Below are 57,182 nucleotides of genomic sequence, written 5' to 3' on the forward strand. Positions count from 1 at the left end.
ATGCCGTCGGTGGTGCCGCCCGCGGTGCCGTTGGTGGTGCCGCCCGGGGTACCACCCACGACCCGGACCAGTCCACCGGGCATCGCCAGGGCGAGGTCGGCGGCCATTTCCTGCGCGGCGGATTCGGCGGACTCGGCGGTGGACCGGCCGGCGGGTTCGGGGGCCGCCGGACCGGAACCGGCTCCCGTTGCCCGCGTGCGCGCGTCGTCCCGTGTCCGTGTGCGCGCGTCGTGCCCTGCCCGCGTGGGGGCTGCGTCCCCTGCCCGCGTGCGTGGGGCGTCCCCGCTCACCGCCTCCACCACCACGCCGCGCACCCGCTCGGTCGTCAGCCCCACCGAGTGCAGCATGTCCCGGGCCCGGCCGGGTGCCGGATGCTCCTCGGCAAGGAGCTCCGACAGCAGCGCCGACCGGCGGCGGCGCTCCGGCTCGTCGCGCAGGTGGCGGCGTTCCAGCTCCAGTGAGAGCAGCGAGACCAGACCGGGGACCACCGACCGGGCGGCGTCGTCCGGACGGCCGGTGAGCAGCAGCAGGCCGCGCAGCCGCCGCGCGCCCAGTGGCTGCACCTCCAGCTGCTGCCCGCCGGCCGTACTGGACGCACTGCCGCGCAGCCCGCGCGCGGCGACCCGGTCGAGCAGATCGCGGGCCTCGGCCAGCGGGGTGCGCGGCTCCCGCTCGCCCGCCGCCAGCAGCCGCCCGAGCGGATCGAGCACCGCCGCGCCGACACCCGTGGCGGCCGTCCACTCCGCCAGCATCGGCCGCAGCCCGTCGCCGGCCGCCGCCGCGGTCAGCCGCCGCTGGGTGGCGAACGCCCGGTGCAGCGCCGCGCGCTGCTCGGTGGCCCGGGCGTCGAAGACCGCCTTGGTGACCGCGATGAACGGCACCTCGTCCGGCACCGTGAGCAGCGGCAGCCCGGCCTCCTCGGCCGCGGTCACCAGCGGTTCCGGCGCCTCCTGGTACGGCAGTCCCTCCCCCAGCCCGAGCGCCAGGCAGGCCGCCCCGCCCTCGGCGACATCCCGGACGTACGCGCGGCAGGCGGCCGGCTCCATGGGCAGCAGGAGGCCGATGGTCATCAGCAGTTCGCCGCCCTGGAGCCATTTGCCGGGCGACAGCAGGTCCGAGACGGTCGCGGCCTCGACCGTGCGGGCCAGCAGGTGCGGCGGCACGTCGTAGGTGACCGAGAGACGGAGGTCGGGCCGGGCCAGCAGGTCCGAGAGATGCAGCGGCACAGACATAGTGTCCACCACGTATTGGTCGGAGGGACGCTCGGGCGAGAGCGAGTCCCCCGGTCACGGAGGCCCTCGGCGGCGCCGGCCTGGCGTCGTCGCCGGCCTGCCGGCCGGCCGGGGCCTCTGCCGCCCCCCCCGCACCCTCCGCCCCGCGCCGTCCGCCCCCGCCCCCCTCCCGAGCCGGTTCACGGGCCCAGGAAGCTCATGGGCCCGGGAAGCTCACGGCCCCACTACCACCACCGACTCCGGAGGCACCCGGAGGATGCCGTCCGCCCCCGGCAGCCGGGCCGCCGGCCAGCCCGCCAGGGCTTGCAGGGCCGGCTGCCGGCCGCCGTCCCCGGCCGGGAGCGGCACCGCGGCGGTCGCCTGCGGCGAGAGGTTGACCGCCACCCGCAGGGGACCGCGGCACAGCAGCAGCCAGCGGGCCTCCTCGTCGAAGCGGACCGAGGTGTGCCGCGGGTCCGGGTCGGTCAGTGCGGGCAGTTCGCGACGGAGTGCCAGCAGCGTGCGGTACCAGGCCAGCAGGCCGGCATGCGGGGCCACGGCCGGCTCGGACCAGTCCAGCACGCAGCGGTCACGGGTGGCCGGGTCCTGCGGGTCGGGCCACTCGGCGCGGTCGCCCGCCCAGGCGTGCTCGGCGAACTCCCGCCGCCGGCCGGCCCGTACCGCCTCCGCCAGCTCGGGATCGGTGTGGTCGGTGAAGTACTGCCAGGGTGTGCGTGCCCCCCACTCCTCGCCCATGAACAGCATCGGGGTGAACGGCGCGCACAGCACCAGCGCGCCGGCGCAGGCCAGCAGGCCGGGGGAGAGGCCGGCGGCGAGCCGGTCGCCGAGGGCCCGGTTGCCGATCTGGTCGTGCGTCTGGGCGTAGGCCAGCAGCCGGTACGCCGGGGTCTTCCGCAGGTCCAGCGGTGCCCCGTGCGGCCGGCCGCGGAAGCTGGAGTACGTACCGTCGTGGAAGAATCCGCCGGTCAGGGTCTTGGCGAGGGCGGCGAGCGGGGCCCGTGCGAAGTCCGCGTAGTAGCCCTGCGACTCGCCGGTGAGCGCGGTGTGCAGGGCGTGGTGGAAGTCGTCGTTCCACTGGGCGTGCAGACCCTGGCCGCCGCTGGTGCGCGGCGCGGTGGTGCGCGGATCGTTCAGATCGGACTCGGCGATCAGGAACAGCGGGCGGTGCAGCCGGCCGGCCAGCGCGTCCACGGCCGCGGACAGCTGGGCCAGGAAGTGCGGGGTCCGGTCGTCGTGCAGCGCGTGCACGGCGTCCAGCCGCAGCCCGTCGAGCCGGTAGTCACGCAGCCAGGACAGCGCGCTCCCGAGGAAGTAGGCGCGGACCTCGTCGGAACCGGGCGCGTCGAGGTTGACCGCCGCGCCCCACGGCGTGTGGTGGGTGTCGGTGAAGTACGGGCCGAATTCCGGGAGATGGTTGCCGGACGGGCCGAGGTGGTTGTGCACCACGTCGAGGACCACGCCCAGGCCCAGGCCGTGCGCCGCGTCCACGAACCGCTTCAGGCCCTCGGGCCCGCCGTACGGCTCGTGCACCGCCCAGGGCGCGACCCCGTCGTAGCCCCACCCGTGGGTGCCCGGGAACGGGCAGACCGGCATCAGTTCGATGTGGGTGATGCCCAGGTCGGCCAGGTGCCGCAGGCGCGCGGCGGCGGCGTCGAACGTGCCCTCCGGGGTGTACGTCCCGATGTGCAGCTCGTACAGGACCGCGCCGGGCAGCGGGCGGCCGGACCACGGATGGCGCCAGCCGAACCGGTCGTGCTCGACGACCGCGGCCGGGCCGCCGGGGCCCACCGGCAGCCGGGCGGCCCGGGGGTCGGGCAGCGCCGGCCCGTCGTCGAGCCGGAACGCGTAGCGGTCGCCGTCGCGGGCCGGCGCCTCGGTGTGCCACCAGCCCGCGCGGGCGTCGTCCGGAGCCATCGGAATCTCCGGTTCGGTGGCCCGCTCGCCCGCCCACCGGAGAGTCACCCGCCCGGCGCGTGGCGCCCACACCTCGAACAGCACGGCCGTCCTCCTTCGTTCGCACCCGGTCCGGACGACCCAAGCACGCCGGCGCGCCGCCCGACAGCCCGACGTGGCGGCACGGGCCGACATCGCGCCAATGCGTGCGTCCGTTCCGGCGAGGTGACGGGCCGTTGACGGCCGTTCGACGGGCCGTCCGGCACCGCCCGGGGCCGCCCGCTGCCTGGCACCCACCTCGCCTGGACAGCGGCTCGCGCGAGCCCGACAATCACGGCATGACTTCGCTGGAGTTCCCCGCGCGTCCGGCGCGGCCGTCGGACGCCGACCGGGAACGCGCCCTTGACCTGCTGCGGGACGGCGCGGCGCAGGGGCGGCTGTCCCAGGACACCTTCCTGCGGCGGCTGGAACTCGTGCTCACCGCCCAGGAGAACGCCGAACTGGACCTGCTCACCGCCGACTTGGCGAGCCGCGGCAAGGTCCAGGGCACCCTGCTGCGGGCGGTCGGCCGGGTGTCGGCGTTCCACCTCCGGGTGCGCCGGGCCTGGCGGATGGAGCGGCTGCCCAAGCTGCTGCTGCCCGAACCGAGCCCCCTCCCGCTGGTCATAGGGCGGGCACCGGGCGTCGGCCTGCGGCTCAACCACGAGACGGTCTCCCGCGCGCACGCCGAGCTGCGCAGCGCCGGCAAGGGCTGGCTGCTGCGCGATCTCGGCTCCACCAACGGCACCTGCGTCAACGGCCGCCGGGTGGTCGGCGAGGTCCCGGTCGGCCCCGGCGACCACATCACCTTCGGCCACGTGGATTACGTCCTCACGGAGCGCTGAACCCCTGCCTCCGGGAGGTCGGAGCGCACCGGACGGTCCCCCGACGGGCTGGACGTCCACACCCCCTCACCGTGTGTCAGGCCCGGCAAGTCCCGTTGGATCTGCGGCACATGACGCGCCGCGAGGGCCCCGCTGATCAGCCAGGACCGTCGGCCGCCGGTGGTCCGGTCGAGCTCCGCGCCGAGCGCCGCGAGCCGGGCGGTCACCGGTGCCAGCGCGTCCACCGGAACCTCCGCCTCGAAGGCGTGGTACGGCTCGTAGACCCGGGTGCCGGCCCGGTCCAGCGCCCGCAGCAGGACTCCCGGGGTCACCGCCCGGAAGTCGCCGGCCGTGCTCACCGGACCGATGAACCCGGACCGGGTCAGCACGACCCGGCAGTCCGTCACCGCCAGGCCGCGCGGACCGCTGCGCAGGGTGGCCAGCACGGTCTCCTCGACGGCCTGGTGGAAGCCGTGCGGCAGGGCGCCCAGTTCGGTCTCGTAGGTGAAGACCGGACCGGAGCCGCGGGCGCCCGGCTCGACCCGCAGCCCGACCGTGGCCCACGGCCCGGTGTGCCCGCGCCGGGCGATCTCCGCCAGCGCCTCGCCGACCCCGCAGGGCCGTTCCACGCACACCACCCGGCTCGGCGCGAAGCCGGCCTCGATGCCGTACTCCTGACGCAGCGTCGCCGCCAGGACCTCCTTCTGCACCTCGCCGTGCAGCAGCACCGAGGTCGCGCCGTCCGGCGCCGGGCGGACCGCCAGCAGCGGGTCCTGGTCGGCCAGCGTCAGCAGCGCGGCGCGCAGGGCGGCGGCGCGCTCCGGGTCGCGGGCGTGCACCACGGATTCGAGGGTGGGGGAGGGGAAGTGGGCGGGGCCGTCCGGGGTGTCGCCGGGCGGACCCAGCCGGTCGCCGGTCCGGATGCCGGGCAGCCCGCGGACCACCGCGATGTTGCCGGCGGTCAGCGGCCCGTCGTCCCCGGGCGGCCGCCCGACGACGTCCAGCGCGGTGATCCGGCCGGTGAGCGGGTCGCCGCCGGCGCGGTGCAGCTCGACCCGCTGCCGGGCCCGCAGCTCGCCCGCGAACAACCGGAGATACGCGGTCCGTTCGCCCTGTGGTGGCTGGTGCACGGCGAAGACGGTGCCGCGCGGCGGACCGACCGGCGCCACCGGGGCCGGCGGGATCAGCCGGACCATGCCGTCGACCAGCGCCCGGACGCCCTGACCGCCGAGCGCCGAGCCGAAGAACAGCGGATGCAGCGACCCGTCGGCCGTCCGGGCGGACAGCGCCGCCCGCAGCTGCTCCGCGTCCGGCGGTGTGCCCTCGACGAGCCGGGCCAGCACCGACTCGTCCACCTCCGCAACGGCCTCCGCGATCCGCTCGCGCGCCTCCGGATCCGCCGGAGCGTACGGGACCGCGCGGGCCTGCGGGGTGCCGAGACCGGTCACGGACGTCAGGGGCACGACGGCCGGGGTCAGCAGCCGGCGGATGTCGGCCACCAGCTCCGCCCCACGGGCGCCGGGCCGGTCGATCTTGTTGACGAAGAGCAGGGTGGGCATGCGCAGCCGCCGCAGCGTCCGCATCAGCACCCGGGTCCTGGCCTGGACGCCCTCCACCGCGGACAGCAGCAGCACGGCGCCGTCGAGCACACCGAGGGCCCGTTCGACCTCGGCGATGAAGTCCGAGTGGCCGGGGGTGTCGATCAGATTGACCTGGACGTCGCCGACGGTGAAGGAGGCGACCGCCGAGCGGATCGTGATGCCGCGCTGCCGCTCCAGCTCGCCGGTGTCGGTCCGGGTGTCACCGGCGTCCACACTGCCGAGCCGGTCGATGACGCCGGTGTCGAACAGCAGCCGCTCGGTGAGGCTGGTCTTACCCGCGTCGACGTGGGCGAGAATCCCGATGTTCAGGGTGTGCGAAAGGTGCATGGAAGGGCGTGTCCTCGAAGACGGTCGTCCGGATGGGGCGATGAGTCGTTCCGAGGAATCCGCGCATTCCGTGCTCCAGTTCAGTCATCCCTGTGTACCGGGCCATGGTGACAGCCGTGCGCCGGACCGCAACCGAATTAACCGGGCGGCCCGGCGCACGGCGCCGGTGCTCGGTGCCGGCGCTCAGTGCTGGTGCAGCCCCCGTCCCGCCAGCGTCAGGAAGGTCTCACCGACCGCCTCCGACAGCGTCGGATGGGCGTGCACGAGCTGCGCCACATCGGACGGTTCGGCGTCCCAGGCCACGATCAGCTGGCTCTCCGCGATCATCTCCGAGACCTGCGGACCCACCAGATGCACGCCCAGCACCGCCCCGGTGGCCGCACCCGCCGCCCCCTCGGCCGCCGCGATCACCTTCACCAGGCCGCCCTTGCCGTGCACCATGCCCTTCGCGGTCGCGGTCAGCGGCAGGGTGTTGACCTGGACCGCCAGTCCCCGGGCCCGCGCCTCCTCCTCCGTCAGGCCGACCGAGGCGGTCTGCGGCGAGGAGTACGTCACCCGCGGCACCGTCGCGTAGTCCACCGGCCGGGACGGCACCCCCGCCAGCGTCTCGGCCACCAACATCCCCTCGGCGAACGAGGCATGGGCGAGCCCCAGGGAAGGCGGCGGCAGCAGGTCTCCCACCACATGGATGCCCGGGACCGCGGTCTCCAGCCGCGACCAGTCCGCCGGCACCACGAACCCCCGCTCGTCGGTGGCCAGCCCGGCCGCCTCCAGCCCCAGCCCGTCGGTCACCGGCGCCCGCCCGATCGCCACCAGCAGCCGCTCCGCCTCGACCAGCACCTCCTCGCCCTTGGAGGTCCGTACGGTCGCCCGGACCCCGTCCGGAAGGAGCTCGGTGCCGACGAGCGTGGAGCCCGTCCGGACCGTGATACCGCGCTTCTTCAGCCCGCGCGCCAGATGGCGGCCCACATCGGCGTCCTCCAACGGCAGCAACCGCTCGGCCGCCTCGACGAGCGTGACCTCGGCCCCCATGGACCGGTGGAACGAGGCGTACTCGACACCGATCGCGCCTCCGCCCAGCACCAGCACCGACCCCGGAAGCTCCGCGGCGAACAGCGCATCATCGCTGGTCACGACGGTCCGTCCGTCCGCCGCCAGCCCCGGCAGCAGCCGCGGCCGGGACCCGGTGGCCAGCACGATGCCGCGCCCGGCCGTGAGCTCCCCGGCGCCCTCCACATGCACCGTACGCGGCCCGGTCAGCCGCGCCGTACCCCGCAGCACCCGCACCCCCGCGGTCCGCAGATGCCCCTCCACGCCCTGGTGGTTGCGCGCCACGATGCCGTCCCTGGTGGCCACCAGCGCCGGCCAGTCGAGCGCGTCCACACTCGCCTTGACGCCCCATCGCTCCCGGGCCTCCGCGATCCCGTCCACCAGCTCGGCGGCGTGCAGCATCGCCTTGCTGGGGATGCATCCGCGGTGCAGACAGGTGCCGCCGATCAGATCCCGCTCGGCCAGCACCACCCGCAGCCCCAGCGCGGCGGCCCGCAGCGCCGTGCTGTACCCGCCGGTGCCGCCGCCGATCACGATGACGTCGGGTGTGGTGAATCGATCCCTCTCACTCATGGGCCCAGCCTCCGCCCACCTGCACTCATGAGTCCAAGGCAATGTTTTTATGGAGCTGATGAGGAATCGTCATGCCGGTGTGGCGGAGCAACGGTGAGCAACCACCACGGCGCCGCAGAAACAACCCTGGGAGGCCGGCCATGAGCCTGCGCCAGATGGAATACCTCGTAGCCGTGGTGGAAGAGGAGTCCTTCACCCGCGCCGCCGAGGCCCTGCACGTCACCCAGTCCGCCCTCTCCCACCAGATCAAGGCACTGGAACGGGAGGTCGGCGGCCCGCTGCTGGAACGGATGCCGCGCGGGGTACGGCTGACCGCGATGGGCCGGGCCTACTTCCCGCACGCCGAACTCGCCGTGCGCAGCGCCCGGCAGGCCCGGCGCGCCGCACTGGCCGCGGGCGGCGCCCGGACCGGAGAACTCCACATCGCCACGGTGCACGCGCACGCCCTCGGAGTGCTGCCGGAGGTCTGCGCCCGCTGGGCCCGGTCCCGGCCCGGCGTACGCCTGGTGCTGCACGAATACGCCACCACCGGTGAGCTGGAGGAACAGATGGCACGCGGGGTGGCCGACATGGCGCTGGGGCCCCGCCCCAATGACTGGCCGGGGCCGGTCAGCGTGGTCGGAAACGAGCGCATGGTGCTCGTGGTCCCGCACGGCGATCCGCTCGCCGACCGGCCCTCGGTGCGGCTGGCGGACCTCGCGGACCGGCCCTGGGTGCGCTGCAGCCTGGAGCCGGTGGTCGACGGCCGGCGCTGGCTGGACGTGGAGTGCGAACGGGCCGGCTTCACCCCGCGCACCGCGGTCCGCACCCAGCACACCTCGACCGCCGTCCGGATGGCCTCGGCGGGCGTCGGGGTGCTGCTCACCGCGGCCCACGAACTGACCGGCCTGGACTGCGCGTCGGTGCCCACCGACCCACCGTGGCGCCGCGACATCACGGTCTTCTCCCGGGTCCAACTGACCGGCGCCGCCGCGGAGTTCACCGACCTCCTGCGCACGACCGGCCCCGCGGCCACCGACCCGGCGGACACCCCATGAACCGGGCCACGGCCCGCCCCGAACGGAGGACGCGCCGGCCCGTCACTCCCGTACGAACAACGCCACCGGCGACCGGGACAACAGCTCGCTCAGCCCCACCACCTCGCCACCCGGCAGTTCCCGCCCGGTACCCCCCGACAGCGCATCGCGCCAGGGGCCGCCCGGCGGCATCCGCAGCCCGGTGTCCCACCAGCCGCCGGTCTCCACCAGGCGCAGCGACAGCCGGGTCACCACCGTCAGCACCCGCCCGGTACGGCAGAAGGCGACACAGTGCTCGGCCGCCGGCCCCTCCGCGTACACCGGGGTGTACGAGCCGGCCGCGCCGAACCACTCCGGATGCGCCCGCCGCAGCCGCAGCGCCGCGACGGTCAACCGCAACTTCTCACCGGCCAGATCGAGCGGCGCGCCCCCACCGTTCGCCCCGCAGTCCGGCCCGCCGTCCGGTCTGCCCCCCGCCCCGCCGTCCAGTTCGGCGAGCAGCTCCGGACGGAAGGCGGCGGGCCGCCGGTTGTCCGGGTCGACCAGTGCGGCGTAGGTGAGTTCGGTCCCCTGATAGAGGTCCGGGACGCCCGGCATCGTCAGATGCAGCAGCGCCGCACCCAGGACATTGGCGCGGATGTACGGCGCGAGCTGCGCCGTCAGCGCGGCCAGCGGCGCAGCCGTCACACCGCACGGCCCGGTCCGTACGAACTCCGTCACCGCCTCCTCGTACGCCGCGTTCGGCTCCGTCCACGAGGTGCGCAGCCCGGCCTCCCGCACGGCCTTGAGGACCGCGGGCGCCACCCTTCCCCAGCTCTCGCCGGGTGGTGGCGCCGTGGCCGCGGGACCGTCGGCGGTGGCGCCCAGGCCGAACGCGGTCTGCCAGGCCAGCCAGGAGACCATCGGATCGGCCGGCCCGGCAGCGGGCAGCAACGCCGCCCCGGCGCCGCACACCGCGTCCTCCCCGATCCCGGCCAGCACGTCCCGCCACCGGTCCGGGCACTCCGACAGCACCGCGATCCGCGCCCGGACGTCGGCGCTGCGCTTGGTGTCGTGCGTGGAGAGCACCGTGCCGGTCGCCGGCCAGTCCCGCTGGATGCGGGCGCCGTACGCATGGAACGCCTCCGGGCCGAGCGCGGGCTCACCGGGGTCGCCGCCCACCTCACAGGCCGACAGCAGCACCGGATAGCGGTAGAAGGCGGTGTCCTCCACGGACTTGGCGTGCAGCGCGGACGCCGTCTGGGCGAAACGGGCGGCGAAGTCGGCCCGGTCGAGACGGTCGGCCCGGTCGGGACCGTCGGCCCGGTCGGGACCGTCGGCAGGATCCGGAGCATCGTCGAGCGCGGCTTCCCCGTCCGCGCCGACCCCCAGCGCGAGATCGTGGATCAGGTCCACCGCCCGGGCCTCCTCGGGCACCCGGAACGCGGTGCGCGCCCCGGCCGCCGCCCGGCCCAGCATCGCCGCGTCCTGCACCGCCCGCGTGGCGTCGCCGGCGTACGGCCGGTAGACCGGCAGCCGGACGAGCAGTTCCCGCAGCGCCTGCCGCAACGCCCACGCCGCATGGTCGCCCGGCCGCGGATCGCGCGCACTGATCCGGGCCGCGGTGCGCACCAGCCGCTCCACCTCGGCGGCCAGATCATGGCTGACCACCTCGTAGGCGGCCCGGCGCACCGTCTCCTCCCAGTCGCCGCCCTCGTCGGCCAGCGGCGTGACGAAGTCCCGGTAGTGGGAGAAGAGCCGCCCGGCGCCCTGCGGGCAGACGAACAGCCCGTCGATGTGGCGCAGCGCGTCATAGCCGGTGGTGCCCGCGCACGCCCAGCTGCCGGGCAGTCGCTCCTCGCCCGTGAGGATCTTCTCGACGACCGTCCAGCGCCCGCCGGTGGCCGCACGCAGCCGCGCCAGATAGCCGACGGGGTCGGCCAGCCCGTCCGGGTGGTCGATGCGCAGCCCGTCGATGACGCCCTCGCGGATCAGCCGCAGCACCGTCGCGTGCGTCGCCTCGAAGACCTCCGGCTCCTCGACGCGCACCGCGATGAGGTCCGAAATGGTGAAGAAGCGGCGGTAGTTCAGCTCGCTGCGGGCCAGCCGCCACCAGGCGAGGCGGTACCACTGCGCCTCCAGCAGGCGCGCCAGCGGCAGTTCCTCGGTACCGGGGCGCAGCGGGAAGACCTTGTCGTGGTAGCGCAGCACCCCGTCCTCCGGATCGACGCGGAGGTGCTGTGCCTCGTCGCCGATCCTCCCGCCCAGCACCGGCAGCAGCAGCCGGCCGGCGTGCCCGCCGTCCCAGTCGACGTCGAACCAGCGGGCGTACGGGGACGCCGGGCCGTCCCGCAGGACCTCCCACAGCGGCGTGTTCAGAAACGTCGGCCCCGGCACCGCCATGTGGTTCGGCACGATGTCGACGACCAGCCCGAGGCCGTGCGCCCGGGCCGTCGCCGCCAGGGACCGCAGGCCCGGCTCGCCGCCCAGTTCGGCCCGCACCTCCGTGTGGTCGACGACGTCGTACCCGTGCGTGGACCCCGGCACCGCCTCCAGCACCGGCGACAGGTGCAGATGGGACACGCCCAGCGCGGCCAGATGGGGGACCACCCGCTCGGCGGCCGAGAACGGGAAGTCCGGCTGGAGCTGCAGCCGGTAGGTGGCGGTCGGCGACAAACTCGAGGGCTGCGTCATGGGAACACCCGTACCCCGCCGACGGCCCGTTCTGTCATCGCTGCGCGGCATTGGCGTCGTCGTTTCCTCCAACCCTGTACGCCGGGGCGGCCGGCCGCTTCGTACGTCCGGTGCGTACGGCGCGCGGCCCCGGACGGATAGCGTCGGGCGATGACCGCCGTCACCGCCTACCGCCGGGTGATCGCCCTCAGCGGGCCGCTGCTGCCCCTGGTGTCCTTCCTCGGCCGGCTCCCGACCGCCATGTGCCAGCTCGGCAGCCTCCTGCTGGTGGCCGACACCAGCGGCTCACTGGCCACCGCGGGCCTCGTGGGCGGGGCCCTGGCGGCGGGTCAGACGGCCGGCGGGCCGCTGCTCGGCCGGCTCGCCGACCGGCACGGCCAGCGTCCGGTGGTGCTGGCCGCCTGCTGGTGCGACGCGCTCGCCGTGGCCGCCCTGGTGGCCGCCGCCCTGGCCCGGGCCGGGACCCTGCCGCTGGTGCTGCTCGCGCTGCTGGCCGGGGCCGCCGTGCCGCAGATCGGCCCGCTCGCCCGCACCCGGCTGGTCGCGCTGGCCCGCCGGGCCCGGGCCGACGACCGCACGGTCACCACCGCGCTGTCCTTCGAGGGCACCCTGGACGAGGTGTCGTTCGTGCTCGGCCCGGCCCTGGTGGGGCTGTCCGCCACCCTCGCCCGGCCGGCCGTCGCGCTCGCCCTGGCCGCGGTGCTGCTGGCCGTCTGCGGTTCGGCGTTCGCGCTGCACCCGACGGCGGCCGCGGTCCGGCCCGCCGGACGGCAACCGGCCGAAGCCGCACCGGCCCGCGCCCGAACGCCCCGGGCGGTCCACGGGATGCGCGCGTCGATGGCGCTGCAGGGCGTCCTCTTCGGTGCCTGCCAGGCCGGCATCACCGCCCTCACCGACCGTCTGCACCAGCCCGGCCAGGCCGGGCTGGTCTATGCCGCGATGGGGGTGATGAGCGCCGCCGCCGGGCTGTCGCTGGCGCTGGTCCCCGCCCGGATCGGGCTGCCGGCGCGCTGGCGGACGGCCGCCGCGGCGCTGATCGTGCTGTCCGTGCCGCTGTTGTGGGTACGGACGCTGGGGGCGCTGTATCTGGTCGTCGTGGTGCTCGGGGCCGCCATCGCCCCGCATCTGATCACCGTCTTCGGGCTGACCGAACGCCTGGTGCCGGCCACCCGGCTGGCCGAAGCGATGGCCTTCCTCACCAGCGCGGTGGTCGGCGGCCAGGCGCTCTCCCTGGCCGCCTCCGGCCGGCTCGCCGAGGCGTACAGCCCGTCCGCCGCCTTCGCGGTGGCCGTCTGCGCCGCCGTACTGATCCTCGGCATCGCCCTGGCCACCCGGGGCCCGGCCCCGGCGCCCGCGGCCGCTACGCGGGCCGCTGCAGCACCAGCATGCTCCGGTCGGTGAGCGTCAGCCGGTCGCCCGCCTTGACCTTCGCGCCCCCGCCGTCCGCCACCGACCGCGGCCGGTCGGTGTCCACCACGACCTGCCACTGCCGGCCGAGGTGCTCCGGAACCGTGAACTCCTTCTCCTGGTCGTGGGCGTTGAACATCAGCAGGAACGAGTCGTCGGTGACCGGCTCCCCGCGGGGCCCCGGCTCCGAGATCGAGCTGCCGTTGAGGAAGACCGTCAGGGACTTGGCGTGCGCCGACTGCCAGTCCCGCGGGCCCATCTCCCGGCCGCCCGCGGTGCACCAGGCGATGTCCGACAGCTCGTCGTGGGTGCCCTCGATCGGGTGTCCCTGGAAGAACCGCCGGCGCCGGAAGACCGGGTGGTCGCGCCGCAGCCACACCATCTGCCGGACGAACTCCAGCAGCTCCAGCTGTTCCTCGTCACCCCACTCCGCGGCCGCCGCCTCTTCCGGCTCCGCCCCGTCCGCCTCGTCTGCCTCGTCTGCCTCGTCCGTCGCGTAGGCGTCCTCCTCCGGGCCCGCGGGCTCCGGCCAGTGCACCCACGACAGTTCGTTGTCCTGGCAGTACGCGTTGTTGTTGCCGCCCTGGCTGCGGCCGAACTCGTCCCCGTGGCTGAGCATCGGCACGCCCTGCGACAACATCAGCGTGGCGATGAAGTTCCGCATCTGACGGGCCCGCAGCCGCCGCACCCCGGGGTCGTCGGACGGCCCCTCGGCACCGCAGTTCCAGGACCGGTTGTAGCGCTCACCGTCGCGGTTGTCCTCGCCGTTGGCCTGGTTGTGCTTGTCGTTGTACGAGACCAGATCGCGCAGGGTGAAGCCGTCGTGGCAGGTCACGAAGTTGACCGAGGCCAGCGGGCGGCGCCCGTCCTCCTGATAGAGGTCCGACGAGCCCGTCAGCCGGGACCCGAACTCCGCGAGGGTCCGGGGCTCGCCCCGCCACAGGTCCCGCACGGTGTCGCGGTACTTCCCGTTCCACTCGGTCCACAGCGGCGGGAAGTTCCCCACCTGATAGCCGCCCTCGCCGACGTCCCAGGGCTCGGCGATCAGCTTCACCTGGCTGACGACCGGGTCCTGGTGCACCAGGTCGAAGAACGACGACAGCCGGTCCACCTCGTGGAACTGGCGCGCCAGCGTCGCCGCCAGATCGAAGCGGAAGCCGTCCACCCGCATCTCCTGCACCCAGTAGCGCAGCGAGTCCATCACCAGCTGGAGCACGTGCGGACTGCGCATCAGCAGGGAATTCCCGGTGCCGGTGGTGTCCATGTAGTACTGCCGGTCGTCACAGAGCCGGTAGTACGAGGCGTTGTCCAGCCCCCGGAACGACAGCGTCGGCCCCAGATGGCTGCCCTCGGCCGTGTGGTTGTAGACCACGTCGAGGATCACCTCGATACCGGCCTGGTGCAGCGCCCGCACCGCCGTCTTGAACTCCAGCACCTGCTGCCCCCGGTCGCCCCAGGAGGCGTAGGCGTTGTGCGGCGCGAAGAAACCGATGGTGTTGTAGCCCCAGTAGTTCGTCAGCCCGGCGTCCACCAGCCGGTGGTCCTGGACGAACTGGTGCACCGGCATCAGCTCCAGGGCGGTCACCCCGAGCTTCGTCAGGTGCTCGATGATCGCCGGATGCGCCAGCGCGGCATAGGTGCCGCGCAGCTCCTCGGGGAGCTCCGGATGACACATCGTCAGGCCCTTCACATGGGCCTCGTAGAGCACCGTCTCGTGGTACGCGGTGCGCGGCGGACGGTCGTCGCCCCAGTCGAAGTACGGATTGACCACCACGGAGGCCATGGTGTGCGGCGCCGAGTCCAGGTCGTTGCGGACCTCGGGCCGCCCGAAGTGGTAGCCGTAGACCGCCTCGTCCCAGTCGATCACCCCGCTCATCGCCCGGGCGTACGGGTCGAGCAGCAGTTTCGCGGAGTTGCAGCGGTTCCCCCGCTGCGGTTCGTAGGGACCGTGCACCCGGAATCCGTAGCGCTGTCCCGGCATCACCCCCGGAAGATAGGCGTGCCGCACAAAGGCGTCACTCTCGCGCAGCTCGACGGCGGTCTCCGAGCCGTCGTCGTGCAGCAGACACAGTTCGATGCGGTTCGCGGCTTCGGAGAACACCGCGAAGTTGGTGCCCGCCCCGTCATAGGTGGCACCCAGCGGATACATCTGTCCCGGCCAGACCTGCATGCGTAGACTCTTCCACTTTCTCGTCGGGCGCTGCGGCGACTCCACGACACACGTCCGCGGACCGAGGGGAATTCCTTCCCCAACTTGTCGCAACTTGTCCCTCACAGAGGGATTTTCGCGAGATTCCCGCTGAATGGTGGCAACCCGTCGGGATGTCGGATCGTCCTAATGGTCGTCCTACTGGAGGACCCACGGGGGACCGCGACCGCATGTCACGGATGTGACAGCAGGGGGGAACCGTGCACCGACTGCTGCACCGCCACCTCGGGAAGGCCCTCGCCGGCGCCGCCCTGGCGCTGACCGGCACCGCCGTCATGGCCGCCGTCACCCTGCCGGCCGGCGCCGGTGCCACCGGCACGACGGACGCCCGGCCGGCCGGGGCCGGCGCCCCGGCCCCGGGACGCGGCCCCGGCGCGCCGCCGCCGGGCGTCGTCGAGCCGGCCGGTGCCCAGGGCGAACGCGGCCGGGGACGCGATCCGCTCACCGGCGACGAGCTCCGGCGCGCCCGGGACCTGGCGCAGCCGCGCGCCCTGCGCAACGCCGCCAGGAACGTCACCGGCCGCCCGGGGCCCGAGCCGCTCCTCACCGATCTGGCCGAACGCCGTCCCTCGGAAGCCGGCCTGGCCGACCCGCCGCGCCGGGCCCTGGTCTCGTTCTACGACTACGCGACCGACGGCTACGTCACCACAACGGTCAATCTGACCACCTCCAGGGTGGAGGCCACCGACACCCAGCACGGCGTCCAGCCGCCACCCAGCCACACCGAGGCGGTCGAGGCGGCCCGGCTGCTGATCGCCGACCCGCTCGGCGCCGGACTGCGACAGGACTACCGCCACGCCACCGGCCACGACCTCACCGGACCCGGCCCGCTCGCGGTCACCGGCTTCGTCTACCGCGGCCGCGCCGAGGGCGACGCCCCGGGCGCCCTGGCCGCCTGCGGACCGCACCGCTGCGTCCACCTCTTCACCAAGGTCAAGAACGGCCCGTGGATCGACACCCGCCGCCTCGTGATCGACCTCAGCGCCCGCACCGTCGCCCGCCTCGGCTGACCACCGCCACCCTCTCCCCTCCCCGGAGCCGCCACCATGCCCGGAAGGCACACCACCGGCGCCCGCATCCGCCGGCGCACCACCGCGCTCGCCGCCGCCCCTGTACTGCTCGCCGCGAGCGCCCTGCTGACCGCCCCGGCCGTCCAGGCGGCCCCCGACGTCCGCGAAGCCCCCGGAGCCCGCGCCGCCGCCACCGCCCCGCCCTGCTCCGCCGCGTTCCGTATCTCCCGGACGCTGGACGGCGGCACCACCTGGCAGATGTGCTGGCACTACGAGGGCAACGCCGGCCTGGTCCTGGACGACGTCTCGTACCGGCCCAAGGGCGAACCCCGCCCGGTCAAGGTGCTCACCAGCGCCCGCCTCGGCCAGATCCACGTCCCCTACGACGACGGCAGGAACGAGTACGACGACCTCACCGGCCAGGGCTTCGCCCAGGGACTGCAGAAACTCACCCCCGCCGAGTGCCCCGGCGGCACCATCAAGACCGTCAAGGTGCCCGGCGCCTACGACCCCGCCCACCCGAATGTCAGCGGCCTGTGCACCACCACCCGCGCCCGCGGCCACGCCTACCGCATGGGCCCCTACCCCGGCGAGCAGGCCCCGACCTACCAGCTCCAGGGCCAGGACCTGCTGGTCTACACCGTCAACAAGGTCGGCTGGTACGAGTACCTCACCGAATGGCGGTTCGCCGGCGACGGCACCATGACGTTCCAGGTCGGCGCCACCGGCACCGTCTCACCCGGTGACTACGACGCCGGCGACGGCCGCGGCATGCCGCTCGGCAAGGGCGCCAAGGACTACGCCACCAGCCACAGCCACAACGTCTTCTGGCGCCTCGACTTCGGCCTGGACGGATCCTCCGCCAACAAGGTCGAGCAGTTCGATTCGGCCACCACCACCCGCCCCGGCGGCAACACGCCCACCATCCGCACCACCCGTACCCCCGTCACCCGGGAACTCGCCGGCGACGCCGGACCGCTGCGCTGGTGGCGGGTGGTCAGCCCCAACGGCCGCAACAAGGACGGCCATCCGCGCTCGTACGAGATCGTGCCGGGCCACACCAGCAAGTACACCGGCCGCGGTTACACCCGGCACGACGTCTATTTCACGGACTACAACACCTGCGAGCGGTTCGCCAGCAACAACCTGGCCAACTGCGGTACCCGCGCCGGGCGGAGCGTGGACACCTGGGTCAACGGACAGCCGCTGAAACACCCCATCGCGTGGGTCAACATCGGGTTCCACCACATCGCCAGGGACGAGGACCAGGAGCCGATGCCCGTCCACTGGCAGGGCTTCCAGCTGGTCCCGCGCGACGTCACGGCTATGAATCCGCTCACTCCGCCCGCCCTCGCCGGTCACAACGGGCACTATGGATAAGGGGAGTTGGTAGACGACTCGACCCATCCTGCTGCACCGCCTCCCGCACCGCAGTAGTCTGCCTTGATCGTTGGCACGGGGGTTCGGAAGGCGGTGGCAGGTGAGCGGCGGGCTGGAGTTGCCCCCTGGTGACGAGAGTCATGAGGGGCATGACGGCGGCTCCGTCGACGCACCGCCCGGCGCGGTGTCCCTGGCACGACCGCTGGAGATCGGGGCGGAGCTGGACTGGGGCGCCGAGGCGTGGAGCGAGGTGCGCACCCGTGCCCGCCGGGCCGGACGTGCCTACATCTGGCTGAATCTCGTCGAGCAGCGGCTGCGGGCCGTGGTGGCGGCCGTGCTGCGGCCCATCTACGAGCCGGTGCACGGCGACGAATGGGTGATCGCCGCGGCCGGCCCCGCCGGTCAGGAATGGGTGCAGCGGGCGGTCGCGGTCCGCGAGGTCAGCCGCCGCAAGGGCTACCTCCTCGACCCCGCGGACGACAACATCGTCAGCTTCCTGACGCTGCCGCAACTCCGCGAACTGATGGTCCAGCACTGGCCCTGCTTCGAGCCGTACTTCGACGACCGCCGGGAGGTCGAACTGGCCCTCGACGAGCTGGAGGTCGCCCGCAACATCGTCTCCCGCAACCGCGCGCTGTCCGAGACCGTGCTCGCCCAGGCCGAGCGTGCCTCCGCCCGGCTGCTGGACATACTCGGCTCCGGTGCCGGCACCCGTATTTCCGGGCGACTGCCCATCGACGCCGTCGAGGACCTCGTCGGGGACCGCTACGCCGACGTCATCGGGGTCCACCCCGACCGGGTCCGCCTCCAGCGCCAGCTGCCGGCCGAGGACCTCTTCGGCGGCGCCCGCCGGCTCGACGCCGTCGGCATCGGGCTCAACCTCCTCGTCCAGAACTACTCCGGCCGCCGCCTGGTCCGGCTCGCCGAATCCGGCTGCCGGGTCCGGCTGCTCTTCCTCAACCCGGCCAGCAGCGCGGTCCGCCGCCGGGAACGGGAAATCGGCCTGAAGAAGGGCGAGATGAGCCGCTCCATCGAGATGAACATCCTGCACATGCGCCGGGTGCGCGCCCGGCTGCGCGACCCCGGCGCCTTCGAGATCCAGGTCTTCGACGAGACCCCGCGGTTCACCGCCTACCTCGTCGACGGCGACGGGGCCGACGGTCTGGCCGTCGTCCAGCCGTACCTCCGCAAGAGCCGCGGCATGGAATCCCCGGTCTTCGTCCTGCGCGGCGGCTCCCGGGACCTCGTCCGGCAGGACGCCCGGGACGGACGCGACGGCGACCACGGGCTGTTCGAGACCTACCGGGAGGAGTTCGAGGGCATCTGGGCGGACTCGCGGCCGGTTTCCTGACGCACCTCGTACGGTTGTGCGTATGCAGTTCCGCGTACTGGCCCCGCTGGACGTGCGGTCCACCGACGGCCGCCCGGCCCCCGTCCCGGAGAAGAAGGTACGGGCCCTGCTCGCCGCCCTCCTGGCGCACCACGGCCGTCCGGTGTCCGCCGGCCGGCTCATCGAGCACCTCTGGGGCCCGCGGCCGCCCGCCCACCCCACCGCATCCCTCCAGAGCAAGGTCTCCCAGCTCCGCCGCGCCCTGGACACCGCCGAACCCGGCGCCCGCACCCTGGTGGCCACCGCCCCGCCCGGCTACCGGCTGGACATCACCGCCGACGCCCTCGACGCCGGCCGCTTCACCGCGCTCACCAGCCGCGCCCGGACCGCCCGCTCCGCGGCGGAACGGGCCGGGCTGCTCGCCGAGGCGCTGGACCTGTGGCAGGGCCCGGCGTTCGCCGGCTTCGCGGACGACGACCTGATCCGCCCGGTGGCCGAGGGCCTGGAGGAGCAGCGGCTGACCGCCCTGGAGGAGCACGCCGCGGCCCGCCTGCACCTGGGCGAGCACACCGCACTGACCGGCGAACTTGCCTCCCTGGTGGTCCGGCACCCGCTGCGGGAACGGCTGCGCGCGCTCCAGCTGACCGCCCTGTACCGGTCCGGCCGGCAGAGCGAGGCGCTGGCCGCGTACGACGAGATCCGCACCCGGCTGGCCGAGGAACTGGGTGTCGACCCCGGCCCCGAACTGACCGCGGTCCACCAGGCGATCCTGCGTCAAGAGCCCTGGCAGCCCCGGCCCGTGGCCACCACGGCGCCGGCGCACACCCCGGGCGCGCAGCCGCCCCGGCGCCCCCGCCCCCGCACCAACCTCCCCACCCCGCTCACCGAACTCCTCGGCCGCGAGGAGGCGGTACGCCAGGTCGGGCAGGCCCTGGCGGCCCACCGGCTGGTGACGCTCACCGGCCCCGGCGGGGTGGGCAAGACCCGCCTCGCGCTGGAGACCGCCGGCCGGCCGGCCGACGACTTCCCCGACGGCAGCTGGCTGGTGGAGCTGGCCGCCCTCGGCCGCCCGGACGACCCGGACCGCGACCGTCGCGCCAAGTGCACCGCCGCCGAGGTGGCCGAGGCGGTGCTGGCCGTGCTCGGCGTCCAGGAGGGCGCGGCGGCCGGGCCGGTGGCCGAACGCCTGGTCGCGGCCGTCCGCGGCAAACGCCTGCTGCTGGTCCTGGACAACTGCGAGCACCTCGTCGACGCGGCCGCCGAGGTCACCGCCGAACTGCTGGCCGCCGCCCCGTCGTTGCGCATCCTGGTCACCGGACAGGAACCGCTGGGCCTGGCGGGCGAGCGGATCCACCCCGTACCGCCGCTGGCCCCGGACGGCGCGATCGCCCTGTTCGCGGCCCGCGCGGCCGCCGCCGACCCCGGCTTCGTCCTGGACGCCGACAGCGCCCCCGCGGTCGCCGAGATCTGCCGCCGGCTGGACGGCATCCCGCTCGCCCTGGAGCTCGCCGCCACCCGCGTCCGTGCCCTGGGCGTACGGGAGTTGAGCGCCCGGCTCGACGACCGGTTCCGGCTGCCGGCCGCCGCCCGGCGCGGCGCCCCACGCCGCCAGCAGACCCTGCGCGCCATGATCGACTGGAGCTGGGAGCTGCTGCCCGGTCCCGAACGCACCGTGCTGCGCCGGCTGGCCGTCCACGCCGACGGCTGCACCCTGCAGGCCGCCGAAACGGTCTGCGCGGGCGACGGCATCGCCCGCGAGGACGTGCTGGAGCTGCTGGCCCGGCTCGTGGACCGCTCGCTGGTGACGGTCGCCCGGACGCCGTACGGGACCCGCTACCGGCTCCTGGAGACCGTCGCCGCGTACTGCCTGGAACGGCTCCGGGAGGCCGGCGAGCTGTCCGCGACCCGCCGTCGGCATCAGCTCCACTACACCGAACTGGCCGAGCGCGCCGCCCCGTTGCTGTACGGGGCGGCCCAGCGGGAGTGGCTGGAACGGCTCGACCAGGAGACCGCGAACCTGCGCGCCGCCCTGGACGGCGCGGTCATGGACGGCGCCGCGGACCGGGCGCTCCGGCTGGTGAACGCCCTGGCCTGGTACTGGTTCCTGCGCGGCCGGCTCGCGGAGGCGGGCCGCTCGCTGGACGCCGCGCTGACCGCGGCCGCCGGGGCGCACCCGGACGTCCCGGAGGGCCGGCGGCTGCGGGCGGCCGCCTGGCAGGTCGGCATGGCCTCACTGGCGGGCGGGGACGCCGACCCGGTGACCCGGGCGGCCGCCGTCCTGCGCCGCTACGAAGCCCACGACGACCCGGCCGAACGGGCCTGGGCCCAGTGGTTCCTCGGCTACGCCCAAGTCGGCCTCGGCGACCCCGGCGTGGCGGCGGACCGGATGGTGCGGGCGCTGACCGCGTTCCGGGCGCTCGGCGACCGCTGGGGCACCGCGGCGGCGCTGAGCAGCCGCGCCCAGGGCACCGGCGGCGAGGACCTGCCCGCCCGCCGCCGCGCCGCCGAGGAGAGCGCCGCGCTCTTCGCCGAACTGGGCGACCGCTGGGGACAGTTGCAGGCCACCGATGCCCTGGCCGCGATCGCCGAGATCACCGGCGACTACGGCCGAGCGGCCCGGCTCCACCAGGAGGGATTGCGCAGCGCCGAGGAGTTGGGCCTGCGGATCCAGGTCTCGTACAAGCTCTCCGGGCTCGGCCGGATCGCGCTGCTGACCGGCGACCTGGCGGCCGCCCGAGACCACCATGAGCGGGCGCTGCGGCTTGCCGCCGAACAGTCCCACCGGCGCGGCGAGATGTTCGCCGAGTGCGGGCTCGCCCTCGGTGCCAGGAGGGAGGGCCGGCTCGACGAGGCGGAGGCGCATCTGCTGCCCTGGCTGGAGTGGTGCCGCGGCCGGGAAGGCGATCCGGGGACCGCGTTCGTCCTGGGCGAACTGGGCTTCCTCGCCGAACTCCGCGGGGACGCCGCCACCGCCCGCGAGCGCCACCTCGACGGGTTCGCCGCGGCCCGCGCCACCGGCGACCCCCGGGCGGTCGCGCTGGCCCTGGAGGGCCTGGCCGGCGCCCGGACGCTGACCGGCCACCTCGCCTCCGCGGCCCGGCTGCTCGGCGCGGCGGACGCCCTGCGCACCGCCGCCGGCGCACCCCGGCCGGCCGCGGAAGGCGGGGACGTGACCCGCAGCACGACCACCGCGCGCCGCGGGCTGGGCGCTGCGGCCTTCGACACGGCGTACGCGCACGGGGCGGAACTGACCCCGGAGGAACTGGTGGCGGAGGACCTCTACGGAGTCCCGGTGATCCCGCCGTCCACCCGCAGCTCGATCCCGTTGACGTAATCGGCGCGCGGGCTCGCCAGATAGGCGACCGCGGCGGCGATGTCCTCCGGGCGACCCAGCCGCCCGGTCGGGTTCGCGGCGTACGCGGCAACGACGTCCGCCTCGTCGACGGCGCCCGCCGACTCCACGGCCGCCGCGGTGCCGTTCCCCTCGTCCGTCGTGTCCGCCGCCCGTTCCTCGAACATCCGGTACATCGACGGGCTGACGATCACGCCGGGACTCACACAGTTCGCGGTGACGCCCGTCCCTGCGAGGTGCCGGGCCAGGCTCGTGGTCATGTTCACCACGGCGGCCTTGGCGGCGGAGTACGTCACCATGTTGGGCAGCGGCGTCCGCACGGCCCGGCTGCCGATGGTGATGACCCGGCCCCAGCCGTGCTCGCGCAAGGACGGCAGCAGCGTCTGGCTGACCCGCACCGTGGGCAGCACGTTCCCCTCGAAGGCGGCCCGCCAGTCGGACGCCCGGGAGCTCTCCCAGTCGTGCTCGGCGAACGGCCCGGCGTTGTTGACGAGGATCTGGACGCCGAAGTCCCGGGCGGTCAGGGCGATCTGCTCCGCCACGCCCGGTTCGGTCAGATCCCCGAGCACCACTTCCGTCCGCACGCCGCGCGCCGCGACCCGTTCGGCGACGGCCGCGGCGGCCCCCGCGTTGCGGCCGTGGACGAGGACCTCGCAGCCCTCGTCCGCCAGCGTCTCGGCGATCGTCGCCCCGATCCCCGAACTGCTGCCCGTCACCAGCGCCCCGCGTCCTGCCAGCCGTAGGTCCATGCGGCCAGCCTAGGGGGACGCCACCCCGCTCGTGCCCGGCTCGCGGTTCTGCGCGCGGGGCCCGGTCCGGCGGGTGGCGACGGGCGGCCGGTCGATTGTCAGTGGTGCGTGGGAGAGTGGCGGAGCAACGGGGGAAGTACCACCGAAGGAGACCGCATGAGCGAGCGTGGCGAGCTCGGCACGGCAAGGAGCGTGCCGGGCGCGTGCCGGGCCGGGCGAAGTGAGGTACCGGCATGAGCTGGCATCAGGAGCTGCTGGTCGGCTTCGACCTGGAGACCACGGGCACGGACGTCGAGCAGGACCGCATCGTCACCGCCGCCCTGATCCGGCTGGAGGGGGACGGCCGGGCGGTCGGGAAGCAGACCTGGCTGCTCGACCCGGGCGTCCCGATACCCGAGGAAGCAGCGGCCATTCACGGCATTTCGACCGCATATGTCCAGCTGCACGGCCGCCCGCCGGCGACCGCGATAGAGGAGATCACCGAGGCGCTGGCCGAGGCCCTGCGCGCGGACATCCCCCTGGTGGTGATGAACGCCCGCTACGACCTCTCCCTCCTGGACCGCGAGTGCCGGCGCCACGGCATACCGACCCTGACCGAGCGGCTCGGGCGCGCACCCGCGCCGGTCATCGACCCGCTGGTGCTCGACAAGCACGTGGACCGCTACCGCAAGGGACGCCGCGCGTTGCAGGCGCTGTGCGGTCACTACGGCGTCCGGCTGGAGGGGGCACACGAGGCGGGCGCCGACGCGGCCGCCGCGGCCGGGGTCGCCCGGCGCATCGGCGAGCGGTATCCGGCCGTCGCCCTGCCGTCGCCGCGTGCGCTGCACGCCCTGCAGGAACAGGCGGCCGCCGAGCAGGCCGCCTCCTTCCAGGCGTACTTGCGCCGCACCGACCCGGAGGCGACGGTCGAGCCGGCCTGGCCGCTGATCCCGTATCAGGCGACGAGGGTCTGATCCGCCGGCCGCCGGGCCGGGGCAGCGGCAGGCGCAGGAGCCGGCCGGTCGCCACGACGCCGGGTCAGAAGGGGTACCACCGCACCGTCGCGTCCTTCTCGCGCAAGGAGGCGATCCGGCGCCGGAATTCCTTCAGCGCCGCCGGGTTTCCGGGCGCGTGCTGGGACACCCAGGCGCAGCTCGCGGTCTCCCGCGATCCGCGCAGCACGGCGCAGCCCTCCCAGTCGCGCACATCCCAGCCGTAGACGGACACGAAGGTGTCATAGGCGTCCGCGGCCAGGCCGTAGCGGTCCCGGCTGAGCGCCATCACGACCAGGTCGTGCTCCCGCAGGTCGAAGGAGAAGGTCTCCAGATCGACGAGCACCGGCCCGTCGGGCCCGATATGCACGTTGCGGGTCAGCGCGTCGCCGTGGATCGGCCCGCGTGGCAGATGCGGCTCCAGTGCCGTGGCGGCCGCCGCGAAGGCGTCCCGGCGCCCGCGCAGATACTCCGCGTCCGGCGCCGATACGGCGTCACCCGCCAGCCGCAGCCAGCGCTCGACACCGCCGAGCAACTCGCGGCGGGGGAGCGCGAAGGGCGGCTCCGGCAGCGCGTGGACGAGCTTGAGCAGCGCGGCGAGGTCCTCGGGACCGGCCGGCCGGACGGCCTCCGGCAGCCGCTGCCAGTACGTCACGGGATGCCCGTCGACGAGCGTGGCCACCGGCTCCGCGGCCCGCACGGCCGGCACGCCCTCGGCGGCCAGCCACTGCGCCACGGCCAGTTCCCGCTCGGCGCGCGCCAGGAGGTCGGCGCTGCGGCCCACCCGTACGACCGGGCCGCGCTCGCCGAGCGCGAAGACGGCGTTCTCGCCGAGCGCGAGCAGCCGGGCGTCGGCCGCCGCCTCCGGTCGGCCGGCCGCGGCGAGTACGTCCCGGGCGCGCGCCTCCGTGAAGGCGGCCGGGCTCGGTTCGGTCATGGTGCTGCCTCCTGCGATACGTACCGGCCCTCAGTGTCGCAGGTGCGCCCGGGGCCCCAGGATGGGGAGAGCCTGCACGGAATCCGGCCGGGACCTTGACGGCGGCAGCCGGCCTCACGACGATGACGGCGGCCGGTGGGGAGCGGCCACCGGGGGACGGGACGGGGACGGGGGGCCGAAGGATGGCAGCAGCGCCGACCGCGGTGGCGCGGCGGTCCACCACGGCGGGCCCCGGCCGCGCCGGCCGGCCCCGGCGCGACCACGGCGCCTGGTTCCTCGTACTGCCCGCGCTGCTCCCGATCCTGGGCCTGAGCGTCGGACCGCTGCTGTACGGCATCGGCCTGTCGTTCACCGACGCCCAGTCCGGCCGGACCCGGGCCGCCGGGTTCGTCGGACTGCTGAACTTCTCCGACCTGCTGCACGACTCGCTGTTCTGGGACTCCTTCCGGATCGGCCTGATCTGGGCGTTCGGCGTCACCGTCCCGCAGTTCCTGCTCGCCCTCGGCCTGGCCCTGCTGCTCAACCTCGACCTCCGGCTGCGCTGGCTGGCCCGGGCGCTGGCGATCATTCCGTGGGCGATGCCCGAGGTCGTCGTCGGCATCATGTGGCGGCTGGTCTACCACCCCGACGCCGGTGTGCTGAACGAGACCCTGCGCGGCCTCGGACTGTCCGGGGCCGAGGGACGGGACTGGCTCAGCGGCCTGGCCACCGCGCTGCCCGCGGTCCTGGTCGTCGGGGTCTGGGCCGGGATGCCGCAGACCACCGTCACGCTGCTGGCCGGTCTGCAGAACGTACCGCCCGAACTGCACGAGGCCGCGGCCCTCGACGGCGCGGGCGCCTGGCGCCGGTTCCGCACCGTCACCTGGCCCGCCCTCAAACCGGTCGCCCTCGCCGTCACCGCCCTCAACTTCATCTGGAACTTCAACTCCTTCGCCCTGGTCTTCGTGCTGACCGACGGCGGCCCCGGTGGCCGCACCCGACTGCCGATGCTCTTCGCATACGAAGAGGCCTTCCGCTACGGGCAGTTCGGGTACGCCGCCGCGATGGGCCTGGCGATGGTCGCGGTGATCTCCGTCCTGCTGGCCCTCTATCTGGCCGGCCGGCTGAAGGGGGACGAGGACCGATGACCGCACTCCGCCGGACCGCCACCCGCACCGGCCAGTACGCCGCGCTCCTCGGCTACCTCGCCTTCCTCGCGTTCCCCTTCCTCTGGCTGGTCTCCACCGCCGTCAAGCCGCCCCGCGAGCTGGCCGCCGCCCACCCCACCTGGATCCCCGCGGCACCCACGCTGGAGAACTTCCGGCACGCCATCGACCAGCAGCCGCTGCTGGTCGCCGCGGGCAACAGCCTGCTGGCCGCGGCGGTCTCCGCGCTGCTCGCCGTCGCGCTGGCGACCCCGATGGCGTACGTCCTGGCCCGTCACCGCACCCGCCTCGCCCGGGCGGCCACCGGCTGGGTCGTCGTCAGCCAGGCGTTCCCCCTGGTGCTGGTGATCATCCCGCTGTTCCTGATCCTCAAGGGCCTCCATCTGGTCGACTCCCGGACCGGGCTGATCCTGGTCTACGTGGTCTGGGCGCTGCCGTTCGCGCTGTGGATGCTCACCGGTTACGTCCGGGCCGTCCCCCGCGAATTGGAGGAGGCGGCGGCCGTCGACGGCGCCGGCCGGCTCCGTACGCTGCTGTCCGTCACCGGGCCCCTGCTGGCCCCGGGCATCGTCGCCACCGCACTGTTCGCCTTCCTCACCGCCTGGAACGAGTTCTTCTTCGCCCTGGTCCTGCTCAAGTCGCCGGAAAAACAGACCCTTCCGGTGGTGCTGACCCACTTCCTCGGGGCGGAGGGCGTCGCCGACCTCGGGCCGCTGGCCGCCGCCGCACTGCTCGCCACCCTCCCCGGCCTGCTGCTCTTCGCCGCCCTCCAGCGCCGGATCACCGGTGGCATGCTCGCCGGGGCGGTGAAGAGCTGATGCCCGCCGCCCGTACGCCGGCGCGGCCGGCCCGATGGAGCCGCCGGGGCCTGCTGACGGCCGCCGCCGCCCTGCCCGCCGCGGCCCTGCTCCCGGGCTGCTCCGCCGAACGCCCGCGGCGCGGCCCCGGGGGCCGGATCACCCTGCGCTTCCAGTCGCTGGCCTGGCAGCAGGACTCCGTCAAGGCCAACAAGCAGCTGGTCGCCGAGTGGAACCGCCGGCACCCCGCCGTCCAGGTGAGTTACGTCCAGGGCGCCTGGCCGACCGTCCACGACCAGCTGCTGACCTCCTTCGAGGGCGGCGAGGCACCGGACATCATCCATGACGCCTCCGACGACCTCGCGGACTTCGCCTACGGTGGCGACCTGGCCGACCTCACCACCCTCCTGCCGGCCCGCCTCAAGGCGGACATCCCCGGCCACAGCTGGGAGACCGCCACCTTCGACGGCCGGATCTACGGCGTCCCGTTCCTCCAGGAGCCACGGGTGCTGGTGGCCAACCGCGCGAAACTGCACCGTTCCGGTGTCCGCGTCGCCACCCCGGAGGACCCGTGGACCTGGGAGGAGTTCGCGGAGGTGGCCCAGCGGCTGACCCGTGGCACCGACCACGGGGTGGCCTGGCCGCTGAAGGAACCGGTCTCGGCCACCCTCAACCTCTCGCTGTCCACCGGCGGCCGGGTCTTCCACCGCCGCCCGGACGGCCGGGTCCAGATCCGCTTCGACGCCGTCGACCAGGTGGTCCCGCGGATCATCCACGACCAGGTGAACGTCGACCGCACCGCCGCCCGTACGACGCTGGGCATGGGCGGGTCCGACACCCTCCCCGGCTTCTTCGCCGGGCGCTACGCGATGGTGCCGCTCGGCTTCTCCTACCGCCAGCAGATCGCCCAGCAGGCGCCCAAGGGCTTCGACTGGACGGTGCTGCCGGCCCCCGCGGGAGCGACACCGCGGCAGGGCGTGAGCCCGCAGACCCTGTCGATCGCCGCGGACTGCCCGTACAAGGAGGAGGCGATGGCGTTCATCGACTTCTTCCTCCGGCCCCCGAACATGGTCCGGCTGGCCCTGGGGGACTGGCTGTTGCCGACGGGCCAGGAGGCGCTCCGGAACCCGGCTCTCGGGGTGCGGCGGTACGACTGGGCGACCGGTACCGCGCTCGCCGGAAGCCTGCGCTCGGCCCCGGCCCAGTCCGTCCGCGGCTACCCGGAGTGGAAGGACAAGATCGCCACTCCGGGCCTGCAGGAGTACTACAGCGGCGCGATCGACCTCGTTACCCTCCGCAAACGGCTGATCGGGGACGGCAATCTGGTCCTGGCGCGGTACCAGCGCTGAAGAATGCCCCCGAAGTCGTCCCCCATTCAACGGAGTTGCAGTGACGGACGGGCGCACGGCAATCGCGGCCTGTTTCCCTCCATTACACGAACGTAAACGGAGTTGAGTCGCCCTGCTTCAAGTCGGCCGTTTGCTTTGAGCAGTTCTGGGCGCTTTTGCATTTTTTCAAGGTTGTTGCCTATCTCACACGACGGGGTCTCCCTTGAATTGGACCCATCAATCAGACAGGGTTTCGAGTCAGCCCGACGCAGATCTTCCTGCGTCCAGGGGCTGTTGGCGCAACGCTTTCCCCCCACACCACGAACGAGGAGAACCCTCGCAATGGCTCACAAGCGTTCCAGCAAGAAGCGGCTCGTCACGGCGATAGCCGCCGCGGTGGCCGCGACTGGTATCGCCACCGTTACCGCGGTGACCGCGGGCGCCTCGCCCGCCCCCGCCGAAGGCAAGATCTACGGCGCCCAGGCCAAGGGCGCTGTCAACGGCAGCTACATCGTCATGCTGAAGAAGTCGGTCCGTACGGCCGAGAGCGGCGATCTCGCTTCCAAGTACGGCGGCAAGGTGAAGCGCACCTTCTCCTCCGCCATCGACGGCTTCTCGGCCAACGGCCTGAGCGCCGAGGAGGCCAAGCGCCTCGCCGCCGACCCGGCCGTCGACAAGGTCGTCCAGAACAAGAAGTTCCACATCGACGCCACCCAGGACAACCCGCCGTCGTGGGGCCTGGACCGCATCGACCAGGCGGACACCCAGGGCGACAAGAAGTACAACTACCCCGACAGCGCCGGTGACGGCGTCACCGCGTACGTCATCGACACCGGCGTCCACATCAGCCACAAGGACTTCGGCGGCCGCGCGTCGTACGGCTTCAACGCCATCGACGGCAGTGACAAGGCCGAGGACGACAACGGCCACGGCACCCACGTCTCCGGCACCATCGCCGGTGCGGCGCACGGCGTCGCCAAGAAGGCCAAGATCGTGGCCGTCAAGGTCCTGGACGGCCAGGGCTCCGGCACCACCGAGCAGGTCGTCGCCGGCATCGACTGGGTCACCAAGAACCACAAGGGCCCGTCGGTCGCCAACATGTCCCTGGGCGGCGGCGTGGACGAGGCGCTCGACGCGGCCGTGAAGAAGGCCATCGACTCCGGTGTCACCTTCGGTGTCGCGGCGGGCAACGAGTCCAGCGACGCGGGCCAGAGCTCCCCGGCGCGCGTCAAGGAAGCCATCACGGTGGCCTCCAGCACCAACAAGGACGAGCAGTCCGACTTCTCCAACTTCGGCAGCGTGGTGGACATTTACGCGCCCGGTTCCGACATCACGTCGGACTGGAACAGCGGCGATGACGCCACCAAGACCATCTCGGGTACGTCGATGGCGACCCCGCACGTGGTCGGTGCCGCCGCGGTCTACCTGGCGGGCCACAAGGACGCCAAGCCCGCCGACGTCGAGAAGGCGCTGACCGGCGGTGCCACCGCCGACAAGATCACCAACCCGGGTCAGGGAACGCCCAACAAGCTGCTGAAGGTCGTCGAGTAGGGCCTCGACTCCCGTTCTCCACGCCGGCCGTCGCGCTCGCCCCCACGGGGCGCGGCGGCCGGCGTCGTCGTGTCTGCCGTTCCCTCGGAGTGTGGTCTCTATTTGCCGGCGCGCGTAGACACTGTCTACTCATGTTTGGTAGACACTGTCTATGCCTATGTCCACGTCTCCGTCTACGTCCAGCTCCGGGAACTCCGCGAACGAGGAACCCGCTCAGGACGCGGGCCTGCGCGCCCGTCTGGTCGAGGCCGGTGTCGAGCTGGTGGCCAGGGAGGGCGTGCAAGCGCTGTCACTGCGGGAAATCGCCCGCCAGGCAGGGGTTTCGCACGGCGCCCCGCGCCGCTACTTCCCCACGCACCTCGATCTGCTCTCCGCGATCGCCCGCCGGGGCTTCGCCGACCTGGCCGCCCGTACCGCCGAGGTGCTCGACGGCAACGACGCGTCCCCCCGCGCCCGGCTCACCTCGCTCGCCCGGACCTACCTCGACTTCGCCCTGTCCGAGCGCGGCATGTACGAGCTGATGTTCCGTCACGACCTGCTGGAGAGCAATCGGCTCGGCCTACGGGACACCAGCCTCCCGCTCTTCCAGGTACTCGTGGACCTGATCGCCCGGATACGGCCGTCCACGGACCCGCCGCCCTCGGTGGTGGCGGGCGCCCTGTGGGGAAACCTGCACGGCGTCGCCCAGTTGTGGGGATGGGGCAGCCTCCCGCTCGCCACCGGCTCCGACGACATCGAACCGCTGCTGCGCGCCACCCTCGACGCGTACCTCGGACCGGAGGCCCGATGACCGCCCCGCCGCGCTCCTCACGGGGCGGCGCTGCTGATGACCACTCCTCGATCGAGCGCAGCGACGCCGTCCGCTCCTCACGGGGCCGCGGTGCGGCCGACGCCGGAAGCCGTCCGCCCGGCGTCTCACCTCGCCACCGCCCGCCCCGCGGCTCCTCCCTCTCCGGCCGCCACCGCCGTCTGATCCTCACCGGCAGCATCACCGGAGCGGTGATCGTCGCACTGGACGGCACCGTACTGACCATCGTCCAGCCGGCCCTCCAACGGGACCTGCATGCCTCGTTCGTACAGGTCCAGTGGACCAGCACCGGCTACCTCATCGCCGTGGCCGCCCTGCTCGTCCTCGCCGGCCGGCTCGGCGACCGCTACGGCCACCAACGGATCTTCGCCCTCGGCATTCTGGGCTTCGGCGCCGCGTCCGCGGGGATCGGACTGGCGCCCGGCATCGGCTGGGTGATCGCGCTGCGGATCGCGCAAGGCATCTTCGGCGCGCTGCTGCAACCGGCCACCCTGGGGATGCTGCGCGCCACGTATCCACCGGACCGGCTCGCCATGCCCCTGGCCCTCCGTACCAGCGCCATCGGCCTCGCGGCAGCGGCCGGCCCGGTGCTCGGCGGGGCGCTCTCCGCCCAGTTCGGCTGGCGCGCCGTCTTCTTCCTCAACGTGCCGCCCGCGCTGGCCGTCGGCGTACTGGCCCTCGCCACCCGCATGACGCCGCGACCGCACCCCCACGAGGCCCTCGACACCACGCCCCCGCCACCACCCGCATCACCCCCGCCGGCCTGCTCCCCCCTCGACCTCCCCGGAGCCGCCCTCCTCTCCCTCGCCCTGCTGTGCCTGGTCCACACCCTCGTGGTGCTCCCGGAATCCGGCTGGACCGTGGTCACCCTGTTCACCACCGGGGCGGGAGCGGTCGCCTGTGGCGCCTTCGTCCGCCACGAACGCCGCGCCGCGAGCCCCCTCATTCCGCCCGCGGTCCTCACCTCACGCGCCGTGGCCTCCGCGCTCTCCGTCCTGCTGTGCGCTTCCGCCGGGCTGTTCGGCACGCTCTTCGTCGGCTCGTACTTCCTGCAGAACGTCCTCGGGCTCGACCCGCTCCAGAGCGGTCTGCGCGTACTGCCCCTGGCCGTCATGATGGTGCTGAGCGCACCTGCCTCGGCCGTACTCCAGCGCCGCTACGGCCCCCGCCGGACCACCCTCACGGCCATGACCCTCCTCGCCGCCGGCATCCTGCTCCTCTCCCAACTCACGCCCGGCTCCGGCGTGTTGACGATCAGCGGCGGTTTCGCCCTGCTCGGTGCGGGATTCGGCACGGTGATGGTCACCGCGACGGCGGTCATCGTGCGCCATGTCCCCGTGGCTCACGCAGGAGTGGCCGGCGGACTCCAGCAGACCGCGATGAACATCGGCCCGACGCTGGGGGTCGCCCTGGCGACCATGCTGACCGCCTTCACCTCCGCGATGAGCACCACGCTCCTCGCCCTGGCCGCCGTTGCCGCCACCGGCACCCTGGCGGCCCGCGGACTGCCCCTCCGCAACGGCACGAAGGAAGCCGAGCAGGAGGCGGCACCCGCAACCCACCCGAGCTGAAAGCAAGTTATCCACAGGAGGAACCCTCCGGAACCAGAACTCGCTCCCTCCGACTACCGTCGGTGACATGCACGGAGGACTGCCGTTCATCGGCATCAGCACCATCGTCTACGGCGTCATCGGTCTGACCGGCGTCGTCATCACTGCGATCCGCACCAAGGGGGGAGCCCGTCATGCGCACCATCACCGCCATCGTTCCTGCTCATAACGAGGAGGAGGGCCTGCCGGCCACACTGGAGTCACTCGCCCGGCAAACGGTCCCGCCCGACCGTGTCCTGGTCGTGGACGACGCCTCCACGGACCGCACGGGCGAGGTGGCGGCCTCACACGGCGTCACGGTCTTACGCCCGCCCCGCAACCTCGGCAGCAAGGCCAAAGCCCAGAACTACGCCCTTCCGCACTGCACCACCGACCTCGTCCTGGCCGTCGACGCGGACACCGTCCTCGCCAAGGACTACATCGAAACCGTTCTGCCCGCCTTCGACGACCCCACCGTCTCGGTCGCGGCCGGCACGGTCCGCACCCGCCACACCCGCACACTCTGGGAACGCGGCCGGTCCACGGAGTACCTCTTCGGCTTCCACTGGCACCGCCCCATCCAGGCCCGCGCCAACAGCCCCATGGTCTGCTCGGGTTGCTGCTCGGTCTTCCGCCGCGACGACCTGATGACCTTCGGTGGCTTCCCCGAACGCACCATCGTCGAGGACATGGATTACACCTGGTCCCAGCAGATCGCCGGCAGACGTGCGGTCTATGTCTCCGACGCCGTCGCCCTCGCCGCCGACCCCGAGGACCTCACCTATCTCCGCAAACAGGTCTGGCGCTGGATGGCGGGCTTCTGCCAGAACGTCCGTCTCCACCTGGGGAGTCTGATCCGCCACAAACCCCTGCTGGCCCTCTGGGTGCTCCTCGCGCTCCTGGAGATCGTCACCGCACCGTTCTGGTGGGCGACCCCCTTCGTGACCGCCGCGACCACCGGCCGGCCGCTCGCCGTCACCTTCGCCTGGTGGGCCGGAGCCGAGCTGCTCCTGACCGCGCCACCCCTGATCTATGCCGCCCACCGCCGCAAACTCCCGCTCGCCGGCGTCCTGTTGAACCTCCCCTGCGTCTACGCCACCAAGACCGTCAACCTCGTCTACGCCTGGAAGGCTCTCCTCGTCGAGCTCGTCCTGGTCCCCCTCCACCTGGCCCGCGGCCTCACGGTGTACGAAAAGGGCCGAGCCGACACCCCGACGGGCCGAACGGTACGAACGGCCCCCGCCGGGGCGGCGTAGCGACGGCAGGCGGAGACATCGGGCAACTGCGCCGGCGGAGGTGCCGGACATCTGCGCCGACGGAGGCGCTGGGCCTCTGTACCCGCGGCGGCGTCTCGCCCGCTTCACTTCACACGTTCTGTTGCCTTCTACGCTCCCGCCGGCGGCGGCGCCGTGGTGCGGCGGGGGACGAGTTCGGTGGGGAGGACGATGTGGAGTGGGCCGTCGCCGTCGGTGTCGTCGATGACCGAGCGGGTGAGGCGGACGGCGGTGCGGCCCAGTTCGGCGGCGGACTGGGCGAGCGTGGTCAGGCCCATGAGGGCGGACATGACGTGGTCGTCGAAGCCCATGACGGAAACCCGGCCGGGGACCGGGATGTTGGCCTCGCGGAGGGCGGCCAGGAGGCGGAAGGCCAGGTCGTCGGTTTCGGCGAAGAGTGCGGTCGGCGGGGCCTGCAGGCTCAGCAGCCGGCCCACCGCGGCGGCCATGCCGATGCCCTTCCAGTCGGGCACGCTCATGACCAGGTCGTCGTCGTGCTCGATGCCCGCCTCGGTGAGGGCGCGCAGATGGCCGGCGAGGCGGTTCCTGCTGCTCCAGGCGAAGCCCGTCTCGTCGGCGGTCTGGAGGAAGGCGATCCGCCGGTGCCCGAGGTTGAGCAGATGGCGGGTGCCGCGCAGTGCGGCCTCCTCGTCGTCCACGTAGACGCTGGGCCGGCCGGGGGCGTGCTGGCTGACGAAGACCAGCGGCATGCCCAGGTCGTCGAGGCGGGCGCGTTCGGCGGGGGAGAGCGCGAAGCTCACCACGAGCAGGGCATCGGCGTTGCGGCGGGCGGGCAACCGGTCGAAGAAATCGGCGCGTTCCTGGACGTCGGTCACGCTGTAGACCAGCAGGTCGAGCCCGGCGTCGCGCAGGGCGGGGGCCATACCGGACAGCGTGGCGCTCAGGAACCACGACTCCAGGTGGGGCATCAGGACGGCCACCCGGCCGGTGCGGCCGGTGACGAGGCTGGAGGCGCTGCGGGTGATGGCGAAGGAGAGCTCGCGGGCGGCCGCCTCCACCCGGGCCCGGGTGATCTCCGACACGGTCGGCAGGCCGCGCAGGGTGCGCGAGACGGTCGACACCGAAACCCCCGCCCGATGGGCCACATCGGCCATCGTGGCCTCGCTGCGAGCTGAGGACATGCCGGGACGCTAGCACAGACGGACGATGACAGCGTTGGCAGGGAGATCGCTTGCGGAATCTCTGGCCCACCGCCCGTTGACCTGACCACGAGCCCACTTCTAGCCTGCAAGCGCTGTCATGAAGCATGCAGGCAGCCGAGACGTGAGGAGCACTCATGACCTTGCGCCGCAGAACCCTGCTCGCCGGCAGCCATGGCGCGGGAGCCGGGCTCACCAGCGGTTGCGCGGGCAAGCCCTTGGACACGTTGCTGACCCAGGCCGCCCACGTCCCGCGTACCCCGGCCACTGTCACCTGGAGGGTGTCCGAACTCCCGGTCCGGACCGGCCCGGTGGTGGCCGAGCCGAACCTCCGCGCCCTCCAGCGCCGCTGTCCGCCTCTCCACATCTCCGGGCGGGATCTTCACCCTCACCGCGACCTGGACGGAGTTCCTGCTGACGCTGACGGCGTTCCTGCTGGCGTGGACGTTCAACAGCGAGGACGGATACCGCACGGTTCCGGTCGTCATCACGCTTTTCGCCGGCCGGTGCACCGTCCCCTACGGGACGCTGTTCGCGGGGGCCGTGGCGGCCACCCTGCCCATCAGCGTCCTGGTCGTGATCTTCCGCCGTTCGATCGCCTCGGGCATGACCTCCGACTTGGGCATGACCTCCGACTTGGGCATGACCTCAGCGCCGGTCAAGGGATGACAGCCCCGCCAGGGGCGCCGCCCCTTCCCGCCCGTCGACCCATCCGGTGAGACACCCGCTACCGAAAGGCAGCCACGTGACCGCACAGCATCTCGGCCCGGAACCCACGACGGCCGGCCGCAGCAGCCGCGACTGGTGGCGGCAGGCCGTCGTCTACCAGGTGTACCCGCGCAGCTTCGCCGACTCCGACGGCGACGGCATCGGCGACCTCCCCGGTGTGACCTCCCGGCTCGGCCACCTCGCCGACCTCGGAGTGGACGCCGTCTGGCTGAGCCCCTTCTACCCCTCCGAACTGGCCGACGGCGGCTATGACGTCGCCGACTACCGCGACGTCGATCCGCGGCTGGGCACCCTCGACGACTTCGACGCGTTGGTCACCGAGGCGCACCGCCTCGGCCTCAAGGTGATGGTCGACATCGTGCCCAACCACTCCTCCCACCAGCACGTCTGGTTCCAGGAGGCGCTGCGGGCCGGCCCGGGGTCCGCCGCGCGGGAGCGCTACGTCTTCCGCGAGGGCAAGGGCCCGGACGGCGCGGAGCCGCCCACCGACTGGGTCTCCTGCTTCGGCGGTCCCGCCTGGACCCGGCTGCCCGACGGCTGGTGGTACCTCCACCTCTTCGCCCCGCAGCAGCCCGACTTCAACTGGGACAACCCCGAGGTCCGCACGGAGTTCCGCAAGACCCTGCGCTTCTGGTCGGACCGCGGCGTGGACGGCTTCCGGGTCGATGTGGCGCACGGCCTCGCCAAGGACCTGGCTGCGCCGCTCCGCGACATCGGCACCGTCGAGAGCTACCAACCGGACGACCTGCCCGAGGACGGCAGCCACCCCTTCTGGGACCGCGACGAGGTGCACGAGATCTTCCGCGACTGGCGCACGGTCTTCGACGAGTACGACCCGCCGCGGATCGCGGTCGCCGAGGCCTGGGTGCGCAACTCCCGGCGCACCGCCTACGCCACCCCGCAGGAGCTGGGCCAGGCGTTCAACTTCGACTTCCTCAGGGCGTCGCTGCACGCCGGGGAGCTCCGGTCCTCCATCGACACCGCGCTCGCCGACGCCCGGGCGGCCGGCGCCACCGCGACCTGGGTGCTCTCCAACCACGACGTGATCCGGCACGCCTCCCGGCACGGCCTGCCGGACGGCTGCGACGAGGAGGCCTGGCTGCTCTCCGACGGCCAACGGCCGCCCGTGGACCGGGCGTTCGGTCTGCGTCGGGCGCTCGCCGCGACCCTGCTGATGCTGGCGCTGCCCGGTTCCGCCTACGTCTACCAGGGCGAGGAACTGGGCCTGCCCGAGGTCGCCGACCTGCCCCGCGAAGCCCTGCAGGACCCGGTGTGGACCCGCAGCCGCGGCCGGTCGAAGGGCAGGGACGGCTGCCGGGTGCCGCTGCCCTGGCGGCGCGGGGGAAGCTCGTACGGCTTCGGCAGCGGCGGGTCCTGGCTGCCGCAGCCGCCGGGCTGGGGCGGGCTGTCCGTCGAGGCCCAGCAGGGCGATCCGGCCGCCCCCCTGGAGCTCTACCGCGCCGCGCTGCGCCTCCGCCGCGGACTGCTCGCCGACGAGGTACTGGAGTGGATCGGCGGCCCCGAAGCGGTGGCCGGCGGACTGCTGCACTTCCGCCGCTCCGGCGGCTGGGAGTGCCTGACCAACCTCTCGGACGCCGCCCGACCGCTGCCCGAAGGCGAACTGCTGCTGTCCTCCGCACCGCTGAGCGACGACCGGCTGCCGCCGTGGACGACGGCCTGGGTACGGACGGCCGGCTGAGCCCCGGTGCCGGAGCGGTGGCCCGCGGCCCTCAGGCGATCAGGGACGACAGGTCGCCGCGGGCCCGGGCCACCAGTGACTGGTCGTAGCGCCGCAGCAGCAGCCGGGCCAGCTCGGGGGCGTCGCCGAGGACCGGCGCGAGGACGTCCGCCCGGGCCTCCCGGGCGCCGGCCGCGATCCGGTCCGGGAGGAAGCCGGGGGCGATGACGTAGGGGGCGACGGCCACCCGCGCCACGCCCTCGGCCCGCAGGGCCCGTACGGCCTCGGCCGTACGGGGCAGAGATGCGGAGGCGAACGCAGGTCGCACGGCACACCAACCAGCGGTGCGCCGCCACTCCCGCGCGATTTCAGCGATCACTGCGATCGCCTCCGGGTCTGAGGAGCCCGCCGAGGCCAGCACGACCCCGGTCGAGCGACGGTCCCCGGGCCGCAGCCCGGCCTCCGCCAGCCGGCGCTCCAGCGCGGCGGTCAGGAGGGTGGACGGGCCGAGCACCTCGGCCTGACGGATGGTCAGCCGCGGCAGCCGGGCGGCCGCCTCGCGCAGCACCGCCGGGATGTCGGACTTCGCGTGGAACGCCCGGGTCAGCAGCAGCGGCAGCGCCAGGACCTCCCGCTCTCCCTCGGCCGCCAGCCGCTCCAGCACCCGGGGGACCCGGGGTGCGTTGAAGTCCAGATGGCCGACCTCGACACGCAGCCCGGGCCGCAGCGACCGGACGCGCGCGCAGAGCGCGGCGACGGTCGCCGCGTGCCGTGGGTCGCGGCTGCCGTGGGCGACGACGAGGAGAGTGGGACGTGCGCTCATGGGATCAGTTCTTGACCAGGAGACCGCGGCTGCGCAGCACCCGCCGCTCGATCGGCGCGAAGATCAGCAGCTCGATGCCGATGCCGACGACGAGGATGAGGAAGATCGCCGCGAGCACCCAGGACATGTCCTGCAGCTCCCGGCCCTGCTCCAGCAACTGGCCCAGACCGGTGCCCAGATCGGGCGCGTTGACGATCAGCTCGGCAGCCATCAGGGAACGCCAGGAGAACGCCCAGCCCTGCTTCAGGCCCGCCAGGTAGCCCGGCAGCGCGGCCGGCAGCAGCACATGCCGCACCCCGGCCAGACCCGTCGCGCCGATGGTGCGGCCCGCGCGCAGGTAGAGCGGTGAGATCTGGTCGACGCCGGACACCAGGCCGTTGGCGATGGACGGGACGGCGCCGAGCAGCACCACCGCGTAGATCGTGGCGTCGCTCAGCCCGAACCAGATGATCGCGGCCGGCACCCAGGCCACCGACGGCAGCGACTGCAGACCGCTCAGGATCGGCCCGATCGCGGCCCGTACGGCCTTGACCCGGGCGACGATCAGCCCGAGCACCGTACCGATGGCGACCGAAGCCACGAAGCCCAGCGCACCGCGCGAGACGCTGGTCCACACGAAGCCCAGCAGCGTGCCCTCCAGCCACTTCTGCTGGAGCGAGCGGCCGACGTCGACGGGACTGGGCAGCAGGTAGTGCGGCTTGAGCTGGAAGTGGTAGGCGAGCTGCCACAGCGCCAGCACGACGACGATCGCGACGATCGGCGGGACCGCCTTCGACACGGCGGTCCGCAGCCAGGGCTGCCGGTGCACGACAGTGGATTCCAGGGCGTCGAGTCCGGCCTCCAGACCGGCGAGGTCCGCGGCGTCACCGCCCTTCGCCGCGGTGCCGGAGGCGGCCGGGTCGTCGTCGGTCCGGGTGGTCGTGGCCCCGGCCCGGGTCTCAGTGCTGGCCATGGCGGCGGATCTCCCCACGCAGCTGTTCGGTGATCTCGATGGACAGGTCGGCGACCGCGGCGTCCTCGATGCGCCGCGGCTGCGGGATGTCCACCTGCCACTCGCGGGCCACCCGGCCCGGACGGGAGGACAACAGGACCACCCGCTGGGCCAGCCGCACCGCCTCGCGGACGTTGTGCGTGACGAACAGGACCGACAGCTGCGTCTCCTGCCAGATGCGGGTCAGCTCGTCGTGCAGCACGTCCCGGGTGATCGCGTCCAGCGCGGCGAACGGCTCGTCCATCAGCAGCAGTTGACTGTCCTGGGCGAGCGCCCGGGCCATCGCCACCCGCTGGCGCATACCGCCGGACAGCTCGTGCACCCGCTTGCCGTAGGCGCCCTTGAGGCGGACGAGTTCGAGCAGCCGCTCGGCCTCGTCCCGGCGCTCGGCCCGCGGCACCCCGCGCAGCCGCAGTGCCAGTTCGATGTTGCGGCCCGCGGTCAGCCACGGGAACAGCGCGTGTTCCTGGAACATCAGGGCCGGCCGGCCGCCCGGCGTCTCGATGCGGCCGGCGGACGGCGCGTCCAGACCGGCCACGAGGTTGAGCAGGGTGGACTTGCCGCAGCCGGACGCCCCCAGGAGGCAGACGAACTCGCCGGGTGCCACCTCGATGTCGATGTCGTCCAGCACGTGCTGCTGGGCGCCCGGGCGGCCGAACGACTTCGAAACGTGATCGATGCGAGCCGCGTACGGCACGGTGGTGCCCGTGTCCGCCGTGGCGGGCTGCTGCTTGGTGAGCGTGGTGGTCGTCATCGGTGTCACCTCCTGGGGGAGTGCGGAGCTACGGGCTTACTTGGTGCCGAGACCGGCGTCGTCGACCGGCTGCTTGCCCTCGGACTTGAGGACCTTGTTCAGCAGCGTGAGGTCGTAGATGCCCGTCAGGTCCGGCTTCTTCAGCAGGCCCGCCTTGACGGCGTGGTCGGCCTCCTCCTGGAGGGTGGCGGCCAGCGGGTCGTCGGTGATGTCGATGTTCTTGAAGGCCGGGTCGAGGACGTCGGCCGGCAGCGCCTTACCGGCCACGTCCGGCTCGGCGAGCTTGGCGTTGAGGGCCTTCTTCGCCTCGTCCGGGTGCGACCGGATCCAGGCGTTGGTCTTCACCGAGGCGCGCAGTACCGCCTCCACGGCCTTCGGGTGCTCCTTGAGGAACTTCTGCGAGACGATCACGTTCGTGATGACGAACTTGCCGTCCTTCCACAGCTTCTTCTCGTCCAGGATGGTCTTGCCGCCCGCCGCGACGAGCTTGGAGGCGGTGGGCTCGGGCACCCAGGCACCGTCGATGGACCCCTGCTCGAAGGCGGTCGGCGTCACCTTGTTGTCGGTGCGCTGCACGGTGACATCGCCCTTGCCCGTGGTGGCGTCGACCTTGTAGCCCTTGTCCGAAAGGAAGTTGAGCAGCGCCACGTCCTGCGTGTTGCCCAGCTGCGGGGTCGCGATCGTTTTGCCCTTGAGGTCGCCGAGACCCTTGACCTTCTTGGGGTTGACGACGAGCGAGACACCGCCGGACGCCGAACCGGAGATGATCTTCAGGCTCTTGCCGTGCGACTTGGCGTAGCCGTTGATGGCGGGGGAGGGGCCGATCCAGCCGATGTCGATCGCGCCCGAGTTGAGCGCCTCGATCTCGGCGGGGCCCGCGTTGAAGAGGGAGGTCTTCACCTCGGTGCCGCCCAGCTCCTTCTGGAACCGGCCGTTCTGGAGGCCGATCAGCGGGGTGGCGTGGGTGGTGTTGCCGAAGAAGCCGAGCTTGATCTGATCGAGCCCGTCGGTCTTGGGCCCCTTGGGGGCGACCTGGGCGGAGGTGTCCTTCTTGGCCTCGGAACCGTAACCGCAGGCGCCCAGCGCGCCGATCAGCACGGGGACGGAGACGGCGGCCGCCAGCAGGCGGTGTCGAACGGCAGACACGGAGGTGGTTCCTCTCGGAGGGCCGGGGACTACGCGCCCTCTAAGGCGCGCCCGGCGGTGCGATGGATCTTCGGAAAGGAGGCGTGGGGGGTACGGAGTCGAGCATCGTCAGCACACACATCGGCCGACTCCGCCCTGTCCGCTCCCCATGGCGCCGCTGCCGATGCGGCCGCCCTCCTTGGCGAAGGTCGAGAAGACGTCGTTCAGCATGCTCAGAAGTCCCATCCGTCGTCGTCCGTCCCCTCGGCCGGCGCCGCCTCGGCGGCCGCCTCCGCGAACGCGGTGCCCGCCATCCCCGCGGTCAGCGTCGTGCCGTCCGCCGGGTCGATCAGCAGGAACGAGCCGGTGCGCCGGGAGTCCGCGTACGCGTCCAGGGCCAGCGGCTCGGCCGTCCGGACCACCACCCGGCCGATGTCGTTGGCGGCCAGCTCACCGGGCGCCGGGTGCTGCGAGAGGTCGTCCAGCGTCAGCCGGGACGGGATGTCCTTGACGATCGCCTTGACGGTGCGGGTGGTGTGCTTGAGCAGCACCCGCTGCCCGACGGTCAGCGGACGGTCCGCCACATGGCACACGGTCGCCTCGATGTCCTGCGTGACGGCCGGCGCGGTCGCCGTCGGGGCGATCAGATCACCGCGCGAGACGTCGATGTCGTCGGCCAGCCGGACGGTCACCGACTGCGGCGCCCAGGCGACGTCCACGGCCTCCCCGAGCGCGTCGATCCCCTCGATCGTGCTCGTACGGCCCGAGGGCAGCACCGTCACCGCATCGCCGACGCGCAGCACACCGGCGGCGATCTGGCCCGCGTAACCGCGGTAGTCGGGGTGCTCGGCGGTCTGCGGCCGGATCACGTACTGCACCGGGAAGCGGGCCGGGTCGTCCGACGGATCGGCGACCACCGGCACGGTCTCCAGGTGCTCCAGCACCGTCGGGCCGCCGTACCAGTCCATGTTGGCCGACGGGGACACCACGTTGTCACCGGCCAGCGCGGAGATCGGGATCGCGGTGATCTCCGGGACGCCCAGCGAGCCCGCGTAGGTCGTGAACTCCTCGGCGATAGCGGCGAAGACGGACTCCTCGTAGCCGACCAGGTCCATCTTGTTGACGGCCAGCACGACGTGCGGGACGCGCAGCAGGGCGGCGACCGCGGCGTGCCGGCGGGTCTGCTCGACCACGCCGTTGCGGGCGTCGACCAGCACCACGGCCAGCTCGGCGGTCGAGGCGCCGGTGACCATGTTGCGGGTGTACTGCACGTGCCCCGGGGTGTCCGCCAGGATGAACCGGCGGCGCGGCGTGGCGAAGTAGCGGTAGGCGACGTCGATGGTGATGCCCTGCTCGCGCTCGGCGCGCAGCCCGTCGGTCAGCAGCGCCAGGTCCGGCGTCTCCTGCCCGCGGCCCAGCGACGCGCGCTCGACGGCCTCCAGCTGGTCGGCCAGCACGGACTTGGAGTCGTGCAGCAGCCGGCCCACCAGCGTGGACTTGCCGTCGTCGACGGAACCGGCGGTGGCGAAGCGCAGCAGCGAGGTGGCGCCGGCGTCCACGGCACCGGTGGCGGCATTGGTGGTGCTCATGGTTAGAAGTACCCCTCGCGCTTGCGGTCCTCCATGGCGGCCTCGGACATCTTGTCGTCGGCCCTCGTCGCGCCCCGCTCGGTCAGCCGGGACGCGGCGATCTCGGCGATCACCTTCTCGATGGTGTCGGCGTCGGAATCGACCGCGCCGGTGCAGGACATGTCGCCGACGGTGCGGTAGCGCACCAGACGGGTCTCGACCGCCTCGCCGTCCTTCGGGCCGCCCCACTCGCCCGGCGCCAGCCACATGCCGCTGCGGGCGAAGACCTCGCGCTCGTGGGCGTAGTAGATGGCGGGCAGCTCGATCTTCTCGCGGGCGATGTACTGCCAGACGTCCAGCTCGGTCCAGTTGGACAGCGGGAAGACCCGGACGTGCTCACCGGGCGAGTGCCGGCCGTTGTACAGCTGCCACAGCTCCGGGCGCTGCCGGCGCGGGTCCCAGCCGCCGAACTCGTCGCGCAGCGAGAACACCCGCTCCTTGGCGCGCGCCTTCTCCTCGTCCCGGCGGCCGCCGCCGAAGACCGCGTCGAAGCGGTTCTTCTCGATGGCGTCCAGCAGCGGCACGGTCTGCAGCGGGTTACGGGTGCCGTCGGGACGTTCGCGCAGCTCACCGCGGTCGATGAAGTCCTGCACGGAGGCGACGTGCAGCCGCAGCCCGTGCTGCTCGACCGTGCGGTCGCGGTAGTCGAGGACCTCGGGGAAGTTGTGCCCGGTGTCGACGTGCAGCAGCGAGAACGGCACCGCGGCCGGCGCGAACGCCTTCAGCGCCAGGTGCAGCATGACGATGGAGTCCTTGCCGCCGGAGAACAGGATCACCGGCCGCTCGAACTCGCCCGCCACCTCGCGGAAGATGTGCACCGCCTCGGACTCCAGCGCGTCCAGGTGCGACAGCGCGTACGGGGAGTCGCCCTCGTGCCCCGGGCCGGTCTCGGTGATGGAAGCAGCCGTGGTCACGCCAGTCCCCTTTCGACGAGCAGCGCATGCAGCGCCGCGGCGGACTCCTGCACGGTCTGGGTATGCGACTCGATGCGCAGATCGGGCGATCCGGGAGCCTCGTACGGGTCGTCCACGCCGGTCAGCCCGGAGATCTCGCCGGCCGCCTGCTTGGCGTACAGGCCCTTCACATCGCGCTCGGAGCACACCTCGACCGGGGTCGCCACGTGCACCTCCAGATACGCGGTGCCCTCGGTCTGGTGGCGCTTGCGCACCGCCTCGCGACTGTCCGCGTAGGGCGCGATCACCGGCACCAGCGCCTTGACGCCGTTGCTGGCCAGCAGTTCGGCGACGAAGCCGATCCGCTGGACGTTGGTGTGCCGGTCCTCGCGGGTGAAGCCGAGGCCCGCGGAGAGGAACTCGCGGATCTCGTCGCCGTCGAGCACCTCGACGCGGTGGCCCTCGCCGCGCAGCTTCCCGGCCAGCTCGCGCGCGATGGTCGTCTTGCCCGCGCTCGGCAGACCGGTCAGCCAGATCGTGGCGCCCGTCATGGATATCTCCTGATGCGTCGTCATCCGTGCAGCCCGCACTCGGTCTTGTTGCTCCCGGCCCAGCGGCCGGCCCTGGCGTCCTCGCCCTCCAGCACCCGCCGGGTGCAGGGCGCGCAGCCGACGGAGGCGTAACCGTCCATCAGCAGCGGGTTGGTGAGCACCCCGTGCTCGGCCACGTACGCGTCCACGTCGGCCTGCGTCCAGCGGGCGATGGGCGAGACCTTCACCTTCTGCCGCTTGGCGTCCCAGCCGACGACGGGGGTGTTCGCCCGGGTCGGCGACTCGTCCCGGCGCAGTCCGGTCGCCCAGGCGTCGTACCCGGTCAGGCCCTCTTCGAGCGGCTTGACCTTGCGCAGGGCGCAGCACAGGTCGGGGTCGCGGTCGTGCAGCTTCGGCCCGTACTCGGCGTCCTGCTCGGCCACCGTCTGACGGGGCGTCAGGGTGATCAGGTTGACGTCCATCACCTCGGCGACCGCGTCGCGGGTCCCGATCGTCTCGGGGAAGTGGTAGCCGGTGTCCAGGAAGACCACGTCCACGCCCGGGAAGGCCCGCGAGGCCAGGTGCGCGACGACCGCGTCCTCCATCGAGGAGGTGACGCAGAAGCGCGGACCGAAGGTCTCGGCGGCCCAGGTGAGGATCTCCAGGGCGGACGCGTCCTCCAGGTCACGGCCCGCCTGCTCGGCGAGCTGCTGGAGATCGGTAGCGGTGGTCACGACGCACCTCCGTCAGTGGCAGGGGGGTTGGCGGACGTCCCGGCGGCCAGCAGGCCCAGGAACGACAGCCGGAACGCACGGCTGCAGGACCGGCATTCCCACGTGCCGTGGCCCTCTTCCGAAGGCCGCAGGTCCTCGTCCCCGCAGTACGGGCAGTAGAAGGGCGCGGCTCGCTCGCTCACTTCAGCGCACCCTCTTCCGCCCGGGCGGCCCAGGTGGCGAAGCGCTCGCCGTCCTCGCGCTGCTCCTGGAAGTTGCGCAGCACCCGCTCGACGTAGTCGGGGAGTTCGTCGGCGGTGACCTTCAGGCCGCGGACCTTGCGGCCGAAGCCGGCCTCCAGGCCCAGTGCGCCGCCCAGGTGCACCTGGTAGCCCTCGACCTGGTTGCCGTCGTCGTCCAGGACCAGCTGGCCCTTGAGGCCGATGTCCGCGGTCTGGATGCGGGCGCAGGCGTTGGGGCAGCCGTTGAGGTTGATGGTCAGCGGCTCGTCGAAGTCCGGGAGGCGGCGCTCCAGTTCGTCGATCAGGGACGCGCCGCGGCCCTTGGTCTCCACGATCGCCAGCTTGCAGAACTCGATGCCGGTGCAGGCCATCGTGCCGCGGCGGAACGGGGAGGGCGTGACCTGGAAGTCCAGCGCCTCCAGGCCCGCGACCAGTGCGTCGACCTGGTCCTCCGCGACGTCGAGGATGATCATCTTCTGCTCGACGGTGGTGCGCAGGCGGTCCGAGCCGTGCGCGGCGGCGAGTTCGGCGATCTTGGTGAGGGTGGTGCCGTCGACCCGGCCGACGCGCGGGGCGAAGCCGACGTAGAAGCGGCCGTCCTGCTGCCGGTGCACGCCGACGTGGTCGCGCCACCTCTGGACGGGCTCCTCGGGCGCCGGGCCGTCGATCAGCTTCCGGTTCAGGTACTCGTCCTCCAGCACCTGGCGGAACTTCTCGATGCCCCAGTCGGCCACCAGGAACTTCAGCCGGGCGCGGTTGCGCAGCCGGCGGTAGCCGTAGTCGCGGAAGATCCCGACCACTCCGGCCCAGACGTCCGCGACCTCGTCCAGCGGGACCCAGGTGCCCAGCCGCTGGGCGAGCTTGGGGTTGGTGGACAGTCCGCCGCCGACCCACAGGTCGAAGCCCGGGCCGTGCTCGGGGTGGACGACGCCGACGAACGCCACGTCGTTGATCTCGTGGACCACGTCCTGGACCGGGGAGCCGGAGATCGCGGTCTTGAACTTGCGCGGCAGGTTGGAGAACTCCTTGCTGCCGATGTAGCGCTCGTGGATCTCCTCCACGGCCGGGGTGCCGTCGATGATCTCGTCCTCGGCGATACCGGCCACCGGGGAGCCGATGATCACGCGCGGGCAGTCGCCGCACGCCTCGGTCGTGGACAGCCCGACGCCCTCCAGCTTCTCCCAGATGGCCGGGACGTCCTCGATCCGGATCCAGTGCAGCTGGATGTTCTGCCGGTCGGTGATGTCCGCGGTGCCGCGGGCGTACTGCTCGGAGACCTCGCCGATGGCCCGGAGCTGGGCCACCGTCAGCCGGCCGCCGTCGACCCGGACCCGCAGCATGAAGTACTTGTCGTCCAGCTCCTCCGGCTCCAGGATCGCGGTCTTGCCGCCGTCGATCCCGGGCTTGCGCTGGGTGTAGAGGCCCCACCAACGCATGCGCCCGCGCAGGTCGTTGGGGTCGATCGAGTCGAAACCGGCCTTGGAGTAGATCGTCTCAATGCGTGTCCGCACATTGAGACCGTCGTCGTCCTTCTTGAACTGCTCGTTTCCGTTGAGCGGCGTGAAATGACCTACGGCCCACTGGCCCTCGCCGCGGTGGCGTCCGGCCTTGCGGCGGGTCGAAGCGGCTGCGGGTCGGTCGGGGGAGGCGGCCATGGGTGTACGTCCTTCTGGGCGGGCGGGGGGATCGGGACCGACGCCGGAGACCCGTGCCGACCTGCGCAGACACGCCGAAGCGCGGCGCGTGGGCAACGCGTCGGCGACAGCTGCGGGTCAAAGGGGGTTCCGGCGCGTCCGCGACGATGGGGACGGCGGGTGATCGGTGGTGCCGGGTGCTGTCCAGGGCCATGGGCCCTGGCTGGAAACAGCCTCAGCCCGCCCGACAAATGGCGCTGGACATGCGGCCGAGGTCGACGTGCCGCCGACTCACCAAGGCAATTCCAGCTCTGGACATGACGGAAGCGTGGCACGCCGCTCTCCGGCCAGTCCACCGCTATCCATGATGTGGACAACCCTGTCCCGCTTGATGAGACAGGGTGACGTCGATCACTTCCCGGCGGTCGATTGCGGAGGCAAGGCGAGCGGTCCGGCGCCCGGCCAGGGGCCCGGCGCCGGCACGTCGGGCTCCTCGGTCACCGTGGTGTCGTAGACCCGGAAGCCGCGACGTTCGTAGTTGGCCATCGCGTGCTCACCGTCCTTGCTGCAGGTGTGCACCCAGACCCGGCGCGTCGACGGCCGGTCCGGCCACCGTTCGGCCAGGTCCCAGGCCCGCTCGATGCCGTACGTCAGCAGATGGCCGCCGATCCGGCGGCCCCGGAAGGCCGGTATCAGCCCGAAGTAGACGATCTCCACGGAGGCGTCCGGCCCCGCGGCCAGCTCGATGAATCCCGCGGGCGTCCCACGCTCGTACGCCACCCAGGTCTCGGTCCCCGGCCGCCCCAAGTACTCCGCCCACTGCGCGTACGACCACGGCAGCCGGTCGGTCCAGGTGACGTCCCCGCCCACCGCCGTGTAGAGGAAGCGGCTGAACTCCGGCGAAGGCACCTCGGCCCGGGCGATCCGGACACCCTGCCCGGCCGGCGGCTCCTGCCCGCGGGACAGATCGGCGCGCGAGGTCTGTTCGAGGTACCAGGTGGTGACCGAGATGCTCATGCGGCCAATACATCACATCGGGACGCGGGGGAGCGGGGCCGGGCGGGGCAGGGGTGCGGCCGGGTGCAGCCGGGCGGGGCGGGGCGGGGACGGGCCTTCGGTGGAAGGGAGGCTTCCGGCGTTCCGCATGGTGAGACGGTGGTTCGCATCGTGGGGCATCCCGGCCCGCGCGCCCGCGCGCCCCGGCGGCCGGGGCAGCCGGGGCGGCTCGTGCGGCCGCCCGTGGGCACCTCACGTCCCCTACGTCCTCACACGCTCCCGGTCATCCTGGCGAAGACCACCACATTGCCCGTGTACCCGGACCCCGGCGCGTACGGACCCCCGCAGGTCAGCACGCGCAGCTCGGGGTGTCCGGTGCCGCCGTAGACCTTACGGGCGGGGAAATCGCGCTTGTCGAAGACCTGGACGCCGTAGACCTCGAAGACCGCGGTCCGCCCGTCCTCGCGGATCACCCGGATCGTGCTGCCCTTCGCCAGGCGGCCCAGCCCGTAGAAGACCGCGGGACCACTGTGGGTGTCGACGTGCCCGACGAGGACGGCGGTGCCCCGCTCCCCCGGGGAGGGCGCGTCCGCGTACCAGCCCGCCAGATTGGGGTTCCCGTCCGGTGGGGCCTCGATCCAGCCGTCCTTGTCCAGGCCCAGCGGCAGCACCGGCGCGGACACCGCGAGCGCCGGGATGTCGACCTCGGCCGGGGCCGAACGGGGCAGTGGCGCGGCCGCGGGGCCGGCCGCGCCACCGGGCACCACCGAGGTGGCGGCACCCGGCTGCGGCGGCCCGTCCGGATCGTCCGACAGCCCCTGCCGCAGCATCCCGAACCCCACCAGACCGGCCAGCGCGAGCACGCCCCACCGCGGCCGGCGCGCGACCGCGGCTGCCTCCGCGGGCGCTGCCTCCGCGGGCGCCGCCTCCGGCGGATCCGTCGGGCTCATCGCTCACCTCCCGCACGCCGCGGCCACCACCTTCATGGCCCGGTCGGCACGCTAGGCCGTGCCCGCCCCGGCGGCGACACCGGACGTCCGAACGGGTGCCGGCCCCGGACTCGGCCGGGCCCGGGCTCGGCCCCCGCCCGGGCACGCCCGGTCCCGGTCCCCGCCCGGTCGCGCGAGTTCCGGGCCGGCCGCGGTCACGCCGGGCCGAACACCGCGTCGGCGAGGCGCTCGAATTTCCGGCGCGGGTTCGCCGTACGGTCGCAGCGGACTCGCCGTTCCGCCGCCGCGAACTCGCCGTTCCGCATCCCGACCGGCGGAATCTGCCTCCGGTGCTGCCCGCCGCGCCGCCGGCTCAGGACGGGTGCCGCCCCCGCCGGGCCGCCGCCACCGCCGGCGCCAGCGAGTGCGGCAGCAGTCGCCCGGGCCGCGCCGGGAGCCGCAGCTCCACCTCCACCCCGTCGGCGAAGCGGTACGGCCGGTGCGCCAGCACGCTCCCCAGATGGCGGCGCAGCCGGGACAGCTCGGCACGCACCGTCACCGTACGCCCGGCGTCGCCGAAGAGGTCCTGGGCGAGTTCGGCCGCGGTGCGCCCCTGCGGCTGCGCGGCCAGCACGAAGAGCAGCTCGGCATGGCGCGGCGACAGCTCGTGCGACCAGCTGCCGGCCGGCCCGCTGACCGTGACCGTCGAGCCGTCCCGCCGGCTGACGTCCACGACGACCCGGCTCGGCACCGGCTCCCGCTCCGCCCGCCCCACCCGGACCAGCCAGCCGCCCGGAAGCGGCTCCAGGGCACACATGCCGTAGCGCGGCAACCACAGCGGCCCGGCCGCGGGCGCCTTCGGCAGCGCCAACCGGTCCGGCGGCGTCAGCCCCGTGACGGCCACGACCCAGCCGTTCGGATCGACCACCAGCGCCTGCCCGCCGAGCCGCGCCAGCACCGGCGCCGCGCTCGACCGCAGCCGCTCCAGCGACCGGTGGTGACGGGTGCGCAGCTCACCCTCGGCGAGCCGGGCGACCGCGGACACCAGCGAGAGCGTGGTGGGGTGGAAGGACTGCGCCGGTCCGCTGACGTCCACGGTGCCCAGCAGCCGCCCGTCCCGCGGGTCGTGCAGCGGAGCCGCGGCACACGTCCACTGGTGGTGGCTGCGTACGAAGTGCTCGGCGGAGTGCACCAGCACCGGGCGGCGGGCCACCAGGGCGGTGCCGATGGCGTTGGTGCCGACGACCTGCTCCGTCCAGTCGGCGCCCTTGTCGAAACCGAGCCGGTCGGCCATCCGCCGTACCGGCGCGCTGCCCTCCCGCCACAGGACCCGGCCCTCGGCGTCGGTGACGACCATGATCTGCTGCGCCGCGTCGGCGGCCGCCAGCAGCCCCTCGTTCAGCACCGGCAGCACCGCCGCCAGCTGCGACCTCTGCCGCCGGTACTCCAACTCGGCGACCGAGAGCGGCCGTTGGGCCGGATCGGCGTCCGGGTCGACACCGGAGTCCAGCGCCCGGCGCCACGAAGCGCCGATCACCGCACGGGGGGCGTCGGCCGGGCCACCGGGCGCCCCGCCGGCGAGCGCGGTCTCGCGGGCGGTGGCGAGCCGGCGGGCGGTGGCACGGACTTCCTGGGCCGACCAGATGGCGCTGTCGATCGTGCTGTCGCTCACGCTGCTCTCCGTTGTGCACTGTCCCCCGGGGGGCGTCCCCCGATCATGCCGGGCTCACGGGTTCACGGTCGGCCCGCCCGGGAGGTCCCCCGGTCCGTGCGCCCATCGTGCCGTCATCGGCCCGCCATGGAGGCGCCATTGCCCACATCGGCTCCCGGGAAGTGCAACGCCCTGCAACCGTTGTGGCGTATGACGGGGAAACGGGACTCTGGCCCGAGCGGCCGATGGCATCTCGCCACCGCGGATTCGCCGGTCACCCGTCGGAGAGCCCGCCGGTTGTCGCCGGGAAGTCCATCGGCCGCTGCGCGACGTCGGTACGGTGCGGGGGAGGGGGCTCCACGGTGGCCGCTGCTCCGCGCGTCGTGGTGATCGGAGCGGGTGAGGGGGTACGAAGGGCACGGGCCGCCCGGCTGGCCGGCCACTACGCGATCCCCCTGCTGCCCGCGGTCGACATCCTGATAAAGCGTCAGTTGCTGCCTGACGACGGCTATGTGATCGACAGCCCGCCGCAACTGCTGGACCGGGTGGCCGGCGCCGGCGGTCTGCTGCCCGTACTGGCCCTCGTCGACCTGGTGGTGCTGCTGCCCGGGGCGGGATCGAGCGGTACGGAGGAGACCTCCCGCGTGCTGCGCTACTACGACGCGCGCGGGGTGCTGCTGACCGTAGGGGCGGACACCCCCGACGACGAGATCATCCTGGTCATCGACGCGGCACTGCGCGGGCGCGGCGACCCGGAAGGCCCGCCAGGGGCAGCCTGGCGGCCCTGAGACGGGGGAGCGGTGCCGAGTCGGCGCGGCACCGCTCCCCGACCGGCGCGGCGGCGGCTACCCCCTGTCCCCGTCCCTTCGCGAGGCCACGCCCCGAAGCGACGGGGAGCCGCCGCCGCGCCGACCCTCTGAGGGCAGGCCCGGCGTGACGTCAACTTCGCCGGCCGGTGACCTTCCTGGCCGGGAATCTCTCTGGCCGGGAACCTCCCGCGCCGGGAACCTCCCGCGCCGGGAATCCTCCTCGTTGGAAACCTCCCACGCCGGGAATATCCCTCGCCGCCGCCTCGTTGTGGCCCCGCAGGGGGCCTTCGTGTCCCCTACGGGATCCGTTCGACCGCCCCCTAAGGGCAGCAGCGGGCCAGGTCCAGGGCAGCGGGCCGGTCCTCGGCAACTCCGCGCCGTCGGCCGTTGTTGCCCTCGGCGACGCGGCAGCGCCCGCCGTCGTCCTCAGCAGTCCAGCACCGGCCGGGACCGGTTCACCACCGTTGCCAGGTCCAGGGTGTGGGGCAGGGTGCCGAAGGCCGCGCCGGCGTCGCCGCCCAGGCGGGAGGCGCAGAAGGCGTCCGCGACCGCGGGGGGCGCGTGGCGTACCAGCAGCGAGCCCTGGAGCACCAGCGCCATCCGCTCCACCAGGCGCCGGGCCCGGGCCTCGATGCCCTCCAGGTCGGCGAGTTCGGTGAGCATCCCCTTGATTGCCCGGTCCAGCCGGTGGTCCGCGCCGCGCGCCGTACCGATCTCGGTCAAGTAGGCGTCCAGCGCGCCGGGTTCGCGGCGCAGGGCGCGCAGCACGTCCAGTGCCTGGATGTTCCCCGAACCCTCCCAGATCGAGTTCAGCGGCGCCTCGCGCAGCAGCCGCGGCAGCCCCGACTCCTCGACGTAGCCGTTGCCGCCCAGGCACTCCAGTGCCTCGGCCACCACCGGCGTGCAGCGCTTGGTCACCCAGTACTTCGCCGCGGGGACCGCCAGCCGCAGCAGCTGCCGGTCCTGTTCGGTGCCGCCGTCGTACGCCGCCGCCAGCCGCAGCGCGAGCGTGGTCGCCGCCTCCGACTCCAGCGCCAGATCGGCCAGGACGTTGCGCATCAGCGGCTGGTCCGTCAGCCGGCGGCCGAACGCCTCGCGGTACGCGGTGTGGTGCAGCGCCTGGGCCACCGCCTGCCGCATCACCGCCGCCGACGCACTGACGCAGTCCAGCCGGGTCGCCGCGACCATCTCGATGATCGTCGCCACCCCGCGGCCCTCCTCGCCGACCCGGCGCGCCCACGTCCGCCCGTCGAACTCGACCTCCGCCGAGGCGTTCGACCGGTTGCCGAGCTTGTCCTTGAGCCGCTGGATGCGGAAGGAGTTGCGGGAGCCGTCCGGCAGCACCCGCGGCAGCAGGAAGCAGGTCAAACCCCCCGGCGCCTGGGCCAGCACCAGGAACGCGTCGGACATCGGGGCCGAGCAGAACCACTTGTGCCCGGTCAGCACGTACTCGCCGGGGGCCGACAGCGGTTCGGCGCGGGTGGTGTTGGCGCGTACGTCGCTGCCGCCCTGCTTCTCTGTCATGGCCATGCCCGCCAGCGCGCCGGCCTTCTCGGCGGCCGGCCCCAGCTCCTGCTCGTAGATCCACGAGGTCAGCAGCGGCTCCCATTCGGCGGCCAGCTCCGGCTCGTGGCGCAGGGCGGGCACCGCCGCATGGGTCATCGACAGCGGGCAGCCGTGGCCCGCCTCGGCCTGGGTCCACACGATGAAGCCCGCGGTGCGGCGCAGATGGCCGTCCGGTCGTGACCAGGCGTCGTTCAGCCCGGCGGAGACGGCGTGCCCGAGCAGCCGGTGCCAGGCCGGGTGGAACTCCACCTCGTCGATCCGGTGGCCGTAGCGGTCGTGGGTGTGCAGCACCGGGGGGTGGGCGTTGGCCTGCTCGCCCCACTGCTGGGCGTGCGCGGAGCCGGCGGCTTCGCCCAGCCGGCCCAGTTCCTGGCGGACCTCGTCCAGGCGGTCGGCGGCGATGTGCCGGGTGATGCCCTCCGTGAGGGCCGGGTCGCTCGCGAACACGTCGTATCCGACCAGCGGCGGGGGCTGGTTCGTGACCGTGTGAGTGGTGGCTGCCATGCAGCTACGGTAAGGAGGTGCAGCCGGAGAACGAACCAACCGAGCGGCACGCGGGCCGTCTGACCAGGGCCCGTGTGCTCTACCGCAACGTCTCCACCCGCCGGCTCGCCTGGTTGCTGCTCAAGGACATCGTCCACTCCTGCATGACCTACCGCGTCACCGGACTGGCCGCCGAGGCGGCGTTCTGGTGCCTGCTGTCGCTGCCGCCGCTGATCCTCGGTCTCCTCGGCGTGCTCGGCTACACCCAGACCTGGATCGGGCACGACACGCTCGACAACGTCCGGCAGCACATCCTCGGCCTGGCCGGCACGGTGCTCTCCGACAAGGGCGTGGACGAGGTCGCCCGGCCGCTGCTGAACGACGTCTTCACCGGCCGCCGACCCGACGTCATCTCGCTCGGCTTCGCCATCGCCCTGTGGTCCGGCTCCCGCGCCCTGAACGTCTTCGTCGACACCATCACGATCATGTACGGGCTCGACGGCCGCCGCGGCATCGTCCGGACCCGGCTGCTGTCGTTCGCGCTGTACGTCGCCGGGCTGCTGGTCGGCGCGGTGGCGCTGCCGCTGATGGTGGCCGGGCCGGACGCCGTGGTGAGCCTGCTGCCGGCCAGTGAGCATGTCGTCCGGGCGCTGTACTGGCCGGTCGTCCTGCTGCTGTCGGTCGCCTTCCTCACCACGCTCTACCACCTGTCGGTGCCGGTCCGGTCGCCCTGGCCGGAGGACATTCCCGGGGCGGTGGTGGCGCTCGGCATCTGGGTGCTGGGCAGTTTCCTGCTGCGGCTGTACCTGGTCTCGACGGTCGAGGGGCCCACGATCTACGGCTCGTTGGCGGCGCCGGTCGCGGTGCTGCTGTGGATCGGCGTCTCGGCCTTCGCGGTGCTGGTCGGCGCCGCGATGAACGCCTCGCTGGACCGGGTCTGGCCGTCGGCCGCCACCGCCGAGGCGCGCGAGGAGATGGCCCGGCGGGTGGCGGAGAAGCGGGCCGCCGCCGAGGCGAAGAAGCGGGACGAGGACGGGTCGGAGGGCCGGGAGGGCCGGGAGGGGCCTGCGGGTCCGGCGGGTCCGGCGGGTCCGGCGAATGGGTAACGCGTAACGGCCTTACGCGTTCGAACCATTGACACCTCCCCGGACGGGCGCAGATGATCCTGGCCCACGAACGAACGAAAGTTCACCAGGCGGACGAGCGCCACCGGAGAGATCGGTAGTCCGTAGCCGTAGCCGTAGCCGTAGCCGTAGTCCGGTAGCCGGTAGTCCGCTCGCCGTATCCCGAAGACGAGGTGCCCGAGGTGCCCATGCCACCCACCGCTCCGCGCCATACCTTCCGCTCCGTCGCGCCCGTCCTGGCGCTGTGCTGGCTCGCCGTCTTCTTCGAGGGGATGGACGTCCACGTCTACGGCGCCGTCATGCCGCGGATGCTCGACGACCCCGGGCTCGGCCTCGGCCCCGCCACGGCCGGCACCATCGGCAGCTGGACCACGCTCGGCATGCTGGTCGCCGCCCTCGCCATCGGACCCGTCACCGACCGCCTCGGCCGTCGCCCGGTCCTCGCCGCCAGCGTCGCCCTCTTCTCCCTCGGCTCGGCGATCTGCGCGCTCTCCGGCACCCCCGCGCCCTTCGGCGCCGGACGGTTCCTGGCCGGCCTCGGCTTCGGCTCCCTGCTGCCCATCTGCCTGTCCATGGTGCTGGAGTTCGCCCCGCCGCGCCGGGCCGCACTGGCCACCGGCCTGCTGATGACCTCGTACCACGTGGGCGGCATGTTCGCGACGGGCCTCGGCATGACGCTCGCCCCCGCGCTCGGCTGGCGTTCGATCTTCTGGGCCGGTGTACTGCCCGCGCTGATCGCGATCCCGCTGCTGCTGCGCCTGCTGCCGGAGTCCCCCGGTGTGCTGCTCGCCAAGGGCCGTACCGCCGAGGCCCATGCGATCGCCGACCGCTACGGCATGGCCCGCCCCGGCCCCGCCGACGCCCCGGCCCCCGGGACCGGCGGCCGGCCGTCCTCCGTCCTGGCCCTCTTCCGCCCCGGCGCCCGCTGGGCCACGCCGCTCCTCTGGCTCGCCTCGTTCTGCGGACTGCTCCTCGTCTACGGCGTCGGCACCTGGCTGCCCCAGATGATGCGCGCCTCCGGGTACGGCCTCACCTCCTCGGTCAGCTTCCTGCTCGTCATCAACATCGGCGCGGTCGTCGGCATGTTCATCGCCGGCCGACCGCCGACCGCTACGGCCCGGTGCGGGTCTCCGCCCTCTGGTTCCTGCTCACCGCCGCCGGCGCCCTGCTCCTGAGGGCGCACCTGCCGCTCGCCCTCACCTACGCCGTGGTCGCGGTCACCGGCATCTGGCTCTTCAGCGCCCAGGTGATGGTCTACGCGGCCGCCGACCGCGTCTACCCGGCCGCCGACCGCGCCACCGGCATGGGCTGGGTGACCGGCGTCGGCCGCACCGGCGCCGTGGTCGGCCCCTGGCTGGGCGGCATCCTCGCCGCCGGCGGCAACGCCCAACTGGGCTTCGTGGCCTTCGCGTTGGCGGGCCTGGTGGGTGCCCTCGCGATCGGCCTGGTGCCGGTGGCCCGCCGCGTCGGCAGCGGAGCGGCGTCGCCGGCGCCGGCGGGAGCACAGACAGAGGCACCGGCGGGGGCCGAGTAGCGGGGAGGGGCGGAGCCACGGGGAGAGGCCGGGTAACGGGGAGGGGCGGGTAACCGGGGGGGCGGCACCCACGGCTCTCAGATGGGCCGCTCCTCGCAGTGTGTGAGGCCGGTCGTCGGGTTGCCGACAAAGCGGAGGGCGCGGTGGTCGAGTCCGCATACGGTCAGTAGGAGCTCCAGGGCGGCGTCCTCCTGGCGGGTGTCCTCCTGGCGGGTGTCCTCCTGGGGGTTCGCGCGGGCGAGCCACACCAGGACGACGTCCTGTCCGTCGTGCCGGGTGAGTGCGAAGTCGGTGGTCCGGACCCGGAACAGGGCGATCTCCAGCTCGCCCAGGTCGTCCCAGCCGGATTCGAGGGTCAGGCGGAGGCGTGCGGCGAGTGCCTCCAGGGGGACCCGCAGCCCGGCCACCGGCCGGAAGTTCCCGGCGGCGTAGTCCCATGCGCTCGTCTGGAAGGCCGGGTTGCGCTTTCCGCCCTGATAGACGGGGGCCGCCTCCCAGTCCGGCTCCGGTGGTGGGACGGAAAGCGCCGTCACAGGACGGGGATCCGTACGTACCGGCCGGCCACCGCGAGGTCCGCCTCGATGGCGGTGGCCGTCTCGCGCAGGGCCGGGAGGAGCGCGTCGCGGGTGGCGGCGGGGGTGGTGCGGCCCGCGTGGGTGGAGACGTTGACGGCTGCCACGACCTCGCCGGTGCGGTCGCGCACGGGGACGGCGAGCGAGCGCAGGCCCTCCTCCAGCTCCTCGTCGACCAGGGCGTATCCGTCGGCCCGGACCTGCCGGACGATGCCCAGGAGGGCCTCCTCGTCGGTGACGGTGTGCCGGGTGAACGGCCGGAGGTCGGTGAGGGACAGCCGGGCGGACACCTCCGCGGGCGGCAGGCCGGCGAGCAGGGCGCGGCCCATGGACGTCGCGTACGCGGGGAAGCGGGTGCCCAGGGTGATGTTGACGCTCATGATGCGCACGGTGGGGACCCGGGCGACGTACTGGATGTCGTCGCCGGAGAGGACCGCCATGGAGGCGGAGTCGTGCACCCGCTCGACCAGCGCGGCCAGGTGGGGCTGTGCGATGGCCGGCAGCGTCAGGCCCGAGAGGTGTGCGAAGCCCAGCTCCAGCACCTTCGGCGTGAGCCGGAAGAGCCTGCCGTCCAGGGCGAGGTAGCCGAGGTGCTCCAGGGTGATCAGGGCCCGCCGGGCGGTGGCCCGGGCCAGGCCGGTGGCCTCCGCGACGGCGGTGAGCGGGAGTGCCGCGCGGCCGGCGCCGAAGGCGGTGAGGGTGATCAGTCCGCGGGCCATGGATTCGACGAACTCGGGGCCCAGCTCCTGTTTGGAGGCCCGCATCCAGGAGGCGTGGGAGGAGGCGGACGCGCCCTCGGCGGCCCCCGGCTCCGGCGTGGGAGGGGCCGTCTGCGGGGCGGTCAGGGCGAGTTCCATGGCCGTCACCGTGTCGCGCAGCCGGGGGAGGACCGCACCGGGCAGCTCGGCGGCGGACAGCCGGCTGGTGTGGCTGACGACGCTCACCGCGCAGACGACCCGGCCGGACGGGTCCCGTACGGGCATCGCGACCGCGACCAGGCCCGGTTCGATGAGCTGGTCGTCCAGCGACCAGCCGGCCCCGCGGGCGGTATCAACTCGGCGCTCGAACAGGGCGGTTGGGGAAGTGGCGGACTCCGTCTCGTCGTCGGGGCGTGGGGGGACGGCCGGGAAGCCGGCGTCCGTCGGGTCGGCCGCGCGGCGGCGGCGCCAGCGCTCCCAGTCCGCCGCGTCCCAGGCGTCCGCGAACAGCGCCCCGGGCGCGCCGCGTTCGGCGGGCAGCAGATCGCCGATGCGGAAGGCGAGGGACATCGCGCGGCGGCGGGTGGCCTGGTGGACGAAGCGCACACCGTCGCCGTCCGGGACCGCGAGCGAGACCGACTCGTCCAGCTCGTCGGCCAGCCGGTCGGCGAGCGGGCCCAGCCGGTCCGGGAGCCCGGACGCCGCGAGGTAGGCGTTGCCGAGCTCCAGCAACCGCGGCGCGAGCACCGCGTCCCGGCCCTCGACGCGGACGTAACCGAGCCGGGCGAGGGTGCTCAGCACCCGGTCGACGGTGGACCGGGCCAGGCCGGTGCCCCGTACCAGATCGCCCACCGC

The 57,182-nt window shown here is 73.4% G+C and carries 48 protein-coding genes (2 of these 48 cut by a window edge); 21 read left to right on the forward strand and 27 right to left on the reverse strand.

Translation table 11 applies throughout. The features are described from left to right. Both ACGF4C_RS04760 and treZ read right to left on the reverse strand, forming a co-directional pair. Nucleotides 1–1,232, reverse strand: partial view of a PucR family transcriptional regulator gene (locus ACGF4C_RS04760; protein ID WP_393563262.1) — the 5' portion only. Its footprint begins 592 nt before the window's first position; only the first 1,232 of its 1,824 coding nucleotides appear in the window; it begins with the start codon at nt 1,230–1,232; the stop codon falls past the left edge of the window. Nucleotides 1,233–1,445: 213 nt separating this feature from the next. Next, the gene (gene treZ, locus ACGF4C_RS04765) at nt 1,446–3,230 is read right to left on the reverse strand and encodes a malto-oligosyltrehalose trehalohydrolase (protein WP_393563264.1); all 1,785 of its coding nucleotides are present in this window, start codon (nt 3,228–3,230) and stop codon (nt 1,446–1,448) included. Between the two features lie 233 nt (nt 3,231–3,463). On the opposite strand from treZ, the gene ACGF4C_RS04770 reads away from it, so the two are divergent. Beyond that, nucleotides 3,464–4,009 (forward strand): DUF1707 and FHA domain-containing protein, encoded by a 546-nt coding sequence (locus ACGF4C_RS04770; protein WP_030412518.1) that lies wholly within the window; start codon nt 3,464–3,466, stop codon nt 4,007–4,009. Here ACGF4C_RS04770 and otr(A) read toward each other — a convergent pair. Both otr(A) and lpdA read right to left on the reverse strand, forming a co-directional pair. Then, nucleotides 3,988–5,916: a tetracycline resistance ribosomal protection protein Otr(A) gene (gene otr(A), locus ACGF4C_RS04775; RefSeq protein ID WP_393563267.1), complete on the reverse strand. Its 1,929-nt coding sequence runs from the start codon at nt 5,914–5,916 to the stop codon at nt 3,988–3,990. The two genes, ACGF4C_RS04770 and otr(A), sit on opposite strands and share 22 nt — an antisense overlap. A 183-nt stretch (nt 5,917–6,099) precedes the next feature. Continuing rightward, nucleotides 6,100–7,539 carry a dihydrolipoyl dehydrogenase gene (gene lpdA / locus ACGF4C_RS04780; RefSeq protein WP_393563268.1) on the reverse strand — a complete coding sequence of 480 codons (1,440 nt, stop codon included), beginning with the start codon at nt 7,537–7,539 and terminating at the stop codon, nt 6,100–6,102. A gap of 140 nt (nt 7,540–7,679) precedes the next feature. Here lpdA and ACGF4C_RS04785 point away from each other — a divergent pair, with 140 nt between their 5' ends. Beyond that, a complete protein-coding gene (locus ACGF4C_RS04785; RefSeq protein ID WP_393563269.1) occupies nt 7,680–8,576 on the forward strand; it encodes a LysR family transcriptional regulator in 897 nt (298 codons plus the stop codon). A gap of 42 nt (nt 8,577–8,618) precedes the next feature. On the opposite strand, the gene treY is transcribed toward ACGF4C_RS04785, so the two are convergent. Next, on the reverse strand, nt 8,619–11,228 hold the full coding sequence (gene treY, locus ACGF4C_RS04790; protein ID WP_393563270.1) for a malto-oligosyltrehalose synthase: 2,610 nt from the start codon (nt 11,226–11,228) through the stop codon (nt 8,619–8,621). Between the two features lie 150 nt (nt 11,229–11,378). Between treY and ACGF4C_RS04795 the strand changes: the two genes are divergently transcribed. Then, nucleotides 11,379–12,629, forward strand: coding sequence for an MFS transporter (locus ACGF4C_RS04795; protein ID WP_393563271.1), 1,251 nt, complete (start codon nt 11,379–11,381; stop codon nt 12,627–12,629). Here ACGF4C_RS04795 and glgX read toward each other — a convergent pair. After that, nucleotides 12,589–14,805 (reverse strand): glycogen debranching protein GlgX, encoded by a 2,217-nt coding sequence (gene glgX / locus ACGF4C_RS04800; protein WP_393563273.1) that lies wholly within the window; start codon nt 14,803–14,805, stop codon nt 12,589–12,591. The genes ACGF4C_RS04795 and glgX overlap by 41 nt on opposite strands. Nucleotides 14,806–15,044: 239 nt before the next feature. On the opposite strand from glgX, the gene ACGF4C_RS04805 reads away from it, so the two are divergent. From ACGF4C_RS04805 to ACGF4C_RS04820, 4 genes are all read left to right on the forward strand, one after another. Further along, entirely contained in the window at nt 15,045–15,854 is an 810-nt protein-coding gene (locus tag ACGF4C_RS04805) for a Tat pathway signal sequence domain protein (protein ID WP_393563275.1), read from the forward strand. A gap of 36 nt (nt 15,855–15,890) precedes the next feature. Beyond that, on the forward strand, nt 15,891–17,234 hold the full coding sequence (locus tag ACGF4C_RS04810) for a copper amine oxidase (RefSeq protein WP_393563276.1): 1,344 nt from the start codon (nt 15,891–15,893) through the stop codon (nt 17,232–17,234). Between the two features lie 100 nt (nt 17,235–17,334). Beyond that, a complete protein-coding gene (locus ACGF4C_RS04815) occupies nt 17,335–18,585 on the forward strand; it encodes an SAV2148 family HEPN domain-containing protein (RefSeq protein WP_393563278.1) in 1,251 nt (416 codons plus the stop codon). A 22-nt stretch (nt 18,586–18,607) separates the two neighbouring features. Then, nucleotides 18,608–21,898: a BTAD domain-containing putative transcriptional regulator gene (locus ACGF4C_RS04820; protein WP_393563279.1), complete on the forward strand. Its 3,291-nt coding sequence runs from the start codon at nt 18,608–18,610 to the stop codon at nt 21,896–21,898. On the opposite strand, the gene ACGF4C_RS04825 is transcribed toward ACGF4C_RS04820, so the two are convergent. Beyond that, a complete protein-coding gene (locus ACGF4C_RS04825; protein WP_393563281.1) occupies nt 21,844–22,665 on the reverse strand; it encodes an SDR family NAD(P)-dependent oxidoreductase in 822 nt (273 codons plus the stop codon). The two genes, ACGF4C_RS04820 and ACGF4C_RS04825, sit on opposite strands and share 55 nt — an antisense overlap. A gap of 233 nt (nt 22,666–22,898) precedes the next feature. Between ACGF4C_RS04825 and ACGF4C_RS04830 the strand changes: the two genes are divergently transcribed. Next, a complete protein-coding gene (locus ACGF4C_RS04830; protein WP_393563282.1) occupies nt 22,899–23,618 on the forward strand; it encodes an exonuclease domain-containing protein in 720 nt (239 codons plus the stop codon). Nucleotides 23,619–23,682: 64 nt separating this feature from the next. Here the strand turns inward: ACGF4C_RS04830 and ACGF4C_RS04835 are convergent, their stop codons facing one another. After that, nucleotides 23,683–24,573, reverse strand: coding sequence for an aminoglycoside phosphotransferase family protein (locus tag ACGF4C_RS04835; RefSeq protein ID WP_393563284.1), 891 nt, complete (start codon nt 24,571–24,573; stop codon nt 23,683–23,685). Nucleotides 24,574–24,755: 182 nt separating this feature from the next. Between ACGF4C_RS04835 and ACGF4C_RS04840 the strand changes: the two genes are divergently transcribed. From ACGF4C_RS04840 to ACGF4C_RS04875, 8 genes are all read left to right on the forward strand, one after another. Further along, nucleotides 24,756–25,700 (forward strand): carbohydrate ABC transporter permease, encoded by a 945-nt coding sequence (locus tag ACGF4C_RS04840; protein ID WP_393563286.1) that lies wholly within the window; start codon nt 24,756–24,758, stop codon nt 25,698–25,700. After that, entirely contained in the window at nt 25,697–26,536 is an 840-nt protein-coding gene (locus tag ACGF4C_RS04845) for a carbohydrate ABC transporter permease (protein ID WP_393563288.1), read from the forward strand. Before ACGF4C_RS04840 ends, ACGF4C_RS04845 begins: the two co-directional genes overlap by 4 nt. Further along, entirely contained in the window at nt 26,536–27,864 is a 1,329-nt protein-coding gene (locus ACGF4C_RS04850) for an ABC transporter substrate-binding protein (protein ID WP_393563290.1), read from the forward strand. The genes ACGF4C_RS04845 and ACGF4C_RS04850 overlap by 1 nt, the downstream gene beginning before the upstream one ends. Before the next feature lie 321 nt (nt 27,865–28,185). Beyond that, nucleotides 28,186–29,394, forward strand: coding sequence for a S8 family peptidase (locus ACGF4C_RS04855; RefSeq protein WP_393563292.1), 1,209 nt, complete (start codon nt 28,186–28,188; stop codon nt 29,392–29,394). Between the two features lie 157 nt (nt 29,395–29,551). Next, nucleotides 29,552–30,184, forward strand: a complete 633-nt coding sequence (locus ACGF4C_RS04860; protein ID WP_393563293.1) for a TetR/AcrR family transcriptional regulator — start codon at nt 29,552–29,554, stop codon at nt 30,182–30,184. Then, nucleotides 30,181–31,773 (forward strand): MFS transporter, encoded by a 1,593-nt coding sequence (locus tag ACGF4C_RS04865; RefSeq protein WP_393563295.1) that lies wholly within the window; start codon nt 30,181–30,183, stop codon nt 31,771–31,773. The genes ACGF4C_RS04860 and ACGF4C_RS04865 overlap by 4 nt, the downstream gene beginning before the upstream one ends. A gap of 67 nt (nt 31,774–31,840) precedes the next feature. Beyond that, nucleotides 31,841–31,981, forward strand: a complete 141-nt coding sequence (locus ACGF4C_RS04870) for a hypothetical protein (RefSeq protein WP_158744977.1) — start codon at nt 31,841–31,843, stop codon at nt 31,979–31,981. Continuing rightward, nucleotides 31,947–33,047: a glycosyltransferase family 2 protein gene (locus tag ACGF4C_RS04875; protein WP_393563297.1), complete on the forward strand. Its 1,101-nt coding sequence runs from the start codon at nt 31,947–31,949 to the stop codon at nt 33,045–33,047. Before ACGF4C_RS04870 ends, ACGF4C_RS04875 begins: the two co-directional genes overlap by 35 nt. A gap of 128 nt (nt 33,048–33,175) precedes the next feature. On the opposite strand, the gene ACGF4C_RS04880 is transcribed toward ACGF4C_RS04875, so the two are convergent. Next, nucleotides 33,176–34,207: a LacI family DNA-binding transcriptional regulator gene (locus ACGF4C_RS04880; RefSeq protein WP_393563299.1), complete on the reverse strand. Its 1,032-nt coding sequence runs from the start codon at nt 34,205–34,207 to the stop codon at nt 33,176–33,178. A gap of 536 nt (nt 34,208–34,743) precedes the next feature. Beyond that, nucleotides 34,744–34,869 (reverse strand): hypothetical protein, encoded by a 126-nt coding sequence (locus ACGF4C_RS04885; protein WP_393563301.1) that lies wholly within the window; start codon nt 34,867–34,869, stop codon nt 34,744–34,746. Nucleotides 34,870–34,970: 101 nt separating this feature from the next. Here ACGF4C_RS04885 and ACGF4C_RS04890 point away from each other — a divergent pair, with 101 nt between their 5' ends. Then, nucleotides 34,971–36,653, forward strand: coding sequence for an alpha-amylase family glycosyl hydrolase (locus ACGF4C_RS04890; protein ID WP_393563303.1), 1,683 nt, complete (start codon nt 34,971–34,973; stop codon nt 36,651–36,653). A gap of 31 nt (nt 36,654–36,684) precedes the next feature. On the opposite strand, the gene ACGF4C_RS04895 is transcribed toward ACGF4C_RS04890, so the two are convergent. From ACGF4C_RS04895 to ACGF4C_RS04960, 14 genes are all read right to left on the reverse strand, one after another. Then, nucleotides 36,685–37,455 carry a sirohydrochlorin chelatase gene (locus tag ACGF4C_RS04895; protein WP_393563304.1) on the reverse strand — a complete coding sequence of 257 codons (771 nt, stop codon included), beginning with the start codon at nt 37,453–37,455 and terminating at the stop codon, nt 36,685–36,687. Between the two features lie 4 nt (nt 37,456–37,459). Beyond that, the gene (locus ACGF4C_RS04900; RefSeq protein WP_393563305.1) at nt 37,460–38,407 is read right to left on the reverse strand and encodes an ABC transporter permease; all 948 of its coding nucleotides are present in this window, start codon (nt 38,405–38,407) and stop codon (nt 37,460–37,462) included. Continuing rightward, a complete protein-coding gene (locus ACGF4C_RS04905; protein ID WP_393563307.1) occupies nt 38,394–39,200 on the reverse strand; it encodes an ABC transporter ATP-binding protein in 807 nt (268 codons plus the stop codon). Before ACGF4C_RS04905 ends, ACGF4C_RS04900 begins: the two co-directional genes overlap by 14 nt. Before the next feature lie 36 nt (nt 39,201–39,236). Continuing rightward, nucleotides 39,237–40,346: an aliphatic sulfonate ABC transporter substrate-binding protein gene (locus tag ACGF4C_RS04910; RefSeq protein WP_393563308.1), complete on the reverse strand. Its 1,110-nt coding sequence runs from the start codon at nt 40,344–40,346 to the stop codon at nt 39,237–39,239. A gap of 212 nt (nt 40,347–40,558) precedes the next feature. After that, entirely contained in the window at nt 40,559–41,914 is a 1,356-nt protein-coding gene (locus tag ACGF4C_RS04915) for a sulfate adenylyltransferase subunit 1 (protein ID WP_393563309.1), read from the reverse strand. Between the two features lie 2 nt (nt 41,915–41,916). Further along, nucleotides 41,917–42,867: a sulfate adenylyltransferase subunit CysD gene (cysD, locus tag ACGF4C_RS04920; RefSeq protein ID WP_393563311.1), complete on the reverse strand. Its 951-nt coding sequence runs from the start codon at nt 42,865–42,867 to the stop codon at nt 41,917–41,919. Then, nucleotides 42,864–43,397 (reverse strand): adenylyl-sulfate kinase, encoded by a 534-nt coding sequence (cysC, locus tag ACGF4C_RS04925; protein WP_393563313.1) that lies wholly within the window; start codon nt 43,395–43,397, stop codon nt 42,864–42,866. The genes cysD and cysC overlap by 4 nt, the downstream gene beginning before the upstream one ends. A gap of 20 nt (nt 43,398–43,417) precedes the next feature. Continuing rightward, nucleotides 43,418–44,110 carry a phosphoadenylyl-sulfate reductase gene (locus ACGF4C_RS04930; protein WP_030412550.1) on the reverse strand — a complete coding sequence of 231 codons (693 nt, stop codon included), beginning with the start codon at nt 44,108–44,110 and terminating at the stop codon, nt 43,418–43,420. Continuing rightward, the gene (locus ACGF4C_RS04935; protein WP_393563315.1) at nt 44,107–44,292 is read right to left on the reverse strand and encodes a hypothetical protein; all 186 of its coding nucleotides are present in this window, start codon (nt 44,290–44,292) and stop codon (nt 44,107–44,109) included. The genes ACGF4C_RS04930 and ACGF4C_RS04935 overlap by 4 nt, the downstream gene beginning before the upstream one ends. Continuing rightward, nucleotides 44,289–45,986, reverse strand: a complete 1,698-nt coding sequence (locus tag ACGF4C_RS04940) for a nitrite/sulfite reductase (RefSeq protein ID WP_393563317.1) — start codon at nt 45,984–45,986, stop codon at nt 44,289–44,291. Before ACGF4C_RS04940 ends, ACGF4C_RS04935 begins: the two co-directional genes overlap by 4 nt. A gap of 214 nt (nt 45,987–46,200) precedes the next feature. Next, entirely contained in the window at nt 46,201–46,284 is an 84-nt protein-coding gene (locus ACGF4C_RS04945; protein WP_350257049.1) for a putative leader peptide, read from the reverse strand. Nucleotides 46,285–46,376: 92 nt separating this feature from the next. Beyond that, nucleotides 46,377–46,982: a GNAT family N-acetyltransferase gene (locus ACGF4C_RS04950; protein WP_393563319.1), complete on the reverse strand. Its 606-nt coding sequence runs from the start codon at nt 46,980–46,982 to the stop codon at nt 46,377–46,379. Nucleotides 46,983–47,230: 248 nt separating this feature from the next. Next, nucleotides 47,231–47,911, reverse strand: a complete 681-nt coding sequence (locus tag ACGF4C_RS04955) for a class F sortase (RefSeq protein ID WP_393563321.1) — start codon at nt 47,909–47,911, stop codon at nt 47,231–47,233. A gap of 352 nt (nt 47,912–48,263) precedes the next feature. Then, entirely contained in the window at nt 48,264–49,562 is a 1,299-nt protein-coding gene (locus ACGF4C_RS04960) for a GAF domain-containing protein (protein WP_393563323.1), read from the reverse strand. Between the two features lie 341 nt (nt 49,563–49,903). Between ACGF4C_RS04960 and ACGF4C_RS04965 the strand changes: the two genes are divergently transcribed. Beyond that, a complete protein-coding gene (locus ACGF4C_RS04965; RefSeq protein ID WP_393563325.1) occupies nt 49,904–50,329 on the forward strand; it encodes a hypothetical protein in 426 nt (141 codons plus the stop codon). Nucleotides 50,330–50,776: 447 nt separating this feature from the next. Here ACGF4C_RS04965 and ACGF4C_RS04970 read toward each other — a convergent pair whose 3' ends face one another. Then, on the reverse strand, nt 50,777–52,420 hold the full coding sequence (locus ACGF4C_RS04970) for an acyl-CoA dehydrogenase family protein (RefSeq protein WP_393563327.1): 1,644 nt from the start codon (nt 52,418–52,420) through the stop codon (nt 50,777–50,779). A gap of 17 nt (nt 52,421–52,437) precedes the next feature. Here ACGF4C_RS04970 and ACGF4C_RS04975 point away from each other — a divergent pair, with 17 nt between their 5' ends. The 3 genes from ACGF4C_RS04975 (at nt 52,438) to ACGF4C_RS04985 (ending at nt 55,057) form a co-directional block, all read left to right on the forward strand. After that, nucleotides 52,438–53,505: a YihY/virulence factor BrkB family protein gene (locus ACGF4C_RS04975; protein ID WP_393563329.1), complete on the forward strand. Its 1,068-nt coding sequence runs from the start codon at nt 52,438–52,440 to the stop codon at nt 53,503–53,505. Nucleotides 53,506–53,711: 206 nt separating this feature from the next. Then, nucleotides 53,712–54,698, forward strand: coding sequence for an MFS transporter (locus ACGF4C_RS04980; RefSeq protein WP_393563456.1), 987 nt, complete (start codon nt 53,712–53,714; stop codon nt 54,696–54,698). Continuing rightward, a complete protein-coding gene (locus ACGF4C_RS04985; protein ID WP_393563330.1) occupies nt 54,644–55,057 on the forward strand; it encodes a hypothetical protein in 414 nt (137 codons plus the stop codon). The genes ACGF4C_RS04980 and ACGF4C_RS04985 overlap by 55 nt, the downstream gene beginning before the upstream one ends. Nucleotides 55,058–55,134: 77 nt before the next feature. Here the strand turns inward: ACGF4C_RS04985 and ACGF4C_RS04990 are convergent, their stop codons facing one another. Beyond that, nucleotides 55,135–55,590: a hypothetical protein gene (locus ACGF4C_RS04990; protein WP_393563331.1), complete on the reverse strand. Its 456-nt coding sequence runs from the start codon at nt 55,588–55,590 to the stop codon at nt 55,135–55,137. After that, nucleotides 55,587–57,182, reverse strand: the 3' portion of a protein-coding gene (locus tag ACGF4C_RS04995) for an IclR family transcriptional regulator C-terminal domain-containing protein (RefSeq protein WP_393563332.1). It continues 117 nt past the right edge of the window; the window shows 1,596 of its 1,713 coding nt (coding positions 118–1,713); its start codon lies off the right edge, out of view; its stop codon occupies nt 55,587–55,589. The genes ACGF4C_RS04990 and ACGF4C_RS04995 overlap by 4 nt, the downstream gene beginning before the upstream one ends.

Origin of the sequence: Streptomyces sp. NPDC048197 (genome assembly GCF_043202395.1) — a bacterium.
GTDB classification, from domain to species: Bacteria; Actinomycetota; Actinomycetes; order Streptomycetales; family Streptomycetaceae; genus Streptomyces; species Streptomyces siderophoricus.

Coding starts and splice junctions, on each gene's coding strand:
- ACGF4C_RS04875 (WP_393563297.1), top strand. CDS start 31,947: ATGCGCACCATCACCGCCATCGTTCCTGCTCATAACGAGGAGGAGGGC.
- ACGF4C_RS04940 (WP_393563317.1), bottom strand. CDS start 45,986: ATGGCCGCCTCCCCCGACCGACCCGCAGCCGCTTCGACCCGCCGCAAG.
- lpdA (WP_393563268.1), bottom strand. CDS start 7,539: ATGAGTGAGAGGGATCGATTCACCACACCCGACGTCATCGTGATCGGC.
- ACGF4C_RS04835 (WP_393563284.1), bottom strand. CDS start 24,573: ATGACCGAACCGAGCCCGGCCGCCTTCACGGAGGCGCGCGCCCGGGAC.
- ACGF4C_RS04945 (WP_350257049.1), bottom strand. CDS start 46,284: ATGTCCAGAGCTGGAATTGCCTTGGTGAGTCGGCGGCACGTCGACCTC.
- ACGF4C_RS04870 (WP_158744977.1), top strand. CDS start 31,841: ATGCACGGAGGACTGCCGTTCATCGGCATCAGCACCATCGTCTACGGC.
- ACGF4C_RS04980 (WP_393563456.1), top strand. CDS start 53,712: ATGCCACCCACCGCTCCGCGCCATACCTTCCGCTCCGTCGCGCCCGTC.
- ACGF4C_RS04915 (WP_393563309.1), bottom strand. CDS start 41,914: ATGAGCACCACCAATGCCGCCACCGGTGCCGTGGACGCCGGCGCCACC.
- ACGF4C_RS04770 (WP_030412518.1), top strand. CDS start 3,464: ATGACTTCGCTGGAGTTCCCCGCGCGTCCGGCGCGGCCGTCGGACGCC.
- ACGF4C_RS04860 (WP_393563293.1), top strand. CDS start 29,552: ATGTCCACGTCTCCGTCTACGTCCAGCTCCGGGAACTCCGCGAACGAG.
- ACGF4C_RS04855 (WP_393563292.1), top strand. CDS start 28,186: ATGGCTCACAAGCGTTCCAGCAAGAAGCGGCTCGTCACGGCGATAGCC.
- ACGF4C_RS04865 (WP_393563295.1), top strand. CDS start 30,181: ATGACCGCCCCGCCGCGCTCCTCACGGGGCGGCGCTGCTGATGACCAC.
- ACGF4C_RS04905 (WP_393563307.1), bottom strand. CDS start 39,200: ATGACGACCACCACGCTCACCAAGCAGCAGCCCGCCACGGCGGACACG.
- cysC (WP_393563313.1), bottom strand. CDS start 43,397: ATGACGGGCGCCACGATCTGGCTGACCGGTCTGCCGAGCGCGGGCAAG.
- treY (WP_393563270.1), bottom strand. CDS start 11,228: ATGACGCAGCCCTCGAGTTTGTCGCCGACCGCCACCTACCGGCTGCAG.
- ACGF4C_RS04850 (WP_393563290.1), top strand. CDS start 26,536: ATGCCCGCCGCCCGTACGCCGGCGCGGCCGGCCCGATGGAGCCGCCGG.
- ACGF4C_RS04955 (WP_393563321.1), bottom strand. CDS start 47,911: ATGAGCCCGACGGATCCGCCGGAGGCGGCGCCCGCGGAGGCAGCGCCC.
- ACGF4C_RS04810 (WP_393563276.1), top strand. CDS start 15,891: ATGCCCGGAAGGCACACCACCGGCGCCCGCATCCGCCGGCGCACCACC.
- ACGF4C_RS04830 (WP_393563282.1), top strand. CDS start 22,899: ATGAGCTGGCATCAGGAGCTGCTGGTCGGCTTCGACCTGGAGACCACG.
- ACGF4C_RS04885 (WP_393563301.1), bottom strand. CDS start 34,869: ATGCCCAAGTCGGAGGTCATGCCCAAGTCGGAGGTCATGCCCGAGGCG.
- ACGF4C_RS04785 (WP_393563269.1), top strand. CDS start 7,680: ATGAGCCTGCGCCAGATGGAATACCTCGTAGCCGTGGTGGAAGAGGAG.
- ACGF4C_RS04970 (WP_393563327.1), bottom strand. CDS start 52,420: ATGGCAGCCACCACTCACACGGTCACGAACCAGCCCCCGCCGCTGGTC.
- ACGF4C_RS04840 (WP_393563286.1), top strand. CDS start 24,756: ATGGCAGCAGCGCCGACCGCGGTGGCGCGGCGGTCCACCACGGCGGGC.
- ACGF4C_RS04825 (WP_393563281.1), bottom strand. CDS start 22,665: ATGGACCTACGGCTGGCAGGACGCGGGGCGCTGGTGACGGGCAGCAGT.
- ACGF4C_RS04900 (WP_393563305.1), bottom strand. CDS start 38,407: ATGGCCAGCACTGAGACCCGGGCCGGGGCCACGACCACCCGGACCGAC.
- ACGF4C_RS04845 (WP_393563288.1), top strand. CDS start 25,697: ATGACCGCACTCCGCCGGACCGCCACCCGCACCGGCCAGTACGCCGCG.
- ACGF4C_RS04795 (WP_393563271.1), top strand. CDS start 11,379: ATGACCGCCGTCACCGCCTACCGCCGGGTGATCGCCCTCAGCGGGCCG.
- ACGF4C_RS04895 (WP_393563304.1), bottom strand. CDS start 37,455: ATGAGCGCACGTCCCACTCTCCTCGTCGTCGCCCACGGCAGCCGCGAC.
- glgX (WP_393563273.1), bottom strand. CDS start 14,805: ATGCAGGTCTGGCCGGGACAGATGTATCCGCTGGGTGCCACCTATGAC.
- ACGF4C_RS04950 (WP_393563319.1), bottom strand. CDS start 46,982: ATGAGCATCTCGGTCACCACCTGGTACCTCGAACAGACCTCGCGCGCC.
- ACGF4C_RS04820 (WP_393563279.1), top strand. CDS start 18,608: ATGCAGTTCCGCGTACTGGCCCCGCTGGACGTGCGGTCCACCGACGGC.
- ACGF4C_RS04880 (WP_393563299.1), bottom strand. CDS start 34,207: ATGTCCTCAGCTCGCAGCGAGGCCACGATGGCCGATGTGGCCCATCGG.